This is a genomic window from Ancylobacter aquaticus (assembly GCF_004339465.1).
In the GTDB taxonomy this organism is placed as follows: Bacteria; Pseudomonadota; Alphaproteobacteria; order Rhizobiales; family Xanthobacteraceae; genus Ancylobacter; species Ancylobacter aquaticus.
Window position 1 is genome coordinate 226,739 of the sequence record NZ_SMFY01000004.1, and the last position, 57,671, is coordinate 284,409.

General features: G+C 69.6%; 44 protein-coding genes (2 of these 44 running past the window's edge). 13 read left to right on the forward strand and 31 right to left on the reverse strand.

What is annotated here, in order from left to right; all coding sequences use genetic code 11:
• Window positions 1-1,070, forward strand: partial view of a Do family serine endopeptidase gene (locus EV667_RS19590; protein ID WP_131837094.1) — the 3' portion only. Its footprint begins 418 nt before the window's first position; only the last 1,070 of its 1,488 coding nucleotides appear in the window; the start codon falls outside the window, past its left edge; it ends in the stop codon at window positions 1,068-1,070.
• A gap of 136 nt (window positions 1,071-1,206) precedes the next feature.
• On the opposite strand, the gene EV667_RS19595 is transcribed toward EV667_RS19590, so the two are convergent.
• Entirely contained in the window at window positions 1,207-1,689 is a 483-nt protein-coding gene (locus tag EV667_RS19595) for a DUF1036 domain-containing protein (protein ID WP_425359044.1), read from the reverse strand.
• A 61-nt stretch (window positions 1,690-1,750) separates the two neighbouring features.
• On the reverse strand, window positions 1,751-3,043 hold the full coding sequence (locus tag EV667_RS19600; protein WP_131837048.1) for a glycerate kinase type-2 family protein: 1,293 nt from the start codon (window positions 3,041-3,043) through the stop codon (window positions 1,751-1,753).
• A 289-nt stretch (window positions 3,044-3,332) separates the two neighbouring features.
• Between EV667_RS19600 and EV667_RS19605 the strand changes: the two genes are divergently transcribed.
• The 3 genes from EV667_RS19605 to EV667_RS19615 all read left to right on the forward strand — a co-directional run bounded on the left by EV667_RS19605 (window position 3,333) and on the right by EV667_RS19615 (window position 5,024).
• The gene (locus EV667_RS19605; RefSeq protein ID WP_131837049.1) at window positions 3,333-4,181 is read left to right on the forward strand and encodes an N-formylglutamate amidohydrolase; all 849 of its coding nucleotides are present in this window, start codon (window positions 3,333-3,335) and stop codon (window positions 4,179-4,181) included.
• Window positions 4,182-4,208: 27 nt separating this feature from the next.
• Window positions 4,209-4,511 carry a DUF1244 domain-containing protein gene (locus tag EV667_RS19610; RefSeq protein ID WP_131837050.1) on the forward strand — a complete coding sequence of 101 codons (303 nt, stop codon included), beginning with the start codon at window positions 4,209-4,211 and terminating at the stop codon, window positions 4,509-4,511.
• 228 nt (window positions 4,512-4,739) lie between these two features.
• Entirely contained in the window at window positions 4,740-5,024 is a 285-nt protein-coding gene (locus EV667_RS19615; RefSeq protein WP_126280082.1) for a DUF2312 domain-containing protein, read from the forward strand.
• A gap of 88 nt (window positions 5,025-5,112) precedes the next feature.
• Here EV667_RS19615 and mepK read toward each other — a convergent pair whose 3' ends face one another.
• Window positions 5,113-6,885, reverse strand: coding sequence for a peptidoglycan L,D-endopeptidase MepK (mepK, locus tag EV667_RS19620; RefSeq protein WP_131837051.1), 1,773 nt, complete (start codon window positions 6,883-6,885; stop codon window positions 5,113-5,115).
• A gap of 266 nt (window positions 6,886-7,151) precedes the next feature.
• Window positions 7,152-9,221, reverse strand: a complete 2,070-nt coding sequence (locus EV667_RS19625; protein WP_245516275.1) for a L,D-transpeptidase family protein — start codon at window positions 9,219-9,221, stop codon at window positions 7,152-7,154.
• Window positions 9,222-9,564: 343 nt separating this feature from the next.
• Between EV667_RS19625 and purE the strand changes: the two genes are divergently transcribed.
• The 3 genes from purE (at window position 9,565) to EV667_RS19640 (ending at window position 12,308) form a co-directional block, all read left to right on the forward strand.
• A complete protein-coding gene (gene purE, locus EV667_RS19630; RefSeq protein ID WP_131837052.1) occupies window positions 9,565-10,074 on the forward strand; it encodes a 5-(carboxyamino)imidazole ribonucleotide mutase in 510 nt (169 codons plus the stop codon).
• Window positions 10,071-11,162, forward strand: a complete 1,092-nt coding sequence (locus EV667_RS19635) for a 5-(carboxyamino)imidazole ribonucleotide synthase (RefSeq protein WP_131837053.1) — start codon at window positions 10,071-10,073, stop codon at window positions 11,160-11,162. Before purE ends, EV667_RS19635 begins: the two co-directional genes overlap by 4 nt.
• A gap of 174 nt (window positions 11,163-11,336) precedes the next feature.
• Window positions 11,337-12,308, forward strand: a complete 972-nt coding sequence (locus EV667_RS19640) for a protein-methionine-sulfoxide reductase heme-binding subunit MsrQ (protein ID WP_131837054.1) — start codon at window positions 11,337-11,339, stop codon at window positions 12,306-12,308.
• A 6-nt stretch (window positions 12,309-12,314) separates the two neighbouring features.
• On the opposite strand, the gene miaA is transcribed toward EV667_RS19640, so the two are convergent.
• Window positions 12,315-13,265 carry a tRNA (adenosine(37)-N6)-dimethylallyltransferase MiaA gene (gene miaA / locus EV667_RS19645; RefSeq protein WP_131837055.1) on the reverse strand — a complete coding sequence of 317 codons (951 nt, stop codon included), beginning with the start codon at window positions 13,263-13,265 and terminating at the stop codon, window positions 12,315-12,317.
• A gap of 50 nt (window positions 13,266-13,315) precedes the next feature.
• Between miaA and serB the strand changes: the two genes are divergently transcribed.
• The gene (serB, locus tag EV667_RS19650) at window positions 13,316-14,239 is read left to right on the forward strand and encodes a phosphoserine phosphatase SerB (RefSeq protein WP_131837056.1); all 924 of its coding nucleotides are present in this window, start codon (window positions 13,316-13,318) and stop codon (window positions 14,237-14,239) included.
• Window positions 14,240-14,251: 12 nt separating this feature from the next.
• Here the strand turns inward: serB and EV667_RS19655 are convergent, their stop codons facing one another.
• Together EV667_RS19655 and EV667_RS19660 are read right to left on the reverse strand one after the other, a co-directional pair.
• Window positions 14,252-17,935 (reverse strand): AsmA family protein, encoded by a 3,684-nt coding sequence (locus tag EV667_RS19655; protein WP_131837057.1) that lies wholly within the window; start codon window positions 17,933-17,935, stop codon window positions 14,252-14,254.
• 175 nt (window positions 17,936-18,110) lie between these two features.
• Window positions 18,111-19,541, reverse strand: a complete 1,431-nt coding sequence (locus tag EV667_RS19660) for an FAD-linked oxidase C-terminal domain-containing protein (protein ID WP_425359045.1) — start codon at window positions 19,539-19,541, stop codon at window positions 18,111-18,113.
• 256 nt (window positions 19,542-19,797) lie between these two features.
• Between EV667_RS19660 and EV667_RS19665 the strand changes: the two genes are divergently transcribed.
• On the forward strand, window positions 19,798-20,310 hold the full coding sequence (locus EV667_RS19665; protein ID WP_131837058.1) for a thioesterase family protein: 513 nt from the start codon (window positions 19,798-19,800) through the stop codon (window positions 20,308-20,310).
• A 7-nt stretch (window positions 20,311-20,317) separates the two neighbouring features.
• Here the strand turns inward: EV667_RS19665 and EV667_RS19670 are convergent, their stop codons facing one another.
• From EV667_RS19670 to EV667_RS19680, 3 genes are all read right to left on the reverse strand, one after another.
• Window positions 20,318-21,256 carry a 50S ribosomal protein L11 methyltransferase gene (locus EV667_RS19670; protein ID WP_131837059.1) on the reverse strand — a complete coding sequence of 313 codons (939 nt, stop codon included), beginning with the start codon at window positions 21,254-21,256 and terminating at the stop codon, window positions 20,318-20,320.
• Between the two features lie 99 nt (window positions 21,257-21,355).
• The gene (locus EV667_RS19675; RefSeq protein WP_131837060.1) at window positions 21,356-23,842 is read right to left on the reverse strand and encodes an ATP-dependent helicase; all 2,487 of its coding nucleotides are present in this window, start codon (window positions 23,840-23,842) and stop codon (window positions 21,356-21,358) included.
• 111 nt (window positions 23,843-23,953) lie between these two features.
• Window positions 23,954-24,826: a LysR family transcriptional regulator gene (locus EV667_RS19680; RefSeq protein ID WP_131837061.1), complete on the reverse strand. Its 873-nt coding sequence runs from the start codon at window positions 24,824-24,826 to the stop codon at window positions 23,954-23,956.
• Window positions 24,827-24,928: 102 nt separating this feature from the next.
• Here EV667_RS19680 and EV667_RS19685 point away from each other — a divergent pair, with 102 nt between their 5' ends.
• The 3 genes from EV667_RS19685 (at window position 24,929) to EV667_RS19695 (ending at window position 28,544) form a co-directional block, all read left to right on the forward strand.
• Window positions 24,929-26,308, forward strand: a complete 1,380-nt coding sequence (locus EV667_RS19685) for an aspartate aminotransferase family protein (RefSeq protein WP_131837062.1) — start codon at window positions 24,929-24,931, stop codon at window positions 26,306-26,308.
• 145 nt (window positions 26,309-26,453) lie between these two features.
• Complete coding sequence (locus tag EV667_RS19690) at window positions 26,454-28,286, forward strand: aminopeptidase P family protein (RefSeq protein WP_131837063.1); 1,833 nt, start codon at window positions 26,454-26,456, stop codon at window positions 28,284-28,286.
• 105 nt (window positions 28,287-28,391) lie between these two features.
• A complete protein-coding gene (locus EV667_RS19695; RefSeq protein WP_018387773.1) occupies window positions 28,392-28,544 on the forward strand; it encodes a DUF3309 domain-containing protein in 153 nt (50 codons plus the stop codon).
• Between the two features lie 61 nt (window positions 28,545-28,605).
• Here the strand turns inward: EV667_RS19695 and ligA are convergent, their stop codons facing one another.
• The 15 genes from ligA to murD all read right to left on the reverse strand — a co-directional run bounded on the left by ligA (window position 28,606) and on the right by murD (window position 49,326).
• Window positions 28,606-30,825, reverse strand: a complete 2,220-nt coding sequence (gene ligA / locus EV667_RS19700; protein ID WP_425359046.1) for an NAD-dependent DNA ligase LigA — start codon at window positions 30,823-30,825, stop codon at window positions 28,606-28,608.
• A gap of 83 nt (window positions 30,826-30,908) precedes the next feature.
• Window positions 30,909-32,432 carry an ArnT family glycosyltransferase gene (locus EV667_RS19705; RefSeq protein ID WP_131837065.1) on the reverse strand — a complete coding sequence of 508 codons (1,524 nt, stop codon included), beginning with the start codon at window positions 32,430-32,432 and terminating at the stop codon, window positions 30,909-30,911.
• Window positions 32,429-33,493: a glycosyltransferase gene (locus EV667_RS19710; RefSeq protein ID WP_131837066.1), complete on the reverse strand. Its 1,065-nt coding sequence runs from the start codon at window positions 33,491-33,493 to the stop codon at window positions 32,429-32,431. The genes EV667_RS19705 and EV667_RS19710 overlap by 4 nt, the downstream gene beginning before the upstream one ends.
• A 204-nt stretch (window positions 33,494-33,697) precedes the next feature.
• Window positions 33,698-35,371 (reverse strand): DNA repair protein RecN, encoded by a 1,674-nt coding sequence (recN, locus tag EV667_RS19715; RefSeq protein WP_131837067.1) that lies wholly within the window; start codon window positions 35,369-35,371, stop codon window positions 33,698-33,700.
• A gap of 140 nt (window positions 35,372-35,511) precedes the next feature.
• The gene (locus EV667_RS19720; RefSeq protein ID WP_425359047.1) at window positions 35,512-36,420 is read right to left on the reverse strand and encodes an outer membrane protein assembly factor BamD; all 909 of its coding nucleotides are present in this window, start codon (window positions 36,418-36,420) and stop codon (window positions 35,512-35,514) included.
• 316 nt (window positions 36,421-36,736) lie between these two features.
• Window positions 36,737-37,675, reverse strand: a complete 939-nt coding sequence (lpxC, locus tag EV667_RS19725; RefSeq protein WP_131837068.1) for a UDP-3-O-acyl-N-acetylglucosamine deacetylase — start codon at window positions 37,673-37,675, stop codon at window positions 36,737-36,739.
• A gap of 307 nt (window positions 37,676-37,982) precedes the next feature.
• Window positions 37,983-39,695, reverse strand: a complete 1,713-nt coding sequence (gene ftsZ / locus EV667_RS19730; protein ID WP_131837069.1) for a cell division protein FtsZ — start codon at window positions 39,693-39,695, stop codon at window positions 37,983-37,985.
• 87 nt (window positions 39,696-39,782) lie between these two features.
• Complete coding sequence (gene ftsA / locus EV667_RS19735) at window positions 39,783-41,105, reverse strand: cell division protein FtsA (RefSeq protein ID WP_245261568.1); 1,323 nt, start codon at window positions 41,103-41,105, stop codon at window positions 39,783-39,785.
• Entirely contained in the window at window positions 41,102-42,019 is a 918-nt protein-coding gene (locus EV667_RS19740; RefSeq protein WP_245516276.1) for a cell division protein FtsQ/DivIB, read from the reverse strand. The genes ftsA and EV667_RS19740 overlap by 4 nt, the downstream gene beginning before the upstream one ends.
• A gap of 62 nt (window positions 42,020-42,081) precedes the next feature.
• A complete protein-coding gene (locus tag EV667_RS19745) occupies window positions 42,082-43,002 on the reverse strand; it encodes a D-alanine--D-alanine ligase (RefSeq protein WP_131837070.1) in 921 nt (306 codons plus the stop codon).
• Between the two features lie 35 nt (window positions 43,003-43,037).
• Complete coding sequence (gene murB, locus EV667_RS19750; protein ID WP_131837071.1) at window positions 43,038-43,958, reverse strand: UDP-N-acetylmuramate dehydrogenase; 921 nt, start codon at window positions 43,956-43,958, stop codon at window positions 43,038-43,040.
• Window positions 43,955-45,364, reverse strand: coding sequence for a UDP-N-acetylmuramate--L-alanine ligase (gene murC / locus EV667_RS19755; protein WP_131837072.1), 1,410 nt, complete (start codon window positions 45,362-45,364; stop codon window positions 43,955-43,957). The genes murB and murC overlap by 4 nt, the downstream gene beginning before the upstream one ends.
• A 144-nt stretch (window positions 45,365-45,508) precedes the next feature.
• Complete coding sequence (gene murG, locus EV667_RS19760; RefSeq protein WP_245516277.1) at window positions 45,509-46,621, reverse strand: undecaprenyldiphospho-muramoylpentapeptide beta-N-acetylglucosaminyltransferase; 1,113 nt, start codon at window positions 46,619-46,621, stop codon at window positions 45,509-45,511.
• 8 nt (window positions 46,622-46,629) lie between these two features.
• The gene (ftsW, locus tag EV667_RS19765; protein WP_131837073.1) at window positions 46,630-47,802 is read right to left on the reverse strand and encodes a putative lipid II flippase FtsW; all 1,173 of its coding nucleotides are present in this window, start codon (window positions 47,800-47,802) and stop codon (window positions 46,630-46,632) included.
• Window positions 47,803-47,880: 78 nt separating this feature from the next.
• Window positions 47,881-49,326 carry a UDP-N-acetylmuramoyl-L-alanine--D-glutamate ligase gene (gene murD / locus EV667_RS19770; RefSeq protein ID WP_131837074.1) on the reverse strand — a complete coding sequence of 482 codons (1,446 nt, stop codon included), beginning with the start codon at window positions 49,324-49,326 and terminating at the stop codon, window positions 47,881-47,883.
• Window positions 49,327-49,458: 132 nt separating this feature from the next.
• Here murD and EV667_RS19775 point away from each other — a divergent pair, with 132 nt between their 5' ends.
• Window positions 49,459-50,358 carry an MBL fold metallo-hydrolase gene (locus tag EV667_RS19775; RefSeq protein WP_131837075.1) on the forward strand — a complete coding sequence of 300 codons (900 nt, stop codon included), beginning with the start codon at window positions 49,459-49,461 and terminating at the stop codon, window positions 50,356-50,358.
• Between the two features lie 30 nt (window positions 50,359-50,388).
• Here the strand turns inward: EV667_RS19775 and mraY are convergent, their stop codons facing one another.
• From mraY to rsmH, 6 genes are all read right to left on the reverse strand, one after another.
• Window positions 50,389-51,474, reverse strand: coding sequence for a phospho-N-acetylmuramoyl-pentapeptide-transferase (gene mraY / locus EV667_RS19780; RefSeq protein WP_131837076.1), 1,086 nt, complete (start codon window positions 51,472-51,474; stop codon window positions 50,389-50,391).
• A gap of 95 nt (window positions 51,475-51,569) precedes the next feature.
• Window positions 51,570-53,024 (reverse strand): UDP-N-acetylmuramoylalanyl-D-glutamyl-2,6-diaminopimelate--D-alanyl-D-alanine ligase, encoded by a 1,455-nt coding sequence (locus EV667_RS19785; protein WP_131837077.1) that lies wholly within the window; start codon window positions 53,022-53,024, stop codon window positions 51,570-51,572.
• A 4-nt stretch (window positions 53,025-53,028) separates the two neighbouring features.
• Window positions 53,029-54,516: a UDP-N-acetylmuramoyl-L-alanyl-D-glutamate--2,6-diaminopimelate ligase gene (locus EV667_RS19790; protein WP_245516278.1), complete on the reverse strand. Its 1,488-nt coding sequence runs from the start codon at window positions 54,514-54,516 to the stop codon at window positions 53,029-53,031.
• Between the two features lie 39 nt (window positions 54,517-54,555).
• A complete protein-coding gene (locus tag EV667_RS19795) occupies window positions 54,556-56,361 on the reverse strand; it encodes a peptidoglycan D,D-transpeptidase FtsI family protein (protein WP_131837078.1) in 1,806 nt (601 codons plus the stop codon).
• Between the two features lie 15 nt (window positions 56,362-56,376).
• Complete coding sequence (ftsL, locus tag EV667_RS19800; RefSeq protein ID WP_131837079.1) at window positions 56,377-56,985, reverse strand: cell division protein FtsL; 609 nt, start codon at window positions 56,983-56,985, stop codon at window positions 56,377-56,379.
• 9 nt (window positions 56,986-56,994) lie between these two features.
• Window positions 56,995-57,671, reverse strand: the 3' portion of a protein-coding gene (gene rsmH, locus EV667_RS19805; protein WP_425359048.1) for a 16S rRNA (cytosine(1402)-N(4))-methyltransferase RsmH. The gene runs 361 nt beyond the window's last position; only the last 677 of its 1,038 coding nucleotides appear in the window; its start codon lies off the right edge, out of view; it ends in the stop codon at window positions 56,995-56,997.

Sequence of the window (57,671 nt, forward strand, 5' to 3'; positions counted from 1 at the left end):
AGATTGTCGGTCGCGACACCAAGATCGACATTGCCCTGCTCAAGGTGACGCCCGAGCCCGATAAGCCGCTCAAGGCGGTCAAGTTCGGCAATTCCGACATTCTGCGCGTCGGCGACTGGGTGATGGCCATCGGCAACCCGTTCGGTCTCGGTGGCACGCTCACCGTGGGCGTCATCTCCGCCCGCAACCGCGACATCAATTCCGGCCCCTACGACAATTTCCTGCAAACGGACGCGGCCATCAACCGCGGCAATTCCGGCGGCCCGCTGTTCAACATGGATGGCGACGTGGTCGGCATCAACACCGCCATCATCTCGCCCTCCGGTGGCTCCATCGGCATCGGCTTCGCCGTGCCCTCCAACACCGCCATCCCGATCATCGCCCAGCTCAAGGAGTTCGGCGAGACGCGGCGCGGCTGGATCGGGGTCCGTATCCAGCAGGTCACGCCCGAAATCGCCGAGAGCCTGTCGCTCGATCGCGCGCGCGGGGCGCTGATCGGCTCGGTGAACGAGGACGGCCCGGCCGCCAAGGGCGGCCTCAAGGCCGGCGATGTGGTCACCAGTTTCGACGGCAAGGAAGTGCGCGACATGCGCGCGCTGCCGATCATCGTGGCCGACACGCCGGTCGACAAGGAAGTCGACGTCGTCGTCATCCGCAAGGGCCAGCAGGAGACGCTCAAGCTCGTCGTCGGTCGCCTCGACGAGGGCACGCCATCGCCGAGCGCCACCGAAACGCCGGAGCAGAAGCCGGACGCCCCGCCGCCGGTGACGACGCTCAAGCTGATGGGCGTCGAGATGGCGGAGATGACGCCGGAGCTGCGCACGCGCTTCAAGATCAAGGACGAGCTCAAGGGGGTGGTGGTCATGGCGGTCGAAGCCGGCTCGGTCGCCGCCGAGCGCGGCATCGCCGCGGGCAACCTCATCGTCGAGGTCAATCAGGAAGCCACCCTGACCCCCGGGGATGTCGAGAACCGCCTGGCGGCGCTCAAGAAGGAGGGTCGCCGCTCGGCTCTGCTGATGGTGGCCGATCCCGAGGGGCAAATTCGCTTCACCGCGCTGCCGATCGAGTGATCGGCGGCGTCCGGTCCGCCCGGTTGCCGGGCACCGCGCTCTGAAGTCGTCACGACCCCAGCACCCCGGAGCTCCGCTCCGGGGTTTTCGTTGTTGAGCCCGGTCGGAATGGCCGCAGAATCCCGGCGCGGCGCGCTCAGGGGCGCGGCGGGGGCATGGGCGGCAGCTGCGGCAGCCCCGTGCCGGCCTCGGCCTGCGAGGTCTTGCTCTCGGTCAGCTGCACCGTCCAGCTTTTCTGCTCATGGGTGTCGACCTCGAAGAAGCCGGTGCGGTCAAAGCCGCGTGCCAGGCAATCCTGGATGCCGCGAATGGTGAATTCCTTCTCGCGGGTGCACATGAAGGCCTTGCCGGACCATTCCCCGCCGAGATCGTAGTCGATGGCGTAGACGTAATAGAAGCGAGCCACCAGATCGCCGCGCAGCAGCGTCTCGCAGCTGTTGGCGCCGATGTTCCACCAGCCCTCGGTGGACCAGGCATTGCCGTCCTTGTAGCCGAGCGCGATACCGACCCGGCTGGGGGAGCGGTTGCACAGGCGGAAATCCGCCGCTGCGGGCTGCGGCATCAGGCACGCGAGCACCGGCACCGCCAGCACCGCCGCCATACAGGCGCGCCCCATCATGCGCAGCGCAGCCCCGCCACGGCGGGTTGCACCCGGGAGGACGGCGCGCCGGTCCTCTGTGTCACTCGTCGACGAGAACGGCTCGGAAATCATTGACGTTTGTGCAGGTCGGCCCCGGCGTAAGCAGGTCTCCGAGGGACTCGAAGAAACTGGTCGAATCGTTATCGGCGAGAAAGGCGGCAGGATCGAGACCCAGCGCCTTCGCCCGGGCCAGCGTGTCCGGCATCACATAGGCGCCGGCGGGGTCGGAAGCGTCGCCACCACCGCCATCGGTGCCATCGGTGTCGCCGGCCACCGCATAAATGCCCGCCGCGCCGTCGAGCGCGACGGCGAGCGCCAGCGCGAACTCCTGGTTCGGGCCGCCGCGCCCCTCGCCGCGCATGGTCACGGTGAGTTCGCCGCCCGAGAGCAGAACTGCCTTGCGGCCCGCCGCCTTCAGTTCCTTGGCCTTGGCCGCCTGCGCCGCCGCCACCTCGCGGGCCTCGCCTTCCAGATTGTCGCCGAGCAGCACCGGCTCGATGCCGGCCTCACGGGCGATCTTTTCCGCTGCGACGAACGAATCGGCCGGCCGCGAAATCAGAATGTACTCGGAGCCGGCAAAGGCCGGGTCGCCGGGCTTGGGCGATTCATTGGCCGGGTCGCGCAGCGCCACCGCGACGGAAGGCGGCGGGTCGATGCGGTAGCGGGCGAGCACGTCGCGCGCCTCCGCTAGCGTCGTCGGGTCCGGCACGGTCGGGCCGGAGCCGATCACCGCCGGGTCGTCGCCCGGCACGTCGGAGACGGAGAGCGTCACCACCCGCGCCGGCTGGGCCAGCGCCGCGAGCCGGCCGCCCTTTATCTGCGAGAGGTGCTTTCGCACCGTGTTGATCTCGGTGATGTTGGCACCCGAGCGCAGCAGCGCGCGGGTCAGCGCCCGCTTGTCGTCGAGTTCCACCCCCTCGGCCGGGGCGATCCAGTTGGCCGAGGCGCCGCCCGAGAGCAGCACGAGCACGAGGTCGTTGGCGGTGGCGGAAGCGGCGAGGTCGATCGCCTTCTGCGCGCCGGCAAGGCCCGCCGCGTCAGGCACGGGGTGGCCGGCCTCGACCATCTCCAGCTGGCGCGTGGGGCGGCCATAGCCGTGGCGGGCGACGCCGATGCCGACCAGCCGGGAGGGGTCGACGCCCATCTCGTCAAGATAATGCCGCTCGGCGACTTCCAGCATCGAACCGGCGGCCTTGCCGGCGGCGAGCAGGATCAGCCGGCCATGGGGGGGGGGCGGCGGCAGGGCCGGCGGCAGGCAGGTGGACGGGTGAGCAGCCGCAACGGCGGCGGTAAACAGGCGATCGAGAAAATTACGCGCCGAAACCTCAGACATTACCACCATACCCCGCCCCGAAGGAGCCCTTCCTGCCGGTCTGCTGCCCGACCATTGCTTCGTGCGCGACCCGATCAGATTGAACCAACCTGATCGGCCAGTCGCGCTCTAACTCTATGATAGAGAACGCGTTATCCGATCAACTTGCGTTGCAAGCTGATCGGCGCGTGCTCTAGTGCGCGCCGACGCGAATCCCGAGCGGCGCGACGCGAAACGGGCGTATTCCTATGGCACGGCAGGGCCTACGTCGATATCCTCTTGAACACTTCGCCTCAACGCACAGGCAATTATGCGCCGCCTTTCGACGGAAGACTCCGCCACGACCAACAGCGTCGCCGCCCCCCCGGCCCCGTTCCCCGCTTTCGAGCGCATTCCGGGAACGCTGGAGGCCGGGCTCATCCTGCTGTGCGACCATGCCTCGAATGCGCTGCCGCCGGCCTATGGCTCGCTCGGCCTGCCCAAGGCCGAGCTGGAACGCCATATCGGCTATGACATCGGCGCGGCCGGCGTCACCCGCATGCTGGCGCACCGCCTCGGTTGCCCGGCCGTGCTCTCGCGCTTCTCGCGCCTGCTGATCGACCCCAATCGCGGCGAGGACGACCCGACCCTGGTGATGCGGCTGTCGGATGGCGCGGTTATCCCGGGGAACCGCCATGTGGACGAGGCGGAAATCGAGCACCGGATCGCCCGGTTCCACCGGCCCTATCACGACGCCATCCATGCCGAGATCGAGGCGGCGCTGGCGCAGGGCGTGGTGCCGGTGCTGCTGTCGCTGCACAGCTTCACGCCGGTGTGGCGCGGGCTCGCCCGCCCCTGGCACGCCGCCGTGCTGTGGGACAGCGACCCCCGTTTCACCCGCGAACTCATCGACGCGCTGGAGGCGCCCGGCGACCTTATCGTCGGCGACAACGAGCCCTATGACGGCGCGTTGCGGGGCGACTGCCTGTTTCGCCACGCGACACTCCGGGGCCTGTCCAACACGCTGCTGGAAATCCGCCAGGACCTGATCGCCGAGGTCGAGGGCCAGCGCGGCTGGGCCGACCGCCTCGCCGGGCTGCTGCCCGACATCCTCGCCCGGCCGGAACTGCACGAAGCGCGCGCCTATGGCTCGCGCACCGGCCCGGTACCCCCCATCTGACCGGAAGACGTTTCCCGGGAGATTTCCATGACAGACCTCGACGACACGACCCGCACCGAGCTTGAGGCCGCCGCCTTCCGTCGCCTCGTCGCCCATTTGCGGGCGCGCACCGACGTGCAGAACATCGAGCTGATGAACATGGCGGGCTTCTGCCGCAACTGCCTGTCCAACTGGCTGCTGGACGCGGCAAAGGAGCGCGCCGTTCCGCTCACCAAGGATGAAAGCCGGGTCGCGGTCTACGGCATGCCCTATGACGAATGGAAGGCCCGTCACCAGAGCGAGGCCACGCCCGAGCAGAAGGCCGCCTTCCCCGGCCCGGGCGCGCACTGACGCCGCGCAGCGGCGCGGCCCGGCCACGCATTCACGCCACGCGGCTGTGCGGCTTGGGCACGCACTGAAGCGTCGCTCATGTCGATTCGCGGTGGATAGCGGGGCTAGCCGGCCCCTCGGCGCCGGGGGAGCGCGCCTTTGCCTTGACGACCCGCCCGGCTTGCGCTCCCTATCGCCGCCCGAATTGCCGTCTACACGCCGGGCCCTGCCCGATGCCCCGGAGACACCATGTCCGATATTCCCAACGACCAGCCGATGTCCGATGCCGCCGCCGGCTTCGCCAAGGAACAGCTGAAATCCTTCATCGAGCGCATCGAGCGCCTTGAGGAGGAAAAGAAGACCATTGCCGACGACATCAAGGACGTCTTCGCCGAAGCCAAGGGCACCGGCTTCGACACCAAGGCGCTGCGGGAGATTTTGAAGATCCGCAAGCAGGACGCCGACCAGCGCGCCGAGCACGAGGCGATCGTCGATCTCTACATGCAGGCGCTGGGCATGCTCAGCCCGAGCTGACGCCGGGCCTAAGCCCAATCACAGAACCGAACAGACCGACCGGGCGGCCAGTGGCCGCCCGCGCCGTTTCCCGGTCATGACAGAGGGCTCAGAGCGGCTTCTTCAGCGGGGCGGCGCCGGTCATCATCGCCACCACGGGCACGGCCACCACCGCCTCGCCGGAGAATTGCGTGGTGGTCAGGCCCTTGGCCCCGTCGCGACTGAACTGCGCGGCGACGATGCGGCGCGGCGGCGCCACGAAGGCGGCGAAGCGGCGCAGCTCCGGCAGGTGCATGGAGACCTTGCCGGCAACGCTGGGGCCGCTGAACAGGCGGCGGATTTCCGCGACCATGGCCTGCGAATAGGGCTGCGGCTTGCGCGTCTGCGCGGCCGTGGTCGCGCCCTCTGCGGGACGGGCGGCGCGGGCGGTGGCCACCTCGGGTGCCGGCGCACGGCCGGGCTGGAGGCGCGGCGCCGCGAAAACGCTGCCGGAGGCGTCGGCATAGGCGAGTGCCGGGCCTTCGCCGCTGGTGCCGCGCACGATCACCTCGGGCAACCCGCCGGTCTCGCTGGGGCGCGTCTGCGACAGCGGCGTGCCGGTGATGGCACTGGCGATCTGCCGGCTGGTCGCGGCTTCGGGCGTACCCGGCAGCGGGATGGCGGCGGCGAGCGCGGCGAGGTCGGCCCTGTCGCTGGCCGGCACAGTCGATTCAACCGGCACGGTCGATGCGACCGGACGGGGCGCCGGCGCAGCGGACGCCACCGCCCCGCGCGGCAGAGGATTGGGCCGGGGCAGCGGAACTGGCCCGAGCGAGGCCACCTCGAACCGGGCCATCGGCGCAGGAGCCGCCGAGACGGCTGGGGCCGAGAGGACGGGAGGAGCCGAAACGACGGCGGAAGCTGCGGCGACGGCCTGGGCAGCCGGCAGCGCCGGGCGTGGCATGGGGGTGGGTACGGCAGCGGCCAGCGCGATTTCCGCGGGCACGGCAGCGGGCGTGGGCACAGGCGCCGCAGCTGCCACCCGGGCCGGCGCTTCGGTCGCGGCAGTGGCCGGCGCGGTCTCTTCGTCGTCGTCGCCGTCCTTGCCGAACAGGCTGGCGAAGATGTTCTTGGGCGGTGCGCCGTTCGCCGCCACCCGGCGCTTGGGATCATTGCCGCCGGGAAGGCCGGCAAAGGCCGCGCCGGCACCGCCGGGCTCGCTGCCGCGCGATTCGACCTGGGCCAGAGCCGTGGCGTAACCGGACATCGGCTTGCCGTCGGCCGGCACGTGCACGGTCTTGCCATCCGGGAAGACCCGGGCGAGTTCGGGCCGGCTCATGCGCGGCCAGTGGCGCACGCCGCCTGTATCCATGTGCACGAAGGGCGAGCCGGAGGTCGGATAGAAGCCGACGCCCCCGCGCTGCAGCCGCAGCCCTGCCTCGCGGACCTTCGCCAGCGAGACGCCGGGAATGTAGAAGTCCATCGCCTTGCCCTGCGTGTGCAGGCTGGTCTGGGCGACGCCGCGCGAGCGCGAGCGCAGCATCGCGTTGGTCGCCGGCGAGCGATAGCCGCCGATCACCTGGATCGGCTGCGTCGCGTCAACCTCGCGATAGACCTCCCAGACGATGTCGAACAGCCGGGGGTCCATCTTGATCGATTCCTTGCGCCGCCAATCCTGCATGAGGACATCGAGCTGCTTCAGCGCCGCCGCGTCGTAGCGGCCATTGCGCTTGAAGGTGACGGTGGCGGTGGCACCGGAATGAACATGATGGAAGGTCAGCGTGCGCGTGTCGCCATTGGCCACCGCGTCCTGCAGCAGATCGGCGCCGCACAGCGTGGCCACCGCAGCGATGGCGGCAACCTTGGCGAATTTCGACGAGCGGAGGGCTTGGGTGATGCGCAAGGACGGGGACCCGATATCAACGTTTCCTGAGACGATACGGGCAGGAGCACCCGGACCGCGCTTGGTGAACATAGTCTTGTCGGGTTTGGTTAAGAGGTCATTACGACCCCGCCCCCACACCTATTGCCTCCCGGACTAGGAACCGACTGTGGCAAAAGAGTGCCGCGCGGTCAAATTCGCGAGGGATTACCACGCTCGGGCCCAGTTTATGCTCGATCGTGGCCAACCTGCCACAGGGCGATGGTGCGGAGCTGCCTTTTCGCCGCTCAGCGGCGGACCGTGTCCGCCTTGCGGTCGGCAAACTGGCGCGCACCGCCAATGCCGAGCGCCGATTTGGTGGCGGCGTTGGTCCCATAGAGGTCCTCACGCGTCACCAATTGCCCGTTTCCATCCACGAAGCTGGTGAAATAGACGAGATGGACCGGATATTTATTTTTCAGCGGCAGTGATTTTTCCTTGCCGCCGAGCAGACGCGACAGCCGCTGCTGGCTCCAGCCCTCGCCCGGCCGGCCGAGCGCGAACAGAGCCTCGGCGAACTCCATCGGCTCGTGCACGCGCACGCAGCCATGGCTGAAAGCGCGGCGGTCGCGGGAGAACAACGCCCGGCTGGGCGTGTCGTGCAGATAGACCGCGTGCTTGTTGGGGAACATGAACTTCATGCGCCCCAGCGCATTGCGCTCGCCCGGCTCCTGCCGGAACGAATAGCCCTGGGTGCCCGCGCGGCGCCAGTCCACCGTGCCGGGGTCGATCACGCGGCCATTGCGCACCACGTCGATGCCCTGGCGCACCAGCGCATAAGGGTCCGCCCGCAGCTTGGGCAGCATCTCGTTGCGGATGATGCTCGGCGGCACATGCCAGGATGGGTTGAACACCGCGTTTTGCATGCTCTCGCTGAGGATCGGCGTCTGCGTTTCCGGCTTGCCCACCACCACGCGGGTCTCGTGCACCGGGCTGCCGTCCACGACGATGCGGACCATGAATTCTGGGATGTTCACCATCACATAGGCCGGGGCGACCTCATGGGGCAGCCAGCGCCAGCGCTCCATGTTGGCGATGATGTCGGGAACGGGATCGGCGCCGGCATCGTTCAGTGCCGCCAGCGTGTTGCGCCCGACAATGCCGTCGACCTTCTGGCCGGCAAGGGCCTGAAAGGCGCGCACCGCCTCCACCAGCGCGCCTTCGTAGAATTCGTCGCCCTCTTGCGCGCCGGCGTCGAGGCCGACGCCGAGACGGGCGCGCAGCAGTGGCACGCGCGGGTCGCTCTCGCCCGGCCGCAGGGAAGGCCCCGGCGGGATGGGGGCATGCGACACCACCTGCCCCTGCGCCTGCAGCTGTGCCAACTGGTCCTTCAGCAGCCGATACTGGTCATATTGCGGGGCGAAGCTGGCGAGAGCCGCCCGTGCGTCCTGGGGATCGCGCGCATCGGCGACACGCGCGAGCACCGCCGCCGAATCCGGCACGGTCGGGCTGGGGTCGACATCCTTGGAGAGCGTCTTGGGGTCGAACCGGCCGCTCTGCACGTGGCGGGCATAGAGCAACGTCGCCGCGGCAACACGCATCTCGGTCTCGGCGCGCTGCGCCGCGTCGGCATCCGCCGGCAGGGGCGGCACGGCGTAGTCGGCCGGATCGAGCCCCTCAGCACCGGCCCCGGCGAAGGTATCGAGCGCCACCTGCCCAAGCGGGGCGAGCCCGCTCTCCCCGGTAAAGGCGGGCTGGAAGTTACGCGCGGTGTAATAGGCGGCCAGCGCCTCCCGGTCGGTCGGGCGCGAGGCGAAGCGCGCCAGCCCGCTCTCGACGATCGCGGCGAGATGTGTCGAAAACGGCGTCACAGCAGGTGCGGCGGGCTCAGCCGTCGCCGGTGAAGGTGCAGAAGATGCAGGTGGTGCGGCTCCGGTCGGGGTGCCGGACGTGCCCTCGCCAAGGCCGGGCGCACCATCGCCCACCATCGGCGCGGAGGGCAGGGTCGTCGCAGGGGCCAGCGCCGCCACAGGAGCCGGCGCTGTCGATTCGACGGGAAGCGGGGCGTCCGGGCCGTGCAGCGCCAGCGCGGCGCTGTGTGCCGGGCTGGGACGGCGCGGATCGAGCGCATCGAAAGGCTGGCTATCATCGGCGATCGCCGGCAAGGCCGCCGCCGCCTGGCCGGGGCGCAGCATCCCCGCCGCGTCGGCATCGAAAGCCGGCAGGCTGTCGCCCGTGCCATGGCCGGCGCGGTCAATGGCGATGGCGCTGCCATAGAACTCCTGCGCCTGCACGCTCAGGCCGGGTCCCCCGGCCGCCGCAAGCGCCAGCCCTGTCGCCACCGCGAGCATGCTCCGCGAGGCCGCCCGATGTCGCATGGCGCTCTTTTTCTCGACCGTACCCGTAACGCCGCGACCGGACATCGACTTCTCCGCTTGTTCCCGCCCCGGACAGACCGGCCTCGCCTGTCCCGGCAGGGATTCGGCGACGATCTGACCACAGCCCACAGACGGTTCAACTCACGAACACGGCAGGTGGATCCTCCGGGAATCTCTCGGCGGCCACTTTGCCGGCGCTTGGTAAAGGCGGTGTTAAGCATAATGCCGCCGAGGCCGAAGGCGCGCCGGCGCGTTCCGCCCGGCCCGGCTGTCATCTTCCCTTGCCCCCGGGGCGGCGATTCCTATAATCCCCGCCTTTCCCCAAAAGGTGCGGATAGACAGAATGAGCGACCTGACGGCCGGGATGGCCGCCGACCCCAAGCCCGTCGCCATCATCATGGGCAGCCAGTCCGACTGGGAAACCATGCGCCATGCCGCCGACGTGCTGGAAGCGCTCGGCATTGCCCATGACTGCCGCATCGTCTCGGCCCACCGCACGCCGGACCGCATGGTCGCCTTTGCCAAGGGCGCGCGCGCGGCCGGCACCAAAGTCATCATCGCCGGCGCCGGCGGCGCGGCGCATCTGCCCGGCATGGTCGCCTCGCTCACCCCGCTTCCGGTGTTCGGCGTGCCGGTCGAATCGAAGGCGCTGTCCGGCCTCGACAGCCTGTATTCCATCGTCCAAATGCCGGCCGGCATCCCGGTGGGCACGCTTGCCATCGGCAAGGCCGGGGCGACCAATGCCGCCCTGCTGGCTGCCGCCGTGCTGGCGCTCTCCGACGAAGCGCTGGCCACAAGGCTGGACGCCTGGCGCGCGGCGCGCACCGCCGCCGTGACGGAGCGGCCGGAATGAACGCCTCCCCGAAAATTCTCGCCCCCGGCGACACGATCGGCATTCTCGGCGGCGGGCAGCTTGCCCGCATGATCGCCCTCGCCGCCGCCCCGCTCGGGCTGAAGACGCATGTCTATGCGCCCGAGGAAGGCAGCCCTGCCTTCGACGTCGCCACCGCCCACACACAGGCGACCTATGACGACCTCGGCGCGCTGGAGCGCTTCGCCCGGAGCGTCGATGTCGTCACCTATGAATTCGAGAACGTGCCGGTCTACACCGCCGAATTCCTCGCCCGCCACGTGCCGGTGCATCCCGGTGCGCACCCTCTCGGCATCACCCAGGACCGGCTCGACGAGAAGACCTTCGTCTCCCGCCTCGGCATCGAGACCGCCCCCTTTGCCGCCGTGCATGACGAGGCGGAGCTGGAGGCGGCGCTTGATGAGATCGGCCGTCCGGCGGTGCTGAAGACCCGCCGCTTCGGTTATGACGGCAAGGGGCAGGTCATCATCCGCGAGGGCGACGACGCGGCGGCCGCCTTCAAGGCCATCGGCCGGCACCCCTCGATCCTGGAGGGCTTCGTGCCGTTCGAGCGCGAGGTTTCGGTCGTGGCCGCCCGCACCGAGGATGGCCGCTTCAAGGCCTATGAGGTGACGGAGAACGAGCACCGCCACCACATTCTCTACCGCTCGACCGTGCCGGCCGATGTCACGCCGGTGGTCGACGCCGTCGCCCGCGAGATTGCCCGCCGCATCGGCGAGGCGCTCGGCTATGTCGGTGTGTTCGCGGTGGAAATGTTTCTCGTGGTGGTGGACGGCACTCAGGGGGTGATCGTCAACGAGATCGCCCCGCGCGTGCACAATTCCGGGCACTGGACGCTGGACGGGGCCGTCACCAGCCAGTTCGAGCAGCATGTGCGCGCCATCGCCGGCTGGCCGCTCGGCGCGGTGGAGCGTCTCGGCCATGTCGAGATGACCAATCTCATCGGCGATGAGGCCGATGACTGGCAGGCCCTGCTGGAAGAACCCGGCGCGCATCTGCACCTGTATGGCAAGGCCGAAGCCCGCCCCGGCCGCAAGATGGGCCATGTGACGCGTATCTTCGAGGAGTGAGGACCACACGCCGTCACGCCCCCGTCGGGGTGCGGGGGGCGGTCGATGCCTCGGGCAGCCGCGCGTCCGCCTCGGGCGACATCACGCCAACGTGCGCGTCGCCGTTGAAATTCTGCCGCCGCTGCGGACGTATAGGCGGGGAACTGCCCTGTCATCGACCCCAGCGGACCGCCCATGCCCTTCCTGCGCGAGAATTCCGGCAAGCTCAGTCCCGAGAAAATCGGTGCGCTGCTCGTCGTCATCCTGCCCCTCGGCCTGCTGCTGGCCCAGGCGCTCGGCGGCGGCTTCGCCGCGCCGGACGCCCCCGGCCTTGGCAGTCCTGGCCTTGGAGGACCGGGGTTGGGAGGACCGGGGTTGGGCGCGCCCGGCCTCAGTGGCCCGGCGCCCGGCGGGGCTCTGGGAGGCGAGGCGGCGCTGGGGGCACGCCCGCTCATCCAGATCATCCATTTCGTCGGCGACTGGGCGGTCCGGCTGCTTTTGCTCTCGCTGGCGGTAACGCCGGCGCGCCGGCTGTTCAATTGGCCCAAGCTGCTGCTCACCCGCCGCACCCTTGGCCTCGGGGCCGCACTGCTCATCGCCATCCACTTCGTCGCCTATCTCGTCGACACCGGCAATATCGCCACCGCCGCGACCGAGATCGTGCTGCGCATCTACCTCACCATTGGCTTCGTCGCGCTGCTCGTCTTCGCCGCGCTGTCCGCCACCTCGTGGGACGGGGCGATCCGGCGGCTGGGCGCGGAGCGCTGGAACCAGCTGCACCTTCTCGTCTATCCCGCCACCGCGCTCGCCCTGTTGCATTTTTTCATGCAGCAGAAACTCGACGTCACCCAGCCGGTGCTGATGACCGGCCTGTTCGTCTGGCTGATGGGCTGGCGGGTGATGCAGCGATATGGGCGCGGCACCGGCTTCCTTAACCTGATCGGCCTCGCCGCCGTTTCCGGCGTACTCACCGCGCTGATCGAGGCCGGCTGGTACGCGGCCGCCACCGGCATCGACCCGGCGCGGGTGCTGGGAGCGAACCTCTCCTTCGCCTACGCCATCAGCCCAAGCTGGTGGGTGGCCGGCGCCGGCCTGGGCGTCGCGGTGCTCAGCGAGGCCGTTCTGCGCCTGCGCCCTCTCCCCGTCCGCCGCACCGCCCGCGCCTGACGCGCCTCAGTTCACCGCCTCCGCCAGAAAGCCAGCGGCGTCCTCCTTCGGCAGCGCCGTCCAGCCGGCGAGCTGGTGCCGGAACCAGGTGTCCTGCCGCTTGGCGTAGTGCCGCGTGTCGAGGATCGCGCCTTCGATGGCGTCGTCCAGCGGGATTTCCCCGGCGAGATGGCGCGCGAACCACGGCATGCCGTGCGCCTTCAGCAGAGTGCGGTCGGCCGGCAGCTCGCGCGCCAGCAGCGCCCGCGCCTCCTCCAGCGCCCCCTCGCCCATCATGGCGTGGAAGCGCTCGGCGATGCGTGCGCGCAGGGCGGTGCGGTCGGTGGCGAGGAAAAGCCGCACGCTCGTCTCAGGTGCCAGCACGGGCGCTTCCGGCGGCGTCTCCTGCCAGCGCGCCAGCGGCCGGCCCGTCGCCTCGAACACTTCCAGCGCCCGCATCAGCCTTTGCGTATCGGAGGGCCGCAGCCGCGCCGCCGTCTCCGGGTCCACCTCGCCCAGCCGCGCATGCAGCGCCGGCGCGTCGAGGCCGAGCCCGCGCACCCGCTCGCGTATGTCGGCCGGAATGGCCGGGATCGGCGAGAGCCCCTGCGTGAGTGCCTTGAAATACAGCCCGGTGCCGCCGGTGAAGATCGGCAGCCGCCCCTCCCGTTCGGCCTCGGCCAGCGCCGCGCGGGCGTCCTCCAGCCAGTGCGCGACGGAATAGTCCTCGCCCCCGTCGACATGGCCGTAGAGGCGGTGCGGCGCGCGCGCCTCTTCCTCGCGCGTCGGCCGTGCCGAGAGCACGCGCAGGTCGCGATAGACCTGCATCGAATCGGCGTTGATCACCACGCCGCCGGTCCGCTCCGCCAGTGCGAGCGCCAGCGCCGACTTGCCGCTCGCAGTCGGTCCTGCAATAAGCACGGCGCGCGGGCGCGCAGCTCTCGCGGTCACGTCCGCCTCGCTCTTCCGGGTTTCCATCCTGCCTTTTTGCCCGACGCCGGCCCGGCGGCAAGGTCCCAGTCGCAGCCATGACGCATTCCCCCTCCCCTGCCCCGCTTTCCCACGTCGTCGTTCTCGTCTCCCATCCCGCCGCCCCGGCGGTGGACGAGGCGCTCCTTGCCCGTGCCCGCGCCGCCCTGCCCGCGCCCGGCGCGACGCGCGTGCTCAATCCCGGCATCGCCGCCGAGATCGCCCATGCCGGCGCGGCCGACATCGAGGCGTTGCGCGCGGCGCTGGACGGTGCCCCGGTCGATGCGGCGCTGCTGCCCGCGCAGGGGCGGCGCAAGAAGCTGTTTCTGGCCGACATGGACTCCACCATGATCGGGCAGGAGTGCATCGACGAACTGGCCGATTATGCCGGCATGAAAGCGCATGTCGCCGCCATCACCGAGCGCGCCATGCGCGGCGAGATCGCCTTCGAGCCGGCGCTGCGCGAGCGCGTGGCGCTGCTGAAGGGGTTGCCGCTCGCCGTCGTCGACACGGTGATCGCTGAGCGCATCCGCCTCACCCCGGGCGGCACCGCGCTGGTGCGCACCATGAAGGCGAACGACGCCCACACGCTGCTGGTCTCGGGCGGCTTCACCCTGTTCACGCAGCGCGTGGCGGCGATGATCGGCTTCGACGCCCACCGCGCCAATGTGCTGATCGCCGATGGCGAGAGCTTCGCCGGCCTAGTCGAGGAGCCCATTCTCGGCCGCGAGGCCAAGCTCGCCGCGCTGGTCGAGCTGCGCACCCGCCTCGGCCTCGCTCACGCCGACACGCTGGCGGTCGGCGATGGCGCCAATGATCTTGCCATGATCGGCGAGGCCGGCCTCGGCGTCGCCTACCACGCCAAGCCGGCCGTGGCGGCGGCGGCACAGGTGCGGATCGACCATGGCGACCTCACCGCCCTGCTCTACCTGCAGGGCTATGCCGCCGAAGACTTCGTCGAGACTGACGTCGTCGACGCCTGAGCCGGGCGCCCGTCACGGCGCCAGCGGCGGCAGGATGATCGTGCTGCGCAGCGGGTCGTTGGGAATGTCGACCGGCGGCGCCAGCGGCGGCGCGGCGGACCCCGGCGCCATCGCCCCCGGCGGGGAGTATTGGCCGTAATAGGATTGCGGCCCGGCTGGCCGGGCCGGGCTCGTCGGCGCGCGCGGGGCGGCCGGTGTGGCCGGCATCCGCAGACGCGGTGCCGTGGCTGCGGGCGAAGCGGCGCGTGGTGCCGCGTTTGCGGGAGATGCGGCGCGGGGCGCCGCTTGAGGGGCCGGCGCCGGCGAGGGGGCAAGCCTGCGCGCTGGCGCGGCGTCCGTCGCTTCGCCGCCATCGGTCAGCGGCGTTCGGCCATATTCCGCCTCCAGCCGCTTGGTCTCCCGATCCAGCGCCCGCATGTTGATGGCCGTGCTCAGCGCCGTCAGGTCGAAACGGCGGTCCGGCGCGGCAAGTGGCCCTCCCCACCGTACGGCGGCGGCCGGGGCGGCGGGCAGGCCCGCATTGGCGACATCCTGCATCTCCAGCGTCGCCTCGAAGCTCAGGGCCGGAATGTCGAGCGCACCGCTCAACCCGAAACGCTGTTCGCCCACTGCGAGGCGGGCAGCGCTGGTGCGGGCCACGCCATCGACCACGCTGACGGCGCTCTCCACCCGCGCCAGCTTGAGCGGCGCGCGCGCCAGGCCGTCGCTCAGCAACTGCGCCAGACGCTGCTGGTCCGGCGGCGGCCCCCGCTCGGTCGCCAGCATCACATAGTGCAGCGCCTTCGGGTCGCTCTGGTCGACTTCCAGCCCCTCGATGGCAAAACTGCCCTGCCCCTGCAGCTGGCTCGCCAGCGCGAAGGGAGAATTGCCCCGCCCGGTCACGTCAAGCGTCGTGCTCACGCGGCCGCGCACCTTCGGCTGGGTCACGCCGAGGGCCGCGAAAAGCACGGCGCTGTCGGCACTGGTAAGGCCCAGTCGGCCGTCGAACTGCACGGCCTCGCCGGTGCGGGCAAGGTTGAACTTGCCGGAGAACGGCCCACCGGCCAGCGTGCCGGTGGCACTCTCCACCGCGAGCCGGCCCTGCGCCAGCCGCGCCACGATCGTCGCCTCGCCAAGCGCCAGCCCGCCGGGAAGATCGAAGCGCGCGACATTGAGCTTCAACTCGGCGGCAAGGCTGGAAAGCGGCGCCGGGCCGAAGCGGGCCCGCGACCATCCCTCCGCCTCCCCCGCGCCGGCGGCGCCGACGACAAGACCCAGTGCCCGCGCGACGTTCCAGCGCGGCGTGGCAAGCTCAGCCCGCACCGGCTCGCCCGGCGTGTAGCCGAGGGTGCCTGCGAGCGGCTGATCGCCCAGCGAGCCGGAAAGCGCCCCTATCCGCCAGCCCTCGCCTTCGCGGGCAAGTGCGCCGGTGAACCGTGCCGGCACCGGGCCCGTGCCGGCGGCCGCCAGTTGCGGCAGCAGGACCGCGAGGTCGGCGCTTTCCAGCGTCAGCGCGAGGTCGGGGTCGAGGCGGCCGGCGGCATCCAGCGCCGCCGTGCCCTCCCCGCGCAGCCGCGACCCGGCAAAATCGAGCGTCGCCTCGATCCGCTGATCGAGATCGAGCGTGAGGCGGGCGGGGCCGAGCTTGGGACGCAGGCCCGGAACGCCGACGCCGGACAGCACGGCGCTGCCGTCACGGGCATCGATCTCGGCCCGCCCGCTCAGCTTTCCATCCGCGCCAAAGCCGATCTGCCCCGTACCGGACAGGCCACCGAGCCGGCCATCGGCGTCGACCGTGGTGCGCCCGGCCTGCGACACCAAAGCGAGGGTGAGGTCCACCGGCGCGAGGCTCGCTTGCGTCGCGGTCAGGAACGGTTCGATGCGGGTCAGGCCGAAGGCGACCGCCAGCCCCGGCAGGCCATCAGCGCGTGGCCCCGAGAGCTTGGCGGTAAAGCGGGCGTCCCCGGCCCCGTCGCGGCCAAAGGCGGCAAGCCGGCCGGAGCCGGTGAGGTCGAGCCCCGCCAGATCCTCGATGGCGAGGCGTTCGATGCCCAGCCCGTCGGCCCCGCCCTTGAGGATGACGTCAAGGCTGCGGGCCCTGCCACCGGCAAGGCGCACCTGCTGGCCACTGAGGCTGAGATTGAGGTCCGTCGTGCCGAGGCCGAGATTCACCAGACGTTGAACCGGCGGCAGCAATGCGTCGACATCCACATCCGACGTCGTCAGCACCGCATCGACCCGCCCTCGCCCGCCGGCGGCCGGCAGCGTGTAGGCGGCGGTGCCGGCGAACCGGCTGTCCCCGGCCGAAAGGTCCACCTTGTCCAGCGCGAAGCCGCCGGCGCTGACGCTGAGTTCGGCGGAAAGCCGGGCCGCGCCGGCGGGCAGACTGGCCACCAGCCCGCTAGCCTGCGGCATCGCCCAGGCGACGAAGCCCGGCAAATCCTGCGCCTCCAGCACCCCGCTGCCGCCGAACAGGGCCGCGTTCGGATCGCCGGAACCGGCCACGCGCGGCAGGCTTCCGGAGAGCGCGATATGCGCCCCGCCGGGCAGCCGCGCCTCCAGCGTGCGGGCGCGCCAGCCGCCGGGCGACCAGTCGAGGCCCGCCTTCACCTCGCGCGCCGCCGACCCGGCGAGCAGCACCGTGTCGCTGGACAGATCGAGCGAGCCGACGATCGCGAGGTCGGCCAGTGGCGCCAGAAGCCGCGCCAGCGCGTCGGTAGCCGCCAGCGGCGTCGCGCCGCCGGTCATGGCGCCCAGATCGAGCTGGCGCGCCGCCAGAGTGAGGTCGAGCCGCGAATCGGGGGTGCCCGGCCCCGCCCCGACGAGGCGCGCGGCGCCGGAAAGTTCCACCGGCCGCTCGGCGGCGTCGAGCGTCAGGCTGAGTTCGGTGGCGGCCACCGCCTGCGACGTCGCCTCCACCTTTGCCGACAGGCTCCATGCCTTCAACAGGTCGGCCCCGGCACTCCCAGGAGTCGCTGCGGTTGCGGAAGGTGGCGCGGCGCGCACCAGCGCCGCCCGGCCACGAAAACTCGGCGCCCCCCCGGCAAGGCTCAGCACCCCATCCGCATCGACAGCGAGCGGCGAACCGACATTCTGCGCCCCGAGGCGCATCTTGGCGGTGCCGTCGGCGGCGAACTGCGTCAGGCTGAGCCGCACCCGGCGCCGCAGGCCGGCCGCGTCCGCCTCACCCTCCAGCCGTACCGGGCCGGTCGGCCCGCCGACCGCGCCGGTCAGGTCGATGTTGTCCAGCTTGAGCGCGCGCTCATTGGCGCGATCCACCACTTCAAAGCTGCCGTCGGTCACGGAGATATCGGCGATGCTGAAGCCGCCCGGCCGGGTGACGCCGGTGGGCAGCGAGAGCTTGCCTGTCGTGTCGACCACGAGCCGCCCGCGCGGGCGCAGCAGGCCGACATGGTCTGCCACCACCTCGCCGCGCATCAGCGCGCCCAGATTGAGCCGGCCGGACAGTTCCGCTACCGACAGTCCGGTGCCACCGCCATCGACGCCGATCGACACGTCGCGCAGCACCACGCGCGGGGTGGGTAGGATTTGTGCGTCGATCGGGCCACGGATGACGACGGGCGCGCCCAGGGTGCGGGCCGCCTGCGCCTCAAAGGTCGAGCGCCATTGCGACCAGTCGACGACGAACGGCGCCGCGAAGGCCGCCGCGACGGCCAATATGATCGCGCCCGCAATCGTCAACAGCAGGTTCTGCACACATCCCTCCGGCCTTTCGGCCCCGGCATCGTCGCCCCCTGGCGGCTGCCGGAACACTCTACGCTAGATCGTTGATGATTTTTGCGTTCTACGCGCCGCGCACAAGGCGCGAATTGATGCAGACGCGACACAAACGCCGCGGCGGGCCTGCCGGCGCTTCCCTCGCGCCCGTCTCTCAGGGCAGGATCTTTCCTGGATTCATGATGTTCTGCGGGTCGAGCGCCTGCTTGATCGCCCGCATCGCATCCAGCGCGGCGAGACCGTGCTCGGCCTCCATATAGCCGCGCTTGCCCTGGCCGACCCCGTGTTCGCCGGTGGCGGTGCCGCCCATGGCCAGCGAGCGTTTGACCATGCGCGAGATGAAGTCCTTCGCCTTCGCCACATCCTGCGGGTCGCTCATGTCGACCAGAGTGACGGTGTGGAAGTTGCCGTCACCGACATGACCGACGATGGGCGCCAGCATCCCCATCTCCTCAATATCGTTTTTGGTCTCGTCGACGCAGTCGGCGAGGCGGGAGAGCGGCACGCACACATCGGTGGCCAGCGCCTTGGCGCCAGGCTTCAGCGGCAGGCAGGCCCAGTAGGCGTCGTGCCGCGCCTGCCAGAGCTTGGTGCGCTCTTCGGGCCGTGTCGCCCATCTGAAAGTGCCGCCACCATATTCCGCCGCGATATCGCCGAAGCGCCCGGCCTGCTCATGCACGCTGGCCTCCGTGCCATGGAACTCCACGAACAGGGTCGGCTGCTCGGCGAGGTCGAGCTTTGAATAGGCGTTGCAGGCCCGCACCTGCACCTCGTCGAGCAGTTCGATGCGCGCCACCGGCAGGCCGGACTGGATGGTGAGGATCGCCGCGTCGCAGGCGGAGCGGATGGTGGGGAACGCGCAGACCCCGCCGGAAATCGCCTCGGGAATGCCGGCCAGCCGCAGCGTCAGCCCGGTGATGATGCCGAGCGTGCCCTCGGCGCCCACGAACAGCCGCGTGAGGTCGTAGCCGGCGGCGGATTTCCTCGCCCGCCGCGCGGTGGTGATGACCTCCCCATTGGCCAGCACGGCCGTGAGCGCGATCACATTGTCCTTCATCGTGCCGTAGCGCACCGCATTGGTGCCCGAGGCGCGGGTGGAGGCCATGCCGCCCAGCGAGGCGTCGGCGCCGGGGTCGATGGGGAAAAACAGGCCGGCATCGCGCAGATGCTCGTTCAGCTGCTTGCGCGTCACCCCCGGCTCGATCACGCAGTCGAGATCCTCGGGATGGACGGACAGCACCCGGTTCATGCGCGAGAGGTCGATGGAAATGCCGCCGTGCGGGGCGTTGATCTGCCCCTCCAGCGAGGTGCCGGTACCAAAGGCGATCACCGGCACGCCATGCCGGGCGCAGGCGCGCACGACGAGTTGAACCTCCTCGGTGCTCTCGACGAACACCACCGCATCCGGCGCCTCGTTGGCCAGCCAGGTGATGGTGTTGGCGTGCTGTTCACGGATCGCCCGGCCGATGGCGAGCCGGTCGCCGAAACGGGGGGAAAGGGCGGCAACCACGTCCTGCACCCGGGCGGGGTCCACGGGGACAGGGCCCGCCTGCATCGCGAGACGCTCCTCGACCATGGTTTCCATCCCGCTCTCCCGAAGCTCGTATGCACCCGCCGCGTGGCGCCAAAGCCGGCAGCGCCAACCGCTTATACCTTATCAGCGCAGGCCGCGACTCCCGCCGCGCCGCTGCCGCCGTGCAAAAAGCCCGACGAAACCCCGCAAAGGCAAGAATTCAGTCATTCAATTGCCATCACGGCAGGTGACGACTGCACTGAAAGTCGGCACAATGCTTGTCAATAAGGCAGCGCGGTACCTCGCGCTCAGCGGTCGGGATGGTGTCATGCTGGACGGGATCGATTTCGAACCCGTATTTTTCGCGCCTTTCGTGTCTTCCGTGATGACGGTCGACACGGGCTGGGCCGATCACAACGGGCATTTGCACGCGGCCTTCCACAGCCTCCTGTTCGACCGCGCGGTCGACGAGGCGGTGTTCCTTGTCGGGCTTGGCCCGCACATGGTGGAAAGCCGCAGCGCCTCTTTCGTTACGATGGAGGCTCATCAGCGTTTCCAGCGCGAACTTCGCGCCGGACAGGAAGTGCGGGCGACGCTTCGCCTCATCAATTACGACGAGAAGCGCATGCATCTGTTCCAGGAGTTGCACCACGCCCGCGAGGGCTGGATCGCCTCGACCTATGAACAGATCGCCCAGCATGTGGAAGCCGGCACCCGCCGCGTGGTGCCTTTCCCCGACGAGGTGCTGGAACGGCTGGCGCTGATGAAGGCGGCCCATGGCGCGCTGCCGGTCCCGGAAGGGCTCGGCCGGCCGGTCAACATGCCGATCCGCCTCAGCTGAGCGGCCCTCACCGGCGGTCGGCGGGCGTGGTGTTGCGCCCGCGATCGGCGGTGAGTTCCAGCGTGGTCCAGCCTTCGATGGTGCGGCGGCGCTTCAGCCGCAGGCCCTGCGCGCGATAGGCGGCCAGCGCCGCATTGGCGTGCGAGGGCAGCAGCCCCGACAGCACCACCGTCCCGCCCGGTGCCCGCAGCAGGCTCAGCTGCCGGGCGATGCCCTTGAGCGGCGCCAGCAGGATGTTGGCAAGGATCAGGTCGTAAGGCCCCTCGCGGCGGAACTCCCTCGCACCCAGCCCCGGCGCATGCAGGAAGCGGATATGCGTCGCGGCCCGGTTCGCCACCGCATTGGCCCGCGCCGTCGCCACCGCCACCGGGTCGATGTCGCTGGCCAGCACCGGGGCATGGAACAGCCGCGCCGCCGCCATGGCGAGAACGCCGGTGCCGGTGCCGACATCGAGCGTGCGGGCCGGGCGGCGCTGCTTGCCGAAAGCGTCGATGGCGGCAAGGCACCCCTTGGTGGTGCCGTGATGGCCGGTGCCGAAGGCCAGCGCCGCCTCGATCTCGATGCCGATCCGGCTTGGCGCCAGCCGCCCGCGATCATGCGAGCCATGCACGACGAAGCGACCGATGGCGACCGGAGCCAGCCCCTCCAGCGAGGCGGCCACCCAGTCCTTCTTGTCGAGCAGCGAAAACACCGCCGCCGCCGCCGCGTCCGGCGAGACCAGCGCCACCAGCTCGCGCACCATCTCCTCGTCCGGCGGATCGCCGAAATAAACCTCGACCGCCCAACCCGCCCCTTCGGCGCGGTCCTCGACCTCGAAAGCGGCGGCGGCCACCTCGGCCGGGTCGAAGCTCTCGCCGAGATATTCGGCGATGGCGCGCGCCTCGTGCTCGGGCGCATCCACCCGCATCACATGCGACGCGCCATTGGGCGGCAATCCTTCGAGCATGGCGGTCCTCACGGGGTGGCGGGGCGAGCTTTAGAGGCGGTGGCCGCTCTGTAAGCGAGACCGCGCCCGAACGCCAGCGCGGGAGGAAGGCTCAGCCTCTCACGCCGCGTCGACAAAACTGTCGACCACCTTCTTCTCGCCGGCCTTGTCGAACTGCACGGTGAGCTTGTTGCCTTCCACCGAGGCCACCTCGCCATAGCCGAACTTCTGGTGGAACACCCGGTCGCCGACGGCAAAGCGCGTCGCCGGCCCGGTGGAGCGGGCGATGAGCTCGCCCTCGATGACCAGCCCGCCGCGCGCCTTCTCGCTTGCCGCGAAGCGCGAGGGGCGGTTGTCGGCGAAGGTGCCCGACCCGCCGCCGGAAAACCCGCCTGACGACCCGCCCGATCCGCCGCCGCCGGCGCGAGAGGCGTTCTGCGCCCGCTGCCAGCCGGGCGTGGAATAGGAGGAACCGAAGGTCTGCGCCTCGTCGAAACGGCTCGGCCCGTAGCCATAGCGGCCCGACTGGCCGCCCCCCCAGCCCTGCCCGCCGCGCGATTCCGTCACCTCCACGTCCTTCTCCGACAATTCGTCGAGGAAGCGGCTCGGCACGGCCGATTGCCACAGGCCGTGGATGCGCCGGTTGGAGGCGAAGAACACCTTGGCCCGCTTGCGCGCGCGGGTGATGCCGACATAGGCGAGGCGGCGCTCCTCCTCCAGCCCGGCACGGCCCTGCTCGTCCAGCGCGCGCTGGTTGGGAAACACGCCCTCCTCCCAGCCGGGCAGGAACACAGTATCGAATTCCAGCCCCTTGGCGGAATGCAGCGTCATGATGCTGACGGCATCGCCTCCATTGCCGCGATCGACATCCATCACCAGCGAAATGTGTTCGAGGAAGCCGATCAGGTTCTCGAACGGCTCCATCGAGCGCACGAGTTCCTTGAGGTTGTCGAGCCGGCCTTGAGCGTCGGCGGAGCGGTCCTTCTGCCACATCTCGGTGTAGCCGGACTCGTCCAGCACGATCTCCGCCAGTTCGTGATGGCGCATGGTGGCCATCTGCTCCCGCCAGCGGTCGAACGAGCCGACAAGCTCGCGCAAGGTGAGGCGCACCTTGGGCTTCAGTTCCTCGCTCGCCGCCAGCTCGCGGGCGGCTTCGGCCAGTGGAAGCTGGGCGGCGCGGGCATGATCGTGGATCTGCCGCAGCGCCGCGTCGCCGAGCCCGCGCTTGGGCACGTTGACGATGCGCTCGAAGGCGAGGTCGTCGGTCGGCGAGGCGATGACCCTGAGATAAGCCAGCGCGTCGCGGATTTCCGCCCGCTCGTAGAAGCGCGGGCCGCCGATGACGCGGTAGTTCAGCCCCAGCGTGACGAAGCGTTCCTCGAATTCGCGCATCTGGAACGAGGCGCGCACGAGGATGGCGATTTGCGTCAGCGCGTGGCCGGCGCGCTGCAACTGCTCGATCTCCTCGCCGATGGCGCGGGCTTCCTCCTGGCTGTCCCAGGCGCCCGTCACCGTCACCTTCTCGCCGCTCTCGCCTTCCGAGAACAGCGTCTTGCCGAGCCGCCCGGCATTGTGGGCGATAAGGTGCGCCGCCGCGCCGAGGATATGGCCGGTGGAGCGGTAATTGCGCTCCAGCCGCACCACGGTGGCGCCGGGAAAATCGCTGTCGAAGCGCAGGATGTTGTCCACCTCGGCGCCGCGCCAGCCATAGATCGACTGGTCGTCGTCGCCGACGCAGCAGACATTGCGCGAGCCCGCCGCCAGCAGCCGCAGCCACAGATACTGCGCGACATTGGTGTCCTGGTATTCGTCGACGAGGATATAGCGGAAGCGGCGATGATACTCCGCCAGCACGTCCGGGTTCTCGCGCAGCAGGCGAATGCTCTCCAGCAGCAAATCGCCGAAATCCACCGCGTTCAGCGCCTTCAGCCGCGCCTGATAGTCGGTGTACAGCTTCTGCCCAAGCCCGTTGGCAAACGCCGAACCCTCGCCGGCCGGCACCTGCGCCGGGGAGAGGCCGCGATTCTTCCAGCCGTCGATGATGTTGGCGAGCAACCGCGCCGGCCAGCGCTTCTCGTCGATGGATTCGGCCTGCAGAAGCTGCTTCAGCAGCCTTATCTGGTCGTCGGTGTCGAGAATGGTGAAGCCCGAGCGCAGCCCCACCAGCTCGGAATGCCGGCGCAGCATGCGCACGCCGATGGAGTGGAACGTGCCGAGCCACGGCATGCCCTCCACCTGCTCGCCGACCATGGCGCCGATGCGGTCCTTCATCTCCCGCGCCGCCTTGTTGGTGAAGGTGACGGCCAGGATCTGCGAGGGCCAGGCAAGGCCGAGCGAGAGGATATGGGCGATGCGCGTGGTCAGCACCCGTGTCTTGCCGGTGCCGGCGCCGGCGAGCACCAGCACGGGACCCTCGGTCGCTTCCACCGCCGCCCGCTGCTCGGGGTTCAGCCCATCGAGATAGACGCCCCGTCCTTGCGCGCCATGGCCGGGATTGGCCAGCGCCGCCGCGCGCGCGGCGATGCCGCCGGGGCGCGGGGTAGCCACCGGCAGGTCGAACGGGAAGTCGGAGGGATCGCCATCCGGGGTATTTCGGGGGTCGGCCAAAGGCCTGCTCTCAGTCATGATGGATGATTCTTGAGGGAACAAAATGGCACCGGCGTGCCCATTTGGCGAGGGCGGGGCGCAATTGCCAGGATTCGGCTCGCGCGATACCGCTCAGCTCGCGCGATACCGCAGCGCCGGAAGCGCCGCACTTATATGCGCGCCCAGCGCCCGCGCCGCCAGCGAAGGGCGCGGGTCGGCATATTCCAGCGCGATGCCGATGCTGGGAAGCGCCGGCATGCCGTTGGTGACGATATGAAGATCGGGGGGCACCGCCATGCGGGTCAGCACCGCTATCGCGTGGCCAGAGCGGGCGATGGCGATGAGGCCGGCCAGACTGTTGCTGGCGAAGGCCACCCGGTAGCGCCGCCCCACGGACTCCATCGCCGCGCAGGCCGCGCGATAATCCAGCGTGAGCGGCGCCGAGAGTGCCAGCGGCAGGCTGGGCTGGCCCAGCACCGAGGGCGCGGCATCATTGGCCACCCAGACGAAGTCCTCCTGCCGGATCACCTCGCTGCCGCCGGGATCGGACACCGAGACCAGCGCCATCTCTATCTGCCGCCGGTGCAGCAGCGGACGCAGTTCCAGCGTCGGCGCGCACACCATGCGCAATTCGACATCGGGATGCAGCGCGCAGAAGCCGCGCAGAAGCTCAGGCAGGAACGCGGCGGAATAATCTTCCGGGCAGCCGAAGCTCACCGGGCCGCGCAGCCCCGTCCCCACCATGTCGGCGAGGATCTCGTCGTGGCGCGCGAGCAGGGCGTCGGCATGCACCAGCAGCTTCTCGCCCGCCATGGTGAGGCGGACGCCCGAGCCGCTGCGGTGCAGGAGCGGCTGCCCAAGGGCGCTTTCCAGCCGGTGCATCTGCATGCTCAGCGCCGACTGGGTGCGGCCGATCTGCATGCAGGCGCCGCTGATCGAGCCCGTGCGCGCCACGACGGCGAAGCTGCGCAGCAAGGCGAGGTCGAGGTCCGGGATAAGCGTCATCGAACTATCAATTTCATCAATATCGGAATGAAGTAATATCAGTTTGCCTGAATGGGCAAGGCCCGCTAGCTCTTTTAACCTGGCCATTCCACGGGTGATCCCATGACGCTGAACGCCGAGTCGCTGAACGCCGAGTCGCTGAACGCCGAGACGCAGAACGCCGAGACGACCAACGCCGGGTCGCAGAACGCCGACCCCGCCTTCTGGGCCGCCGCCGGCACCCACCTCACCCGCTATGGGCCCAGTTTCGAATCCATCATCGTCGAGCGGGCGGAGGGCAGTTTTGTCTATGATGCCGACGCACGCGGCATTCTCGACTTCACCTCCGGCCAGATGAGCGCGGTGCTCGGCCACACCCATCCCGACATCGTCGCCACCGTCGAGCGCCAGATGGGCCGGGTCGCCCATCTGTTTTCCGGCATGCTCTCGCGCCCGGTGGTTGAGCTCGCCTCCCGCCTCGCCGCGCTGGCGCCGGGGCTGGAGCGCGTCCAGCTGCTTTCCACGGGCGCGGAATCGAACGAGGCCGCCATCCGCATGGCGAAGCTGGTGACCGGCGGGCACGAGATCGTCGCCTTCGCCCAGAGCTGGCACGGCATGACCGGCGCGGCGGCGGCGGCAACCTACAGCGCCGGGCGCCGGGGCTACGGGCCGGTGGCGGCGGGCTCCTTCGTCATCCCCGCGCCGAACTCCTACCGGCCGCGCTTCACCCATCCGGACGGTTCCAACGACTGGCAGGCCGAGCTCGACGACGCCTTCTCGCTCATCGACCGCCAGTCCACCGGCGCGCTGGCCGCCTTCATCGCAGAGCCGATCCTGTCGAGCGGGGGCATTCTCGAACTGCCGCCCGGCTACCTCAAGGCGCTGAAGCAGAAATGCGAGGAGCGGGGCATGTTGCTCATCCTCGACGAGGCGCAGACCGGCATCGCCCGCACCGGCCACATGTTCGCCTTCCAGCGCGACGGCGTGACGCCCGACATCATGACGCTCTCGAAGACGCTCGGCGCCGGCCTGCCGCTCGCCGCCGTCATGACCGCCCCCGCGATCGAGGAAAAGGCCTTTGAGAAGGGCTTCCTGTTCTACACCACCCATGTTTCCGATCCGCTTCCCGCAGCCGTCGGCGTCACCGTGCTGGACGTGGTCGAGCGCGACGGGCTGGTGGAACAGGCGATCACGCGCGGTCAGCGGCTCAAGGATGGCCTGCTCTCGCTTCAGCAACGCTATGACTGCGTGGGCGATGTGCGCGGGCGCGGCCTGCTGCTCGGGCTGGAAATCGTGCTCGATCGCGGCACCAAGGAACCCGGCTTCGAGCTTGGCGCGCGCGTCATGGAAGAGGCGATGAACCGGGGCCTGAGCATGAACATCGTCAAGCTGCCGGGCATGGGCGGCGTGTTCCGCATCGCCCCGCCGCTCACCGTCTCCGAGGCCGAGATCGACCTCGGGCTGGAGATCATCTCCGATTCCATCGCCGCCGCCACCCGCTGACGCCGCCGGCCGGCCCGGCGATCGGGGCCCCCGGCGCAAGGCAAGCGGGTCGTTGACGGCAGGGGGAACGCCGCTGGCGTCAGTGGGCCGGGCATGGTCTGATTGCGCGGAAACCCTTCCGTGCAGCACCTGCCCAAGGCCCCCGATGTTTGAAGCCAAGTTCCAGACCTTCGCCGATTCCGCCGCCCCCGCGCTCGGCACCGCCCGGCTCAAGCTGCTGCGGGACGAACTGGAGCGGCGCGGGCTGGACGGTTTTCTCATTCCCCGCGCCGACGCGCACCAGAACGAATATGTGCCGCCCTGCGACGAGCGCCTCGCCTGGCTCACCGGCTTCACCGGCTCGGCCGGCCTCGCTCTGGTGCTGCGGGACGAAGCCGCGATCGTGGTCGACGGACGCTACACGCTGCAGGCCGCCGCACAGGTCGACACCGCCTCCTTCACCGTGGTGCCGCTGGCGGAAACCTCGCCCGAACGCTGGCTGGAAAAGCACCTCACCGCCGGCGCGCATTTCGGCTACGACCCCTGGCTGACCACGGTGGAAGGCGAGCAGAAGCTGCGCCGTGCCGCCACCGCAGCCGGTGCGGTTCTGGTGGCGGTCGAGGGCAACCCGCTCGACGCGGTGTGGCACGACCGCCCCGCCCCCCCGCTCGCCCCCGTCACCCTGCGCGACCCGACGCTGGCCGGAGAGAGCGCGCCGGACAAGATCGCCCGCATACAGGCGGCTCTGGCCGAGCAGAAGCTCGACGCGCTGGTGGTCTCTGATCCGCATTCGGTCGCCTGGGCCTTCAACATCCGCGGCGGCGACGTGAACTTCACCCCGCTTGCGCTGGCCTGGGCGCTCATTCCGCGCACCGGCCGCCCGACCCTGTTCGTCGACGGCCGCAAGCTCTCCAACGCCGCCCGCGACGCGCTCGGCCACGTCACCGAGATCGCCGAGCCGATGCTGCTGGAGCGCGCGGTGGAAATGGCGGCCGCAGGCGGCGCCACCGTGCGCCTCGATCAGGCGACCGCCCCCTCCCTGCTGGCCGCGCGGGTAGAGGCCGCCGGCGGCAAGGTGTCGAACGGCGCGAGCCCGGTCGCGCTGATGCAGGCGGCCAAGAACGCGGCCGAGCTTGCCGGCATGCGGGCCGCGCACCGGCGCGATGGCGCCGCGCTCGCCCGCTTCCTCGCCTGGTTCGACACGGAGGCACCGAAGGGCGCGCTGACCGAGATTGACGCCGTGTGCGCGCTGGAGGGCTTCCGCCGCGAGACGGGCGAACTGAAGGACATTTCCTTCCCCAGCATTTCCGGCGCCGGGCCCAATGGTGCCATCGTGCATTACCGTGTCACCGAGGCGACCAACCGGGCGATCCGCCCCGACGAACTGTTCCTCATCGATTCCGGTGCGCAATACGAGGACGGCACCACCGACGTCACCCGCACGCTCTTCGTCGGCACCGCCAGCACGGAAATGCGCGACCGCTTCACCCGCGTGCTGAAAGGGCACATCGCCATCGCCCGCGCGGTTTTTCCTCTCGGCATCTCCGGCTCGCAGCTCGACAGCTTCGCCCGCCAGCATCTGTGGGCCGCCGGGCTCGATTTCGACCACGGCACCGGCCATGGCGTCGGCGCCTATCTCTCGGTGCATGAGGGGCCGGCACGGATTTCCAAGCTCGGCACGGTGGCGCTGGCGCGCGGCATGGTGCTCTCCAACGAGCCCGGCTACTACAAGGCGGGCGCTTACGGCATCCGGCTGGAAAACCTTGAGATTGTGGTCGATGGCCCGGCGGTGGCCGGCGCCGAACGCACGCTGCTCGCCTTCGAGACCCTGACGCTTGCCCCCTTCGACCGGCGCGGCATCGAGACCGCCCTGCTCACCCCGGACGAGGTCGCCTGGCTCGACGCCTATCATGCCCGCGTGCGCGTCGAGATCGGTCCGCTGGTCGATGCGACCACGCGCGTCTGGCTGGAGGCGGCGACGGCGCCACTGGCCGTCTGAAGGCGCGTTTATGCCCGTCATGAGAAGCTAAAGGTTCAATGGAACCTTCGCGTCACGGTGACGTTATCCCGGCGACCAATGTAACGGGATGGCTGGAGACTCGGCATGACGACTATTCTGATTGTAATTCTGATCCTGATCCTTGTCGGCGCTCTGCCCAGCTGGGGCTACAGCCGCAATTGGGGCTATGGCCCGAGCGGTCTCGTCACCATCCTTCTGGTGATCCTGATCGTGATGATGCTTACCGGCCGCCTCTGACCGTCGCGCGCCGTTATTGAAAAGCCGCCGCGTCTCCCCCCGCGGCGGCTTTTCTGCGTCTTCAGCCGGCAACCAGCGCCAGCCACTCGTCTTCGGTGAGGACGGCAACGCCGAGATCGCGGGCCTTGGCGAGCTTGGAGCCGGCATCCGCTCCCGCCACGACATAATCCGTCTTTTTCGACACTGAGCCCGCCACCTTGGCGCCCAGCCGCTCGGCCATCGCCTTGGCCTCGTCGCGGGTCATCTTTTCCAGCGCGCCGGTGAACACCACCGTCTTGCCGCTCACCGCGCCGGCGCTGGCGACAGCTTCCATCGGCTCGGGCGTCACCTCCCGCAGCAGCGCCTCGAACGCCGCCTGGTTGTTCGGCTCGTCGAAGAAATCGACCACCGCCTCCGCTACCACCGCGCCGATGCCCTCGATGCCGACCAGCTCCGCCCAGGCCTCATTGCCCTTGGGGTGCTCCTCGCCCGGCGGCACAGCCGCCCGTGCCACCTCGCGCAGCGCCTCGATGGTCGGGAAATGCCGCAGCAGCCTTTTCGCGTTGGTCTCGCCGACATGGCGGATGCCGAGCGCGTAGAGGAAGCGGTTTACCGGCACGCGCCGGCGGGTGGCGATGGCGGCAAACAGGTTCTTGGCCGAGGTCTCGCCCCAGCCCTCGCGGTTCTTCAGCCTTGTGAGCGCGCCGGGAGCGGAATCCCGCGCCTCCAGCGTGAAGATATCGGCCGGCTGCTTCACCAGCCCGGCCTCGAAAAACGCCTGCACCTGCTTCTCGCCCAGCCCCTCGATGTCGAAGGCGTCGCGCGAGACGAAATGGCGGATGCGCTCCACTGCCTGCGCCGGGCAGATCAGCCCGCCGGTGCAGCGGCGCACCACTTCGCCCTCCTCGCGCACGGCATGCGAGCCGCAGGCGGGGCACAGCGTGGGGAACACGAATTTCGTCGCCTCGGCCGGCCGGCGCTCCAGCTCGACACCGACCACCTGCGGGATGACGTCGCCGGCGCGCTGGATCGTCACCCAGTCGCCCTCGCGAATGTCGATCGGCTCGCCTTCCAGGGTCCCGCGGATCGGCTCGCCGGCGCCGCCGATGCCCTTGATGTAGTCCTCATTGTGCAGCGAGGCGTTGGAGACGACGACGCCGCCCACCGTCACCGGGGTGAGCTTGGCCACGGGGGTGAGCGCGCCGGTACGCCCGACCTGGATTTCGATCCGCTCCAGCCGGGTGATCGCCCGCTGCGCCGGGAATTTGTGCGCCAGCGCCCAGCGCGGCGAGCGCGAGACGAAGCCCAGCCGCCCCTGCAGCGCGAGGCTGTCCACCTTGTAGACGACGCCGTCAATGTCGTAGCCCAGCGTGGCGCGCTGCTCGCCGATGCTGCGGTAATGCGCCAGCAGCTCCTGCGCCGAATGGCAGCGCACGGTGAGCGGATTTGTCGGCAGGCCCCAGCGCTTGAACGCCTCGATCACGCCGAACTGGGTGTCGGCGGGAAGCCCTTCCTCCCCCACTTCGCCCCAGGCATAGGCGAAGAAGCGCAGCGGTCGGCTGGCGGTGATCTTCGGGTCGAGCTGGCGCAGGCTGCCCGCCGCCGCGTTGCGCGGGTTAGCGAAAAGCGGCTTGCCCGCCTCAAGCTGGCGGGCATTGATCGCGGCGAAAGCGTCGTGGCCCATATAGACCTCGCCACGCACCTCGACGATGGCGGGCACGTCCTGGCCCCTCAGTCGCTGCGGAATTTCGCCGATGGTGCGCACATTGGCGGTCACGTCCTCGCCCTCGAAGCCGTCGCCGCGCGTCGCCGCCTGTTTGAGCTCGCCGTTCTCGTAGCGCAGCGAGCAGGACAGGCCGTCGATCTTCGGCTCGGCGGTCAGGGCGAGGTCGGCATCGGCCGGCAGGCCGAGGAAGCGGCGCACGCGGGCGACGAACTCCTCCACTTCCTCATCGGCGAAGGCGTTGCCGAGCGACAGCATCGGCACGGCATGGCGCACCTTGGCGAATTTGGCGGAGGGCGCGGCGCCCACCTTTTCCGACAGGCTGTCCATCCCGCGCAGTTCGGGAAACTGCGCCTCGATCGCCTCATAGCGCCGGCGCAGCGCGTCGTAATCGGCGTCGGAAACGCTCGGCGCGTCGTCCTGGTAGTAGCGCCGGTCATGGCCGGCGATGTCCTCGCCGAGTTTTGCGTGCTCACCGGCCGCCTCGTCGGCGGTCAGCGTCGCGACGTCCTTGCCAGCGGCATCGTCCGGCGGTTCGTCGCCCGGCAGAGCGGAGGAAGGCGTCAGGGATCGCGACATGGCACTCACCGCAGGCATGGGCGGGCACACCGCCGGGGCCCTCTCCCTTTTTCAGAAATCGCCGGCCGCCTCAAGTCTTCCGATCAGGGGGCGGCCGGTCCGGCCGTCGCGGGCGCTTCCACCGGGTCGAGGCGGAACAGCCGCACCGGCGGCATCGTCACGTCGCGGAACCGCCGCGACACCTCGCCAAGATCCTTGCGCCCACCAAAGGCGCCGGCAATGTCGTTGAACGAGCGGAAGGTGGACAACACGAGCAGCAGCGGCCCGGGCAGGGAGAGCAGCTCCGGCTCGTCCATGAAGGCGTAGCGCTGGCGCTCGTCGAATTGCTGCACGGTCACGCCCGGCAGTTCGCGCTTCAGCATCGCCGTCATCTGGTAATCATTGGTGAGGATGGCGCTGGCGCCGATGGCGCGACGGCGGGCGTCGATCTCGGCAGCGAATTCCGGCCAGCCGCGGGTCATGCGCAGCACCGCATCCTTGTTTCCCGCCAGCGTGGTGGGCACGAACAGCGCGTGAATGCCCAAGGCGAGTATCAGGCCGAACGCCAGCGGCAGCGTCGCCCGTGCCAGACCCGGCAGGTTCCGGCCGGCCCAGCCGCTGCCCATGGGGGCGAGCATCCCCGCCGCCGCCGCGACCGCCAGCAGCGGGTAGAGAAAGCCAACCCAGTTCCCCTCCACGCGCGAACACAGCGCGTGCATGGCGAAATAGGCCAGCGGCACGAAGAGCAGGATCAACACCAGCGCCCGCCCGCCCCCCGGCCGGAAGGTGGCGGCGGCGCGGCGCGGCATCAGGCCGAGCACGGCGAACAGGAAGACCAGCGGTGTCGCCAGAGCGATCTGCGACCCGATGAACTCGGGCAGGAATCCGGGCCGGAACGGCGCCTGCGCCGTCACCCGGCCGCCCTGCTTGGTCAGCGTCGCCCAGTCATGGGTCGCGTTCCAGGCGATGTTGGGCAGGAACACGAGCAGCGCCAGCAGTCCCGCCAGCCACGGCCAGGGGGTCAGCAATTGCCGGCGCAGAGGCGCCAGCGCCAGCACCGCCAGCGCAAAGGCGCCGGCCAGCATCACGCCGGAATATTTCGACTGCGCCGCCAGCCCGGTCGCCAGTCCCATGGCCAGCCACCAGAAGGGTGTTGGCGCGCGCACCAGCCGCGCCGCGCACCACACCATGGCGGCGCAGAACAGCGCCAGCGGCGCGTCCGGGGTCGCCAGCGTCATGCCGAGAAAGCCGAAGATCGTCGCGTTGAACAGTACCGCCGCCAGCGCCCCGGCGCGCCGGTCCTCCAGCAACTCCGTCGCCGCCCGCCAGACGAACCAGCTCGCCGGCAGCGCGGCGAGCACGCAGAACAGCCGCACCCCGAGCGGGGTGTCGCCCAGCAGCATCTGCCCGGCGCGGATGAAGAACGCGATCATCGGCGGGTGGTCGACATAGCCGGCCGAAAGCCCCTGCGCCCACAGCGCATAATAGGCTTCGTCCGGCACCAGCGGCACGAAGGCGGCGAGCACCAGCCGCCAGGCCAGCATCAGGCCGATCAGCACCAGCGCGCCGCGCGTGGCGATGTCCACGGGTGGAGATGAGGGCGCCGGGCCGGCGGCAGGCGGGTTCATGCCGCGTCCTTCCACACCAGCGCCCGGCTCATGGCGTAGTTCCACACCGCGCCGATGCAGGCCCCGGCGATGCCGGCGAGCCACCATTGGGCGGTCTGGTAGAAGGCCCATTCGGCGGCGCCGACATTGGCCGCGGCGCCGAGCCCGCAAATGGCATAGAACGCCACCAGCCCGCGCAGGAACGCCCAGCCGGTAAGCCGGCGGTCGCGATAGGTGAGCAGGTTGTTGAGGACATAGTTGAAGGTCATCGCCGTCAATGTGGCGACCGTCTGCGCCGCCAGGAAGCTGAGCGCGAAGCCCAGGCCGAGGCGCAGCGTCGCCAGATGGACGACGAGGCCGGCCGCGCCCACCGTGGCGAAGGAGAGAAAGCGCAGCGAGACCAGCCCGCCGCTCGCCTTGGCGACGATGAGGCCGAGGAAATCCATCAGCACCCGGTTGTCGAGCTTGCTGTCGCCGCTCTGCCGCACGCCGAAGCTGTAGGTCAGCTCCTGCACCTTGAGCCGGCCCCGCGCGGTGGCGAGAATGTCGAGCAGAATCTTGAAGCCCTGCGTCGAGAGCTTCGGCGCCAGTTCCTCGACCGTCTCGCGCCGCAGCATGAAAAAGCCGCTCATCGGGTCGGAGGAGGTCACATGCAGCACGCGCTGTGCCAGCGTTGTGGCGATCCGGCTGCCCCGGCCGCGCCAGGCGCTGAAGCCCTCCGCATCGCCGCCCGGGGCGTAGCGCGTCGCCACCACCACATCGGCACCCGCGCCCATCGCGTCGAGCATGCGCGGCAGCAGGCCCTCATCATGCTGCAGATCGGCGTCCATCACCGCCACGATCGGCGCCTGCGCCGCCAGCATGCCCTCGATGCACGCCCCTGCCAACCCGCGCCGCCCGATGCGGCGGATGCAGCGGATGCGCGGGTCGCGCCGCCCGATGGCGCGCAACGCATCGGCGGTTCCATCGGGAGAGTTGTCGTCGACGAAGATCGCTTCCCAGGCGATACCGGCCAGCACCTGCTCCAGCCGCGCCACCAGCGGCTCCAGATTGCCGCGCTCATTGAAGGTGGGAATGACCACCGTCAGTTCGGGCGCACGCGCCGCAGAAACCGCCGGGCTTTGAGCGGGCGCGGCTTGGGCAGGCACCGCTGGGGCAGGCGCGAGGGGCAGCGAGGACGTCATGGGAAGCCGGCAGAGAGAGGAATGGAGCGTGCGAACGTCGAATAGGCCAGCGCGGCGCGGAAGTCGACGGCCGCCACGCGCATGCCGGCTGCCCGGCCGGCATCAATCGGCGGCCGCGCCTTTGAGCAACCTGTCGGCCGCCGCCCGTGCCTCGGATGTCACCTCGGCGCCCGACAGCATGCGGGCAATCTCCTCGCGCCGGTGGGCGGGCGCCAGCGGCGCCACCCGTGTCGCCACCCGGTCGAGATCGGCCATTGCCTCCTTGGCGATGCGGAAATGGTTGCCGGCCCGCGCCGCCACCTGCGGGGCATGCGTCACCGCCACCACCTGCACGCGGGCCGAAAGCCGGGCAAGCCGGGCGCCGATGGCGTCCGCCACCGCGCCACCAACCCCGGTGTCGATTTCGTCGAAGACCAGCGTCGGCGCCGAGCCCCTGTCGGCCAGAACCACCTTCAGCGCCAGCAGGAAGCGCGCCAATTCGCCGCCCGACGCCACCTTCATCATCGGGCCGGGGCGCGTGCCGGGATTGGTCTGCACCCAGAACTCGATGCGGTCATAGCCGTCCGCCTGCGCCGCCTCGTCGACCTGGCAATCGGTGAGGAAGCGCGCGCGCTCCAGCTTCAGCGGCGGCAATTCGGCGTTCACCGCCGCGTCCAGCGCCACGGCGGCGGTCCGGCGCTTCTGCGACAGGTCGCGCGCCGCGTGGCGATAGGCCGCCTCCATGGCGTCGGCGCGGGCCTCCAGCCCTCTCAGCGTCTCGGCCCCATGGTCGAGCGCGTCGATCTGGTCGGCAAAGCGCGCCGCGACGTTCGGCAGGTTGTCGACCGTGCAGGCATATTTCCGCCCGGCGGCACGCAGGGCGAACAGCCGCTCCTCGATGCGCTCCAACTCGTGCGGATCGAAATCGGCCTCGCGCAGCGCCGCGTCGAGATGGGTGCGGGCGAGGTCCAGCGCGTTCAGCGCCGCGTCGATGGCCTCGACCGCCGGGCGCACCAGCGCCTCGACCTCGCCAGCCCGGCGCTCCAGCCGGCGCACGGCGGCGGCAAGGCCGGGAATGGGCGAATTATTGCCGCCGACGGCGTCCTGCGCGTCGGCGAGATCGGTCGCGATCTTCTCGAAGCGCATCATCTCGGTCCGGCGCGTGGCGAGGCGCTCTTCCTCGCCTGGCTCGGGCCCGAGCGCGGTGAGTTCCTCCACCGCGTGGCGAATGAAGTCCGCCTCCTTCGCCGCCTCGTCGAGCCGCGCCTTCTCCTGTGCCGCCTCGGTGCGCGCCACGCGCCAGCCGCGCGCCCGGGCGCCCACCTCCTCGGCAAGCTCCACCAGCCCGCCATAGGCGTCGAGCAGGGCGCGGTGGGAGGCGGGGTCCACCAGTGCCCGGTCATCATGCTGACCGTGGATTTCCACCAGCCGCCGGCCGAGGTTGCGCAGCATCTGCGCGCTCACCGACTGGTCGTTGACGAAGGCTCTCGTGCGGCCGTCCGCGTGCTGCACCCGCCGCAGCACCAGTGCGCCGTCATCGTCGATGCCCGCTTCCGCCAGAAGGCCGCGCGCGGGGTGATCGGCGGCGAGGTCGAACTCGGCCGTCACCTGTCCCTGCGTTGTGCCCTGGCGAACCAGCGAGCCATCGCCCCGCCCGCCAAGGGCGAGGGTGAAGGCGTCGAGGAGGATCGACTTGCCGGCGCCGGTCTCGCCGGTCATTACGGTGAGACCGGAATGGAAGGAGAGGTCGAGCCGCTCGATGAGCACGATATCCCTGATCGACAGGGCGATCAGCATGCGTGACGCTCCAGAACGTTTTCCTGCGGGACGAGGCGTGTCTTTCTAGCAGGTCGCGAGAGGACGCGCATCCGTGTTCTCGCTACGTTCTCACATGTCGCGGCGCGGCGGAAGAGGCGTTTTCCGGCTTCCGCCGGCCTCTAGCCCAGGGTGAAGCCCTTGAACGCCTTGGCGATCCACGACTGCTCGTTCATCTTCGGATCGACGCCGCGCGACTGCACAAGCTTGTAGGCGTCCTGGTACCAGGAGCTGTCGGGGAAGTTATAGCCGAGCACCGCCGCCGAGGTCTGCGCCTCGCTCATCACGCCCAGCGCCATATAGGCTTCGGTGAGGCGGTACAGCGCCTCCTCGACATGGCGGGTGGTCTGGTAGCGCGTCACCACCACCTTGAAGCGGTTGATGGCCCCGGCATAGTTGCGCTGTTCGAGATAATAGCGCCCGATCATCATCTCCTTGCCAGCCAGCTGGTCGCGGGCGACTTCGAGCTTCTTCTTGGCGCTGACGGCATATTCCGTATTGGGGTATTTGCGAATCACGTCCTCCAGCGAATCCATCGCGCGCTGGGTGCGCTGCTGGTCGCGGGAGATGTCCGGAATCTGGTCGAAATAGGAGGCCGCGACCAGGTACTGCGCATAGGCCGCGTCTTCCGAGCCCGGGTGTAGCGCGAGGTAGCGCCGCGCCGCCGCGATGCTCTCCTCATAGGAGCCCTGGGTGTAATTGGCATAGGCGATCATCAGCAGCGCCTTGCGCGCCCATTCGGAATAGGGGTGCTGGCGGTCGACATCCTCGAAGCGGGTGATGGCCTCGCTATACTCGCTCTTCTGCATGAGGGTCAGGCCCTCATTGTAGCGCTGCTCCGCCGGAACGTCGGGGTAGATCGTTTCTTCCTTGCTGGTGTCGAACAGGCTGGCGCAACCGCCCAGCGAGGCGCCGGCCAGCACAAGCCCCAGCAAACGCACGGCGACGATACCCGAGCGCACCCTGCGGGCGCGGGGGGTGGCGGGAGTCCCGCGAGCGGGAACAGTCTGGCCAAGACAGAGAAGACGCATCACAAGTTCGATCCCGATCTGGTCGCTGCTTCGACGCCACGTGCGTGTCAGGCGCTAAGGCGGCTTTCCGACCGGATTATGGCGCCTTGGGATGCCAAGAGCAAAGAGGCGCCACCGGCCACCGTTTCATGCCACCTGTTGCGCGAGGGACGCGGTCCAGGGGCGGGCGGAGAGTAGGAGCCCGGGCGGAACGCGCCGAGGCGGAGAAGCGGAAAAGGAAAGGCCGGGCGACGCACATGGCGGGCAGGCGCCAATGGGAATGCGGTCGGTCCGGCGACCTCGACCGATGCCGGGCAAAGACGCACCGGCGGGAGGCTCACAGCTCCGGCGCGTAGGCCGGGACGGCAACCGCGACCAGGCCGGCAGTGCTGCTGACGGTGCGGCGGGCCGGGATGCGGGCTTCGACGATCTCAAAGGCGGAGCGGTCGGACAGCAGCGCGTCGACGACGGCGAAATTCAGCTTGTGCCCGCCGCGATAGGAGCGATAGCGGGCCAGCAGCGGCAGGCCGCCAATGGCGAGGTCGCCAATGGCATCCAGCGCCTTGTGGCGGACGAACTCGTCGGCGTAGCGCAGGCCGGTGGTGTTGATCACCCCTTCGTCGCCGAGGCAGATCGTGTTGTCGAGCGAGGCGCCGAGCGCATAGCCGGCCTGCCACAGGCGTTCCACATCGCTGACAAAGCCGAACGTGCGGGCGGCGGCGAGTTCCTTGCGGAACACGTCCGGCGACATGGTGGCGGCGAAGCGCTGGCGGCCGATGGCGGCGTGGTCGAAATCAATCTCGACTTCCAGCCGGAAGCCCATGTCGTAGGGCACGAGTTCGCCGAAGCCGGTCTCGGTCTCGACGCGAATCGGCTTGAGCACGCGCAGATAGCGGCGGGCATGGCCGGTCTCGACAATGCCGGCCTCGTCCACCGCCGCCACGAAATCGCCGGCACTGCCGTCGAGGATCGGCACTTCCGGCCCGTCGATCTCCACCCGGGCATTGTCGACGCCGAGGCCGGCGAAGCAGGCGAGCAGATGTTCGACGGTGGAAACGGCGGGACCGTCCGAATCACGCAGCACGGTCGCGAGATCGCTGCCACGCACCGCGCCGCGGCAGGCGCGCACAGACTGGTTGGTGTCCTTGCGGAAGAAGACGATGCCGGTGTCGGCTTCGGCGGGCGAGAGGTGCATCTGCGCCATCTTGCCGGAATGGACGCCGACGCCGGAAAGCGTCACGTCGTCGCCAAGGGTGGTCTGCCGTACAGCGTTCATTCGACCCAAAAAACGGAAGCGCAAAACGCCCCGCTCTCCCCAATCCCCGAAACCAACACAGTGCGCCGCCTTGCAGAATGCGGAACCGAATCCGCTGCGGACGCTTATCGTTGGCTGGCAAGATAACGGCGCGGCGAGTCTGCGCCAAATCACGCTTGCTTACCGTCTGTTACCGTTTCGACGCTGACGCAACAACATCAAAACCCCTTTTATTTCAATTAGATACGCCCGGGCCTCGCGACCCGGGCGCTGCAGTGCGTCACACGTTGTGTAACAGGCGGCGCGAGGCCGCCTGCCGGACCCGCCCTCAGCCCTGACGGCGCAGGAAGGCGGGGATGTCGAGGTGATCGTCCTCGGCCGGGCGCGCGGCGCGCGGATCGGCCGGACGCGCCGCCGCCGGGCGCTTGGCGTATTCCGAGGTCTCGGGACGCATGTCGGCCAGCGGCCGGCCTTCGGGCTGCTGCGGCGCGCGGCGCACGACGGGACGCATGTCCGCCGGGGGCTCCATCTCGTCCTCGTCCTGGTTGCGGCCGAGGCCGACATTGGCGAGGCGCTGCAGCAGCGTCATGCGCTTCTTCTCGGCGTGATGATGATCGGTCATCTCGCCGCGCGCGGCGCGGATCTGGTTCTGCGCCGGCATGGGCAGCTCGTCGACGCGCGGCATGCGCGGGGCGGGGCGCTCGGCCTGCGGCGGGATGAAGGGGTCGATCGCGTGCTCTTCATAGGCCGCCTCATTGTAGGGGGCGGGCTCCGGCTCGGCATAGTGCGGCTGCTTGGGCGCCATCTGGCGGATCGTCACCTCGTCGATGGCGGCCGGCGCATAGGACGGCTGGGCGTAGGACGGCTCGCCATAGGGATGATCGTTGACCGGCGCGGCCGCGAAGCTCGGCTCGTGATGGGGGGCGCCGAAATCTTCCGCGTCGAGCGCCGAGGCGACCGAGCGCAGGGCGGCGTCGCGGCGCGCTTCCACGGCGGCGCGGCCGGCATTCGAGACACGGCGGCCGCCGAGATCGGGGAGGTTGTTCATGATGTGGGGGATCTGCTCGGGAATCACCGCCGGGTCGATGCCGGTGGCGACGACCGACACCCGGATCAGGCCTTCCAGCGTCTCGTCGAAGGTGGCGCCGAGAATGATGTTGGCGTCGGGATCGACTTCCTCGCGGATGCGGGTCGCCGCCTCGTCCACCTCGAACAGGGTGAGGTCCTTGCCGCCGGTGATCGAGATCAGCAGGCCGCGCGCGCCGCGCATCGACACTTCGTCGAGCAGCGGGTTGGCGATCGCCGCCTCGGCCGCGTGGCGGGCACGCTGCTCGCCGGAGGCCTCGCCGGTGCCCATCATCGCCTTGCCCATCTCGCGCATCACGGCGCGGACGTCGGCGAAGTCGAGGTTGATCAGGCCTTCCTTCACCATCAGGTCGGTGATGCAGGCGACGCCGGAATAGAGCACCTGGTCCGCCATCGCGAAGGCGTCGGCGAAGGTGGTGCGCTCGTTGGCGACCCGGAACAGGTTCTGGTTCGGGATGACGATGAGGGTGTCGACGCCCTTCTGCAGCTCGTTGATGCCCATCTCGCCGATGCGCATGCGGCGCTGGCCCTCGAAATGGAAGGGCTTGGTCACGACGCCGACGGTAAGGATGCCGAGTTCGCGGGCGGCGCGGGCAATGACCGGGGCCGCACCCGTGCCGGTGCCGCCGCCCATGCCGGCGGTGATGAACACCATGTGCGCGCCGGCCAGGTGATCACGGATCTCGTCGAGCGCTTCCTCGGCGGCGGCGCGGCCGACTTCCGGCTGCGAGCCGGCGCCGAGCCCCTCGGTGACGGCGACGCCCATCTGCACGATGCGCTCGGCCTTGGAGAGGGTGAGCGCCTGCGCGTCGGTGTTGGCGACCACGAAGTCGACCCCCGTCAGGCCGGCCGTGATCATGTTGTTGACGGCGTTGCCGCCGGCGCCGCCGACACCGAAGACGGTGATGCGGGGACGCAGTTCGCGGATGTCCGGTACCTGGAGGTTGATGGTCATTTTTAGTGTCCCCTAACGCCGGCGGGCGCGCGGCCCGTCATGATCCCTGTGGTGCCGGTTCCGCCGGCGCGGATTGGATGGAGCACGTCAGAAGGCCTCCCTCAGCCAGTGACCGACGCGCGAAAAATAGCCGGAGCCGTCGCCCTGCGAGAGGCGGCGGCGGCGGGCCTCGAAATGTTCGAGTCCCGCGACCTGCGGATAGACGAGAAGCCCGGTGGCGACGGCAAAGGGCGCGCCGCGCGTCGCCTCGGGCAGCTTTGAAATTCCGAGCGGGCGACCGATTCGCACCTGTGGTCCCAGTATGTTACCGACAAGCTCCGCAAGGCCAGTGAGTTGCGCGGCGCCGCCGGTGAGAACGATGCGCCGGCCCGCTCCCGCCGCGTGGCCGGAGGCGTGAAGACGGTCGCGCACCAGTTCGACGATTTCCTCGACACGCGGGCGAACGATCCGCACCAGCCGCGCCTTGGGAATGGCGCGGGGAAGGTCATGGTCGTCGGAAATGCTCGGCACGGTGAGCATTTCGCGCTCGTCGGCGCCCATCGCCATAACCCCGCCATGCAGGCTCTTCAGCCGCTCGGCATCGGCAAGGCGGGTGGAGAGCCCGCGCGCCACGTCGTTGGTCACGTGCTGGCCGCCGATGGCGATGCCGTCGACATGCACGCAATGGCCGTTCTCCACCACCGCCACCGTGGTGGTGCCGGCGCCGAAATCGATCAGCGTCACGCCGAGTTCCGATTCGTCGTCGGCCAGCGTGGACAGCGCCGCCGCATAGGGGGCGGCCACCATCGCTTCGACGCCGAGATGGCAGCGCTCGATGCACAGCAGCAGGTTGCGCACGGCGGCCGCCTCGGCGGTGACGACGTGGAGATCGACGCCGAGCCGGCGTCCCAGCATGCCGCGCGGTTCGCCGATGCCGCCCGCGCCGTCGAGCGCGTAGCCGACCGGCAAAGCGTGCAGGATGGTGCGCCCCTCGCCGACGGCGAAGGTGGAGGCGGCGTCGAGCACGCGGCGGATATCGCCCTCGGCCACCGCCGGCTCCGGCAGGTCGACCTCGGCGTTGAAATGTTCGGAGGCGAGCCGGCCGCCCGCCAGCGAGACGATGACGGAGGCGATCTGCGCGCCGGCCATGCGCTCGGCCGCATCCACCGCGCGGCGAATCGCGTGCTCGGCGCGCTCCATGTCGATGACGGTGCCGCCCTTGATGCCATGGGCGCTGGTGTGGCCGATGCCGAGCACATCCACCGAATGGGTGCGCCGGCGCAGGCTCGACGTCGCCTCGCGCGGCTTCAGCCGGGCGATCATGCACACGATCTTGGACGTGCCGACTTCCAGCACGCCGACCACGCCGGTGCGGCGCGGCGGCAGCGGCCGCATTTTCGGGGCGATCTCGAAGGGCGCGCGCGGTCTCATGAGCTGCTGCCCTTCTTGGCCTTGGCCTTGGCTTTCAGCTCGGCCTCGCGGGCGGCATAGGCCGCATCGGAAAGACGGACCGAGACCCGGTCGGGAAGACGCAGGTCGACAATCGTGATGTCGCGCGAGAGCAGCGACTTCTGCTGGTCGAGCAGAGCGAGCTGTTCGAGCGCGTCGTTCAGCCCCTGCTCCGGCAGGCGCACATCGACGCCGTTGCGCATCTTCAGCGTCCAGCGGCGGTCGGCGACACGGATGGCGGCACGCACCTGGTCGCGCACGCCGGGCACCAGGCTCAGCGCCTCGACGATCTCGACGACGCTGGTCTGGGCGCCGTCGCCGACCACGATGGGAAGGCGGATATAGCGCGCATCGTCGGAATAGGGCGCGATCACCGTGCCGTCGCGGGCGATGACGTTGATCCGGCCGTCCTTCTGCCAGAGCGCGAAGCCCTCGCGCTCGACGATCTGGATGTCGAGGCGGTCGGGATAGAGCTTCTGCACCGTGGCGCGCTTGATCCACGCCAGCTCTTCAAGGCGCATGCGCGCGCCCTCGGCATCGAGGAACAGCAGCGAGGAGGTCGGCTTCACCCCAGCCGTGGCGAGGATGTCGCCGGGGGTGACGTGATTCTGGCCGGAAAGATTGACGCTGGCGATCCTGAGCCCGGCGAGGTTGGCGGCGGCATCGCCCATGTCGCGGGCGGTCTCGATCGCCGCCGGCATGTGGCCGCCGCGCTCCATGCCGTAAAGCCCGGTGGCGACGAACAGCGCCGCCGTGAGCCAGGCCCCGGCGCCGGTGAACACGGCGCGCGAGGTGCACAGGCCGACCAGCAGGCGCCGGCCGCCGATGATGGTGCGGTCGAGAAAACGGGTGCGCTCGGACACCGGCGCCGAACGCGCCGGCAGGCGGGCACGCACGCTTCGGGTCGAATCGCCGGTGGCCGCGCCGGTCCGCTTGCCCGCAGGCGTCTGCCGCGGGGTCAGCGATCGAGCGAAGCGTCCTCCACCATCCATCGTATTAACTCACCGAACGAATGGCCCTCATGGGCTGCCAATTCGGGCACAAGCGACGTCTCGGTCATTCCGGGCTGCGTATTGACCTCCAGACAGACAAGACCGGATTCGTCCCCGGTCTGGTCGTCGTAGCGGAAGTCCGTCCTGCTGATGCCCCGACAGCCGAGCGCGCGATGCGCCCTGACCGCTAACATCCGCGCCTTTTGGTAAACAATCGGTAAAATTTGGGCCGGGAGAATGTGGCGAGAACCGCCCGGGGCGTATTTTGCCTCGTAATCATAGAACTTTAGGTCGGACTGGATTTCGATAACGCCGAGCGCGTGATCGCCCATAACGGCGCAGGTCAGCTCCAGACCGGGGATATACCGCTCCGCCAGCAGGTCCTCGCCGAATCCCCAATCGGTGCGATTCAGTTCCTGCGGCGGGTGCTCCTGGTCCTCGCGGACGATGAACACCCCCACGGAGGAGCCCCCGGTATTGGGCTTGAGCACGTAGGGGCGCGGCAGCACGTGTTCGCGCGCCGCCTCGGCCCGCGTTACCAGGCGGCCCTCCGGCACGGGCACGCCATGGGCGGCGAGGATGATCTTGGCCTGCGTCTTGTCCATCGCCAGCGCCGAGGCCAGCACGCCGGAATGGGTGTAGGGAATGCGCAGCACCTCCAGAATGCCCTGGATCGTGCCGTCCTCGCCCGGCCGGCCGTGCAGCACGTTCAGTGCCACGTCGGGCTGGAGCGCGCTGAGAACCTGCGCGATATCGCGCCCCACATCGACGCGGGTGACGCGGTAGCCGACGCTTTCCGCCGCTTTCGCGCACGCTTCGCCCGACCACAGCGACACCTGCCGCTCCGGCGACCAGCCGCCCATCAGGACGGCGACATGCTTGCCCATGAAACTCTCCTCGGCGGCACGCAAGGCCGCATCGTTCAGCCGGGAAGGCCGATACGCCTGATCTCCCATTCCAGCTCGACGCCGGACTGGTCCTTCACGCGCCGGCGAACCTCCTCGCCGAGCCCCTCTATGTCGGCGGCGGTAGCGCCGCCGGTATTGATCAGGAAATTGCAGTGCAGGGTCGACATCTGCGCGCCCCCACGGGTCAGCCCCCGGCAGCCGGCCGCGTCGATCAGTTGCCAGGCCTTGCCGTCCGGCGGGTTCTTGAAGGTCGAGCCGCCGGTCTTCTCGCGAATCGGCTGGGTGGCCTCGCGCGCCGCGGTGATTCGGTCCATCTCGGCGACGATGGCCGCCGTCTCGCCCGGCCGCCCCTGAAACAGCGCGCGGGTGAAGATGATGTCGGCCGGGGCCTGCGAATGCCGGTAGCTGAAGCCGAAATCGGCGTTGGAGAAGGTGCGCACCTGCCCCGCCCGATCGACACCGCGCGCCTCGACGAGCGGGTTGCAGGTCTCCCCGCCATGCGCCCCGGCATTCATCCGCAGCGCCCCGCCAATGCCGCCGGGGATGCCGCGATAGAAGGCGAGCCCGGCAATGCCGGCCTCCGCCGCCGCGCGGGCGAGCTTCACGTCCGGCACCGCCGTGCCGACGCGCAGCCGGTGCCCCTCCTCCACCACGATCTCGCTGAAGCCGCGCCCGAGCCGAATCACGACGCCCGGCACGCCGCCATCGCGCACGATGAGGTTGGAGCCGAGCCCGATCACCGTCACCGGGATTTGCGCCGGCAGGTGGGCGAGGAAAGCGGCGAGGTCGTCCTCGTCGGCCGGGGTGAACAGCACCTGCGCCGGCCCGCCGACGCGGAACCACGTCAGCTCGGCCAGCGGCTGGTTGGCGATCAGCCGCCCGCGCAGATCGGGCATCCGGGCGGAAAGTTCGGGCGTGAGGTCGGGAAAGGTCACGCGAGCGGCTCCCCGCCAAGTTGCCCCGGCAGCGCGTAGGCCCATTGGGTGATGTTGCCGGCGCCCAGGCACACGACATAGTCGCCCGGCTTCATCAGCCCCTTCACCAGCCCGGCCAGCGCTTCCGGCCCCGGCAGCGCCATCACCGAGCGGTGGCCGCGTGCGCGCAGCGCCTCGACCAGATGGTCGCGGTCGATGCCGGGAATGGGCGCCTCGCCGGCCGCATAGACATCGGCGACGATCACATGGTCGGCGTCGTTGAAGCAGGTGGCGAACTGGTCGAACAGCGATTGCAGCCGCGAATAGCGGTGCGGCTGGACGATCGCGATCACCTGCCCCTCGGTGGAGGCGCGGGCGGCGCGCAGCACGGCGGAAATCTCCACCGGGTGATGGCCGTAATCGTCGAAGATGCTGACGCCGTCGACCTCGCCGGTGCGGGTGAAGCGCCGCTTCACGCCGCCAAAGCCCGCCAGCGCGCTGCGGATCTGCTCGTCGCTGGCGCCCAGCTCATGCGCCACCGCGATGGCGGCGGTGGCGTTCAGCGCGTTGTGGTTGCCGGGCATCGGCAGCACGAGATCGCGCAATTCGTGCACCACCGTACCCAGACGGTCGCGGAACAGCACGGCGAAGCGGCACACCCCGCCGCGCAAATCGACATCGACGATGCGCACATCCGCCTGCGGGTTCTCCCCATAGGTGATGACCCGCCGGTCCTCGACATGGCCCACCAGCGCCTGCACCACGGGATGATCGGTGCACATCACCGCGAAGCCGTAGAAGGGCAGATTGTCGATGAAGCTGCGGAAGGCCGCCTGCACCGCCTCGAAGGTCTTGAAGTGGTCGAGATGCTCGGGGTCGATATTGGTGACGATGGCGACCTCAACCGGCAGCTTGAGGAAGGTGCCGTCGCTCTCGTCCGCCTCCACCACCATCCATTCGCCATCGCCGAGCCGCGCATTGGTGCCATAGGCGTTGATGATGCCGCCATTGATGACGGTGGGGTCGAAGCCGCCGGCGTCGAGCAGGGTGGCGACCATGGAGGTGGTGGTGGTCTTGCCGTGGGTGCCGGCGATGGCGACGCAGCTTTTCAGCCGCATCAGCTCGGCCAGCATCTCCGCCCGGCGCACGACAGGAAGGCGTTTGGCGCGGGCGGCGACCAGCTCGGGATTGTCGCGGCGGATGGCGGTGGAGACCACCAGCACCTCGGCGCCGTCGATGTTCTCCGCCGCATGGCCGATCAGCACCTTGATGCCCTTCTCGGCGAGGCGCTTCACATTGGCGCTCTCGGCAACGTCGGAGCCCTGCACCGTGTAGCCGAGATTGTGCAGCACCTCGGCGATGCCGCTCATGCCGATGCCGCCAATGCCGACAAAATGGATGGGGCCGAGAGAGAGCGGGAGCTTCATGCGATCTTCCTTCCGCGCCGGCGCGGCGCGGGCGTGACGTCCGGGCGCGCAGGAATATCCGGGCGCGCAGGAATAGACGAGCGGGCCGCCCCCGTCACCGGGCCTTTGGTCGGGTGAAAACGCAGGCTGGCGGCGCCCGCATTCCTAGACATGGATCTTGCCGAGGTCGAGGACGAGCGCGGCGAGGCGCTCGGCGGCATCCGCCCGGCCCATGGCGCGGGCCGCAGTCGCCATCGCCTCCAGCCGTCCGGGCTCGCCGGCAAGGCGGGCGAGGGCCGTGGCGAAGCTGTCGGGGGTGAAATGGCTCTGCGGCATCACCACCGCCCCGCCGCCATTGGCGAGCGCGGTGGCGTTGGCAAGCTGGTCCTGGTCGAGCGCGCCGGGCAGCGGCACGAGGATGGACGGCCGGCCGATCACGCCAAGTTCCGCCACCGTCATCGCCCCCGAGCGGGAGATGACGAGATGCGCCCGCGCGATGCGGGCGGGGAGGTCGGCGAAGAAGGGTTCGATTTCCGCCTGCACGCCGAGGCGGGCATAGGTGGCGCGCACGGCCTCGATGTCCTCCGGCCGCGCCTGCTGCACGAGCCGCAGCCGTGTGCGCAGGGCGGCATCGAGGGCCTCGATGCCGTTCGGCACCACTTCGCTCATCACCCGCGCGCCCTGGCTGCCGCCGGTCACGAGCAGGTCGATCGGCCCGCCCGGCGTGAGCGGCGCGAAGGGGACTTCGGCGGCGGCGATCACCGCGGGGCGCACCGGGTTGCCGGTGTGGTGCGCCTTGGCGGCGAGGTTTGGCTTTGCGGCGCAGATATCGGGATAGCCGGACGCGATGGCGGTGACGCGGGCGGCGAGCAGCGTGTTGGCCCGCCCCATCACCGCATTGGCCTCATGGATCAGCGTCGGAAACCCGGCATAGTGCGCGGCAAGGATCGGCGGCAAAGTGGGATAGCCGCCAAAGCCGACGACGATGGACGGCCTCATCGCCCGCATCAGCCGGAAGCCCTTGACGAAGCCCAGCCCGAGCGTGAGCGCGGTGCGCGCCAGCGCCACCGGCGAGCGCCCGCGCACCGTCTCGGCCGGCAGCACATGCAGCCGTCGCGCCGGGAAATGCCCGGCATAGCGGGCGGCGCGCGAATCGGTGACAAGGTCGACATCCACGCCCCGCGCGGCCAGCACGCCGGCCAGCGCCTCGGCGGGGAAGAGATGACCGCCGGTGCCCCCGGCGGCGAGCATGACGAGCGGACGGGCCGCGTTTTCCATGGCGGACCTCACGCCGGGCGCGGCATCGGCGCGCCGAGCCGTGTGCCGAGCCGCTCCAGCTCCGCCAGCGTCGCGGTGCGCGGCCGCCGCCGGGTGAGCGCCAGCAGCATGCCCATGCCATAGGCCAGCGAGATCAGCGAGGAGCCGCCATAGGAGACGAAAGGCAGCGTCATGCCCTTGGCCGGCATCATGTGCAGGTTCACCATCATGTTGATGCAGGACTGGAGCCCGAACAGCATGGCGAGGCCTGCCGTGGCGAAGCGCACGAAGGGGTCCTCGTCGTTCAGCGCCCGGGAAAGCGCCCGTAGCACGATGAAGGCGAACAGGCCGGCGATCATCAGGCACAGCACGGCGCCGAATTCCTCGCCCGCCACCGCGAAGATGAAATCGGTGTGGCCGTCCGGCAGCACGTTCTTGAAGCTGCCCTCGCCCGGCCCCTGCCCCAGCCAGCCGCCATTGAGGAAGGAGTTGATCGACAGGTCGATCTGGTAGGTGTCACCGGAATCCGGGTTCATGAAGCGGTCGATGCGCTGGGTGACGTGCGGCACCATCTTGTAGGCGATGAACAGGCCCGACGCGCCGACACCGGCGAGGCCCACCACCCAGACGATGCGCAGCCCGGCCAGGAAGAACAGGCTGCCCCACACCAGCGAGACCAGCATGGTCTGGCCGAAATCCGGCTGCATCACCAGCGGCGTCACCACCATGCCGAGAAGGCCGATGGCGAGGAACTGGCCCGGCATTTCCGGCCGCCGCACGCTCTCGGAGAACAGCCAGGCGGCGATGATGACGAAGCTGGGCTTGAGGAATTCCGAAGGCTGCACCGTGATGCTGGCGATGTTGAGCCAGCGCCGCGCGCCCTTCACCTCCGGCCCCACCACCAGCGTGGCGCAGACCAGGGCGAGGAAGAACAGGAACAGCACCAGCGCGATGCGCCGGATGTTGCGTGGCGACAGGAACGAGGTGGCGATCAGGATGATGAGCGCCGGCACCAGGAACATCACCTGCCGGTTCACGAAGTGGAACGGGTCGGGAATGCCGATGCGCGCCGCCACCGGCGGGCTCGCCGCCAGCGCCAGCACGATGCCGATGATCATCAAGGCGGCAAGAGCGCCGAGCAGCAGCCGGTCGATGGTCCACCACCATTCGCCGACGACCGTCCTTTCGGCACGCGAGATCATGTACGCCACTCCGGGAAACAGGTTGGCCGGAGTATCGGACGGTTAAGGTTGACGGGCGCTTAATGCCGACGCGCGTGCTCAGACATCGCGCAGCGCATTGACGAGCGCGCGGAAGGCGTCGCCCCGCACCTCGAAATTGCGGTACTGGTCGAAACTGGCGCAGGCGGGAGACAGCAGCACGACGGCCGGTTGCAGCTTGGTGACGGCAGCTTGCAGCTTGGACGTTGCAGCAGCGTCTGCAGTGGCTTTTGCAGCGTCGTCTGCAGCGTCTTCTGCAGCCCGGGCGACCGCCACGTCGAGCGTGCCGCAGATCTCATGCGGCACGTCATCGCCCAGCGTAGCGGCGAATTCCTGTGCCGCCACGCCGATCAGGTAAGCCTTTCGTACCCTTGAGAAATACGGCCGCAGGGGCGCGATGCCGCCCTCCTTGGGCTTGCCGCCGGCGATCCAGTAAATGTCCTCGAAAGAGGTCAGCGCCCGCTCCGCCGCATCCGCGTTGGTCGCCTTGGAATCGTTGACGAACAACACGTTGCCGAGGGTCCGCACCTGCTCCATCCGGTGCGCGAGACCCGGAAAGCTCGCCATGCCGGCCGCGATCACCTCGGGCGCGAGGCCCAGCGCACGGGCGCCCGCATAGGCGGCAGCGGCGTTCTGCGCGTTATGGGCGCCGCGCAACGAGCCGATACCCTTGAGCGAAAAGGAGAATTTACGCTCCCCCGCCTCGCTCTCGACGATGTCGGTGCCATCGAGAAAAACGCCGTCCGCCAGCTTCTGCTGGACGGAAAGCCTTACGACCCGCTTGCCCGTCGCCTCCGCCCGCTCGGCGATGGCGCGCGAGAAATCGTCATCGACCCCGACAACCGCCGTCCCGCCGGCCTCGACGCCGGCGATCAAGCGCTCCTTCACCGCCGCGTAATGTTCCACCGTCCCGTGCCGGTCGATATGGTCGGGCGACAGGTTGAGCAGGATGCCCACCGCCGGATCGAGGCTCGGCGCGAGGTCGATCTGGTAAGACGAGCACTCGATGACATAGACCCGCCCGGCCTTTGGCGGTTCGAGGCCGAGAATCGCCGGGCCGAAATTGCCGCCGATCTGCACATCGCGTCCGCCGACCTTCAGGAGATGGGCGAGCAGCGCGGTCGTGGTCGATTTGCCATTGGTGCCGGTGATCGCCGCGAAGGCCGGCCGGCGCACCGCGCGCCGCCGCTCGCGGCAGAACAGCTCGATGTCGCCGATGACCTCCACCCCGGCGGCCTGCGCCCTCCGCACCGTCCAGTGCGGCTCGGGATGAGTAAGCGGCACCCCCGGCGCCAGCACCAGCGCGGCAAAGCCCGACCAGTCGGCGGTGTTGAGGTCGCCGGTGGCAATGCCCTCCGCCGCCGCCTTTTCCACCGAGGCGGGCGAATCATCCCACGCCGTGACCAAGGCACCTCCAGCGAGCAGCGCCCGCGCAGTGGCGAGACCCGACCCGCCGAGCCCGAACAGGGCGACCGCGCGGTCCTTGAGGGAGGAGACGGGAATCATGGGGAGCAACCTTGGCAACGACACCCGCGAAAGGGGCTGCGCGGCCCCCCTCGCTAGCGCATTTCGCCGACCGATGAAATGATCGGCGCTCGACACGACAGCATTTCCGACCCCCCAGCCTGAGAGCTTGCCATGTCCGCCCCCGCTCTGCTTCCCCTCGGCTCGACGATGCGGGTCCTGCGACCCCATCCCAACATCTATGCCTTCTATGACGGCCGGATCGAGGGGGCGCGCGCGCATTCGGCAGCGCCGAACTGGCTCGACGACGGCGCCTATGCGCTCGGCGTCTGCGTCTATGCGGTGGTGGATGGCAGCGAGGCGCTGCTCTACGACACCCATATCTCGATTCCCCACGCGCAGATGATGCGCCGGGCGCTGGAAGAGGCGGGCGTCACCTCCTTCCGCGTGGTGCTGAGCCATTGGCACGACGACCATGTCGCGGGCAACGCCGTCTTCGCCACCGACGAGATCGTCGCGCTGGACCGCACCGAGCGGACACTCGCCGCCAACCGCGTGGCGCTGGAAAATGGCGACCCGCCGATCTTCCCGCTGGTCATGCCGAACAAGATCATCACCGGCCCGAGCGAATTGACGGTCGGCCGGCTCACGGTGAGGCTGGAGCCGGCGGAGATCCACAGCCAGGACGGGCTGATCCTGCTGCTGCCGGAGCTCGGCCTCATGCTGGCCGGCGACACGCTGGAAGAGCCGATCACCTATGTCGGCGAGCCCGAGCGCCTGCCGGTCCATGTGGAGGAACTGAAGCGAATCCGCGAATGGGGCTATCGGCGCATCCTGCCCAATCACGGCGCGCCTGACGTGATCGCTGCCGGTGGCTACGGTCCCGAGCTGATCGACGCCACGATCCGCTATGTGAACAAGCTGCTGCACACCCGCATCGACATGGCGCTGGCCGACCAGGACCTGTCCACCTTCATCGCCGGCGACATCGCCACCGGCGCCCTCACCTATTTCGCGCCCTATGAGGCCGTCCACGCCGACAATGTGAAGAAAGTGCTGGCGCTGCCGGGGTGAGGCGCGAAGGAGGGTGCGGGCCGCCCCTCCTCACCGCAGCTTCAGCGTCGAGAGCCCGATCAGCGCCAGCACGACGGCGATGATCCAGAAGCGGATGACGATCTGCGGCTCGGTCCAGCCCTTCTGCTCGAAATGGTGGTGAATCGGCGCCATCTTGAACACGCGCTTGCCGGTGAGCTTGAAGGAAGCGACCTGCACGATCACCGACACCGCCTCCAGCACGAACAGCCCGCCGATCACCGCCAGCACGATCTCGTGCTTGGTGGCCACCGCGATGGTGCCGAGCAGGCCGCCCAGTGCCAGCGAGCCGGTATCGCCCATGAAGATCTGCGCGGGCGGGGCGTTGAACCACAGGAAGCCGATGCCCGCGCCGATGATCGCCCCGCAGATCACCGCCAGTTCGCCGACGCCGGCGACGTAGTGGATCTGCAGGTAATCGGCGAACAGCACGTTGCCGGAGAGATAGGAGATCATCCCGAAGCTGGCGGCGGCGACCATGACCGGGACGATGGCGAGACCGTCGAGCCCGTCGGTCAGGTTCACCGCATTGCCGGCGCCGACGATGACGAAGGCGCCGAGGATGACGAAGAACCAGCCAAGGTCGAGCAGCAGGTCCTTGAAGAAGGGGAAGGCCAGCGAGGAGGACAGCGGATCGCGCCCCACATGCATGATCACCACGGCGGCGGTGCCGGCGATCAGCGCCTCGATGGCGAGGCGCGTCTTGCCGGACAGGCCGTTATGGGTCTGCTTCGTCACCTTGAGATAGTCGTCATAGAAGCCGATCAGCCCGAAGCCGATGGTGACGAACAGCACCACCCAGACATAGGGGTTGGACAGGTTGCCCCACAGCAGCGTCGCCACCATGAGCCCCGAGAAGATCATCAGCCCGCCCATGGTGGGCGTGCCCTTCTTGGTCAGAAGGTGCGACTGCGGCCCGTCGGTGCGGATCGGCTGGCCCTTGCCCTGCTTCAGCCGCAGCAGCGCGATGATGGCCGGGCCGAACATGAAGACGAACAGCAGCGCGGTGATGATCGCCCCGCCGGTGCGGAAGGTGATGTAGCGGAAGACGTTAACCGCCGGGACGCTTCCCTGGAATTCGGCGAGCCATTGCAGCATGGAGGATCAACCTTCGGGTGGGCGGGGCGACAGGCCGGCGGGCCGCTGCGGGCGGCGGGGCTTGCCCGGAATCGGGAAGAAGTGACCGGCCCGGGTCATTCCGATGTTTCCGCCGCTTCCGCAAGATGGGCGGCGGGAAAACGCTCGATGAGAGCACGCGCCAGCGGCCCCATGCGGCTGCCATTCGAGCCCTTGACCATGATCACGTCGCCGCCGCGCAGCCGCTCGGCCAGCAGCGGCAGCAGCGCCGCCGAATCGGGTGCCCAGGCGCCCCTGCGGCTCTCGGGAAGTGCCTCCCACAGCGCCCGCATCAGCGGGCCGGCGCAGAAGACGAGATCGGCCCCGGCGGCCGCCGGGGCGAGGTCGCGGTGCATCGCTTCCCCCGCGCTCCCAAGTTCCAGCATGTCGCCGAGCACCGCGATTCGCCGCCCGCGCCCGCTCGCCGGCGTGGTGCCCAGCACGGCCAGCGCGGCGCGCATGGAGGCGGTATTGGCGTTGTAGCTTTCGTCGATGAGCAGGGCCTCGCCGCCCTTCACCGCCAGCGCCGTCCGCACGCCGCGCCCCGGCGGCGGGCCGAGCCCGGAGAGCGCCAGCGCCGCCAGGCACAGATCGGCGCCCGCCAGCTGGGCGGCAGCGAGCACGGCGAGCGCGTTCTGCACGATGTGCCGGCCCGGCAGGCCAACTTTGAAGCTCACGCTCTCGCCCATGATGTCGGCCATGGCGGTCGACATGTCGGGCTTGAGCTTGACGCTGGCGAGGCGGGCCTGCGCCCCTTCCGCCTCGCCGAAGCCGATGATGGTGTCGATGCCCGCCGCCCGAGCCGCCGCCGCGAGCCGCTCGAAATGCGGGTTGTCGCGGTTCAGCACCGCCGCCCCGCCCGGCTCGACGCCGGTGAAGATCTCGGCCTTGGCGTCGGCAATGGCCTCGACGCTGTCGAACTGGGCGATGTGGACCGGCTCGATGGTGGTGACGATGGCCACATGCGGGCGCACCATGGCGACCAGCGGGGTGATTTCGCCGGGATGGTTCATGCCCAGCTCGAACACGCCATACGCGCTGGCCTGCGGCATGCGGGCGAGCGAGAGCGGCACGCCCCAGTGATTATTGTACGAGGCCGCCGAGGCATGGGTCGGGCCATCCGCCCCAAGCGCCAGCGCCAGTGCTTCCTTGGTCGTGGTCTTGCCGACCGAGCCGGTGACGCCGACGATGCGGGCCTGCGTACGGGCGCGGGCCGCACGGCCGGCCGCCTCCAAGGCGCCGAGCACGTCGTCCACCACCAGAAGCGCCGCGCCTTCCGGCATCTCGGCCACCCGCCCGCGCTCGACGACGCTTAGCGCTGCGCCGCGTTCCTGTGCCTTGGCCACATAGGTGTGGCCATCGCTGTTCTCCCCGCGAATGGCGAAGAACACGTCACCGGGGGCGAGCGTGCGGGTGTCGATCGACACGCCGCCGATCGCGCGCGCCGGCACCCCCATCAGCGTACCGCCGGTCGCCTGCGCGAGCGCGTCCGGGGTCCAGAGCGGCGAAGCGGCGGCCGAACCAGCGCCCATGCGGTCATCTCCCGAGAAGCCCGACCGCGACGTCGCGGTCGGAGAATGGCAACGTCCGGTCGCCGATAATCTGGCCGGTTTCGTGACCCTTGCCGGCGATCAGCACCACATCGCCGGCCTCGGCCATGCCGATGGCGGCGGCGATGGCCTCCGCGCGGTCGCCGATCTCGCGCGCCCCTGCGGCACTGGCGAGGATGGCGGCACGAATGGACCCGGGGTCCTCGCCACGCGGATTGTCGTCGGTGACGATCACCACGTCGGCCTTCGCGGCGGCAATGGCGCCCATGATCGGGCGCTTGCCACGGTCGCGGTCGCCGCCGCAGCCGAAGACGACGATCAGCCGCCCGCTCGCATAAGGGCGCAGCGCGTCAAGGGCATTGGCGAGGGCGTCGGGCTTGTGGGCATAGTCGACGAACACGCCGGCACCGTCCCGCGTGCCCACCAGTTCCAGCCGGCCGGGGACCCCCTCCAGCGTCTCCAGTTGCGGCAGCACCTCGCGCGCGGGGGCGCCGGCGAGAATCGCGAGGCCGGCCGCCACCAGCGCGTTGCAGGCCTGGAAAGCACCGACCAGCGGCAGCTTGAGCGTATAGCGCGCGCGGGCGACCTCGATCTCCAGACGCTGGCCGAGCCCCTCATCGGCGCGCGACAGCAGCGCGATGCCGGCCCCGGCGACGCCGATGCCGAGCACGTTCAGTTCATGCTCGGCAGCCATCTGGGCGACATGGCTCCCCTCGGTCGTGTCCACCCACACCGCCGCCCCGCCACCGCGCGGCACGAGATCGCGGAACAGCCGCATCTTGGCGTCGAGATAGGCTTCCATGCTTGGGTGATAGTCGAGATGGTCGCGCGAGAGATTGGTAAAGCCGCCCGCCTTCAGCCGCACGCCGTCGAGGCGGTGCTGGTCGAGCCCGTGCGAGGACGCTTCCAGGCACAGATGCGTCACCCCTTCATCCGCCAGCGTGTGCAGCGTGCGGTGCAATTCGATCGGGTCGGGCGTGGTCAGCGTGCCGTACACCGCGCCGGAGGGGGCGACCACACCGAGCGTGCCGAGGCTGGCGGCCTTGAAACCGAGGCCCTGCCATATCTGCCGAGTGAAAGCTGCGACCGACGTCTTGCCCGAGGTGCCGGTAACAGCGGCGATCGTGCCGGGCTGGTGCGGGAACGCCCGTGCGGCGGCGAGCGCCACGGCACGGCGGGCGTTTCCCACCCGCACATAGGAGATGGCGGGGTCGAGCCAGCCGGGCCGCTCCGCCTCGGCCACCACGGCGACGGCGCCCCGCCCGATGGCGTCGCGCGCATGGACGAGGCCGTCGGTCTTCGCCCCCGAAAGCGCGAAGAACACGTCGCCCGCCCGGGCGCTGCGGCTGTCGAGCGAGGGCTCGCCGACGGCACGCTCCGGCTCGGCGCCGGCATAGTCGGCATCCTCGCCGATCAGTCCCCTCAGGGTGAGGCGGCGGGCGCAGTCGACGGTGGGTCGCATCCGGTCAGGCATTGGCGTCGTCCTGCGCGCCGCACCTGGCGCTCTTTCACATCACTGCGCGCGCGCCAGCGTGGTGTTGGCGAGCAGGCTTTCGGCCGGCGGCGTGTCGGTGCGCGGCATGATGCCGAGCATGGGCGCGACGCGGGCGATGATCTTGCCCGTCGTCGGCGCCGCGTTCCAGCCGGCCGTGGCGTAGCCATAAGTGCCCTCGACTGCCTGCGGCTCGTCCAGCATCACCAGCACGAGGTATTGCGGATTGTCCATCGGGAAGACGCCCGTGAAGGTCGTCAGCAGCTTGGTCTTCGAGTAGCGCCCGTTGATCACCTTCTCCGCCGTGCCGGTCTTGCCGCCGGCATAGAAGCCGGCAACGTTGACCTTCTTGGCGGACCCCTTCTCGGCGTTGAGGCGCAGCAGATAGCGCATCTCGGCGCTGGTCTTGGGGCTGATCACCTGCGTGCCGGCGGCCAGCGCTTCTTCGCGGGTGCGCTTGAGGAAGGTGGGGGGAATGAGGGTGCCGCCATTCACCAGCGCGTTCACCGCCATGACGGCTTGCAGCGGGGCGACGGCGAGGCCATGGCCGAAGGCGATGGTGGCGGTGTTCACCTCGCCCCAGCGCTTGGGCACGATCGGCATGGCGCTCTCGGGCAGTTCGGTGCGAAGCCGGTCGAGCTGCCCGGTCTTGGCGAGGAACGCTTTGTGCGCGTCGACGCCCAGCGACAGCGCCATCTTCGCCGTGCCGATATTGGACGAGAACAGGAACACCTCCGGCAGCGTCAGCACGCGGTTTTCGGCGTGGTAGTCGCTGATGCGGAAGCGGCCGAAGCTCAGCGCCCCGCGCGCATCGAGCGTCGAGTTGATGGTGAAGCGGCCGCTGTCCAGCGCCATGGCAAAGGTCAGCGCCTTGAAGGTCGAGCCCATCTCGAACACGCCGGTGGTCAGGCGGTTGAGGTTCTTCGGATCGAGCGAGCGGGCCGGGTCGTTGGCGTCGAAATCCGGCAGCGAGGCCATGGCGACGATCTCGCCGGTGCGCACGTCCACCACCGTGCCGGCGGCGGCGATGGCCTTGAATTTCTCCTTGGCGGCGAAGAGTTCGTCGCGCAGCACGTGCTGGACCCGCAGGTCGAGCGCCAGTTCCACCGGCTCCTGCTGCCGGTCGGAGGCGAAGCCGGCGAGATGCAGGTCGGCAAGGCCGCGCGTGTCGACCCATTTCTCGATGCCGGCAATGCCCTGATTGTCGATATTGGTCGATCCGAGCACATGCGCCCCGAGCGTGCCGCCGGGATAGACGCGCCGGTTCTCGGTCATGAAGCCGATGCCGGGCAGGCCGAGATTGTGAATCTCGCGCTGCTGCTGCGGGGTGATGTCGCGCCGCAGCCAGATGAAGCCGCGATCGGTGGAAAGCCGCTGGCGCAGTTCATTGGCGTCGAGATCCGGCAGCACGGCGGTGAGCGCCTCCACCGCCTCGTCGACATCGATCAGCCGTCGCGGCTCGCCATAGAGCGAGGCGGACTTCACGTCGGTGGCCAGCACCAGCCCGTTGCGGTCGACAATGTCCGGCCGGGCCGAGGCCACGGCGTCGGTGGCGACGATGCGGCGCGCCACCGCGCCTTCCGGCGCCGAGGCGAGGATGGCGAGGCGGCCGGCAATGGCGAGATAGGTCCCGGCGAACACCAGCATGCAGAGCACGATGCGCGCCCGCGCCACCGCATGGGCCTCCGGCCGGCCACGCCCGAAGGCCGCGCGCACGATCGCCAGCAGGCCGCGCAGCAGTAAGCTCGGCAGCCGCAGCAGACGACGAGGCAAGCGCAGCAGGCGACGGCCAATCGGGGAGGCAGACATCTTGGGAACATTGGTCATGGTGCCACCTCGGGATTACTGGCCGACATCGCTGGGGGGAAGCAGCGGCACGCCCGCCGCCGGATTGAGCGGCGCGCCGAGAACGCCCTGCGGCCCGGTGGGGCTGCGGCGCGGCGTGCCCATGGTACCGGCCGACGGCAGGGCCGAAAGCGGCAGCGGTTCGGCGGAGAATGGCTGCTCGGGCAGCGGGGCGTCGTCGGGAAGCCGGGCCACCGGCGTGCTGCGCGCCGGCTTGGCCAGCTTGGGTGCTGTAGCCTCGGGGGCCGCAACCTTGGACGCCGGCGGAGTGAGCGAGGGGCCATCCACCAGCGCCTCGATCATGCCGCTCAGCCCGTCGCCGCCCGCAGTCGGCTTGGCGGGGAGACTGGCGAGGCGGTCCATGTGGTCAACATCGAGCGGGCGCATGTCGAGATGCCTTTCCGCCAGCGTCTGGACACGGTCGGGCGCGGTGCGGCGCGCCCATTCGGCGTGCAGAATGGCGATGCGGTCGCGCTCGCCGCGGATTTCCGTCCGCAGCTTGGCGATTTCCTGCGCCTCGAAGGCCGAGGAATATTTGACGTGGTAGACGATGCCGGCGGCGGCGAGCAGCGCGATGACCGAGACGGCATTGAAGATGCGGAACATGTCTCGACCTCAGCGGCGGCGGTGGGCGTCAAGGACGGGCAGAGGCGGCAGCAGCGAGCCGAGATCGCCATAGGCGTGGGCCGGCGCCGTGGTGCGTGCGGCGGCGCGCAGCTTGGCGGAACGGGCCCGGGAATTGGCGGCGCGCTCCTCCTCGCCCGCCTCGACCGCGCCGCGCGCCACCAGCGTGAAGCTCGGCGCCGCGCCCGATACGGCGGGCAGATGGCGCGAGCCGGAGGCGACCTTGGCGCGGTTGGCGAGGAAATTCTTGACGATGCGGTCTTCCAGCGAATGGAAGGTCACGACCACCAGCCGCCCGCCGGGCTTTAGCACACGCTCGGCGGCGGCGAGGGCACGGGCGAGTTCGCCCAGTTCGTCATTCACCGCGATGCGAAGCGCCTGGAAGGTGCGGGTGGCCGGGTGCGGCTCGTGCGGCTTCGCCCACACCACCTTCGAGACGATGTCGGCAAGTTGCAGCGTGCGCTCGATCGGCGCCTCGGCCCGCGCGGTAAGGATCGCCTTGGCGACGGCGCGCGAATGGCGCTCCTCGCCGAAGCGGTAGATGAGGTTCGCCAGATCGGTGTCGGAAAGCTTCGCCACCAGATCGGCGGCGGAAGGCCCGTCCTGCGACATCCGCATGTCGAGCGGCCCGTCGCGACGGAAGGAGAAGCCGCGCTCGCCCTCGTCGA

Bases quoted from the DNA above. Each gene is read 5' to 3' on its own strand.
- lpxC (WP_131837068.1), bottom strand. From the start codon at position 37,675: ATGAACGCTGTACGGCAGACCACCCTTGGCGACGACGTGACGCTTTCC.
- serB (WP_131837056.1), top strand. From the start codon at position 13,316: ATGACGCATTCCCCCTCCCCTGCCCCGCTTTCCCACGTCGTCGTTCTC.
- EV667_RS19775 (WP_131837075.1), top strand. From the start codon at position 49,459: ATGTCCGCCCCCGCTCTGCTTCCCCTCGGCTCGACGATGCGGGTCCTG.
- ftsW (WP_131837073.1), bottom strand. From the start codon at position 47,802: ATGATCTCGCGTGCCGAAAGGACGGTCGTCGGCGAATGGTGGTGGACC.
- purE (WP_131837052.1), top strand. From the start codon at position 9,565: ATGAGCGACCTGACGGCCGGGATGGCCGCCGACCCCAAGCCCGTCGCC.
- EV667_RS19615 (WP_126280082.1), top strand. From the start codon at position 4,740: ATGTCCGATATTCCCAACGACCAGCCGATGTCCGATGCCGCCGCCGGC.
- EV667_RS19705 (WP_131837065.1), bottom strand. From the start codon at position 32,432: ATGAACCCGCCTGCCGCCGGCCCGGCGCCCTCATCTCCACCCGTGGAC.
- EV667_RS19685 (WP_131837062.1), top strand. From the start codon at position 24,929: ATGACGCTGAACGCCGAGTCGCTGAACGCCGAGTCGCTGAACGCCGAG.
- ligA (WP_425359046.1), bottom strand. From the start codon at position 30,825: ATGTCGCGATCCCTGACGCCTTCCTCCGCTCTGCCGGGCGACGAACCG.
- recN (WP_131837067.1), bottom strand. From the start codon at position 35,371: ATGCTGATCGCCCTGTCGATCAGGGATATCGTGCTCATCGAGCGGCTC.
- EV667_RS19605 (WP_131837049.1), top strand. From the start codon at position 3,333: ATGCGCCGCCTTTCGACGGAAGACTCCGCCACGACCAACAGCGTCGCC.
- EV667_RS19795 (WP_131837078.1), bottom strand. From the start codon at position 56,361: ATGACCAATGTTCCCAAGATGTCTGCCTCCCCGATTGGCCGTCGCCTG.
- EV667_RS19635 (WP_131837053.1), top strand. From the start codon at position 10,071: ATGAACGCCTCCCCGAAAATTCTCGCCCCCGGCGACACGATCGGCATT.
- EV667_RS19625 (WP_245516275.1), bottom strand. From the start codon at position 9,221: ATGCGACATCGGGCGGCCTCGCGGAGCATGCTCGCGGTGGCGACAGGG.
- mraY (WP_131837076.1), bottom strand. From the start codon at position 51,474: ATGCTGCAATGGCTCGCCGAATTCCAGGGAAGCGTCCCGGCGGTTAAC.
- EV667_RS19695 (WP_018387773.1), top strand. From the start codon at position 28,392: ATGACGACTATTCTGATTGTAATTCTGATCCTGATCCTTGTCGGCGCT.
- EV667_RS19785 (WP_131837077.1), bottom strand. From the start codon at position 53,024: ATGGGCGCTGGTTCGGCCGCCGCTTCGCCGCTCTGGACCCCGGACGCG.
- EV667_RS19670 (WP_131837059.1), bottom strand. From the start codon at position 21,256: ATGCTCGAAGGATTGCCGCCCAATGGCGCGTCGCATGTGATGCGGGTG.
- EV667_RS19790 (WP_245516278.1), bottom strand. From the start codon at position 54,516: ATGCCTGACCGGATGCGACCCACCGTCGACTGCGCCCGCCGCCTCACC.
- EV667_RS19745 (WP_131837070.1), bottom strand. From the start codon at position 43,002: ATGGGCAAGCATGTCGCCGTCCTGATGGGCGGCTGGTCGCCGGAGCGG.
- EV667_RS19680 (WP_131837061.1), bottom strand. From the start codon at position 24,826: ATGACGCTTATCCCGGACCTCGACCTCGCCTTGCTGCGCAGCTTCGCC.
- ftsZ (WP_131837069.1), bottom strand. From the start codon at position 39,695: ATGACCATCAACCTCCAGGTACCGGACATCCGCGAACTGCGTCCCCGC.
- EV667_RS19690 (WP_131837063.1), top strand. From the start codon at position 26,454: ATGTTTGAAGCCAAGTTCCAGACCTTCGCCGATTCCGCCGCCCCCGCG.
- EV667_RS19600 (WP_131837048.1), bottom strand. From the start codon at position 3,043: ATGTCTGAGGTTTCGGCGCGTAATTTTCTCGATCGCCTGTTTACCGCC.
- EV667_RS19640 (WP_131837054.1), top strand. From the start codon at position 11,337: ATGCCCTTCCTGCGCGAGAATTCCGGCAAGCTCAGTCCCGAGAAAATC.
- miaA (WP_131837055.1), bottom strand. From the start codon at position 13,265: ATGGAAACCCGGAAGAGCGAGGCGGACGTGACCGCGAGAGCTGCGCGC.
- murC (WP_131837072.1), bottom strand. From the start codon at position 45,364: ATGAAGCTCCCGCTCTCTCTCGGCCCCATCCATTTTGTCGGCATTGGC.
- EV667_RS19610 (WP_131837050.1), top strand. From the start codon at position 4,209: ATGACAGACCTCGACGACACGACCCGCACCGAGCTTGAGGCCGCCGCC.
- murD (WP_131837074.1), bottom strand. From the start codon at position 49,326: ATGATTCCCGTCTCCTCCCTCAAGGACCGCGCGGTCGCCCTGTTCGGG.
- ftsL (WP_131837079.1), bottom strand. From the start codon at position 56,985: ATGTTCCGCATCTTCAATGCCGTCTCGGTCATCGCGCTGCTCGCCGCC.
- EV667_RS19660 (WP_425359045.1), bottom strand. From the start codon at position 19,541: ATGGAAACCATGGTCGAGGAGCGTCTCGCGATGCAGGCGGGCCCTGTC.
- murG (WP_245516277.1), bottom strand. From the start codon at position 46,621: ATGGAAAACGCGGCCCGTCCGCTCGTCATGCTCGCCGCCGGGGGCACC.
- EV667_RS19720 (WP_425359047.1), bottom strand. From the start codon at position 36,420: ATGCGTCTTCTCTGTCTTGGCCAGACTGTTCCCGCTCGCGGGACTCCC.
- EV667_RS19665 (WP_131837058.1), top strand. From the start codon at position 19,798: ATGCTGGACGGGATCGATTTCGAACCCGTATTTTTCGCGCCTTTCGTG.
- EV667_RS19595 (WP_425359044.1), bottom strand. From the start codon at position 1,689: ATGATGGGGCGCGCCTGTATGGCGGCGGTGCTGGCGGTGCCGGTGCTC.
- ftsA (WP_245261568.1), bottom strand. From the start codon at position 41,105: ATGAGACCGCGCGCGCCCTTCGAGATCGCCCCGAAAATGCGGCCGCTG.